Raw genomic sequence first — 53593 nt, 5'->3', positions numbered from 1 at the left:
TGATCAGGGCCGCCGAGGCGGCTCCCGGGTCCTCGTGTCCCACGCTGCGTTCGCCCAGGTAGCTGGCCCGGCCCTTGCGGGCCTGGAGGGGGATCGTCTCGCGCGCGCCCTCGGCCGCCGCGTCCGCCGCCCGTTCGAACGCCTCCAGCGCCCCGATGCCGTCCCGTACGGCCAGGGCCAGCGACCGGGAGGCCGGGACCAGCGCGTCCACCATGGTCTTGTCGCCCAGGGCCGCCTTGCCGAGCCGTTCCAGCGCGACCACGCCCTCCTCGAACGCCGCCTCGAAGCGGGCCAGCGTCACCGGGGACTCCAGCGTCCGGCCCATCTGGCGGAACATCGACCCGTACAGCGGGCCGGAGGCGCCGCCGACGCGGCGGATGAGGGCCGTGCCCGCGTCGGCCAGCACCTGTCCGGGCGAGCCCGGCGGCCGGTCGGCCAGCGCCTTGGCGACCTCGGTGAAGCCGCGGTCGAGGTTCGCGCCGTGGTCGGCGTCGCCGATGGCCGCGTCGAGCTCCGTCAGCCGTTCGCGGTCGCGGCGGACCAGCCGGGCCGCCTCGTCGAGCCAGTCCGCGAAGAAGCGGGTGTCCATCAACGCCCCCAGCGCAGCGCCGGCGTCTCGACGGGCGCGTCCCAGAGCCGGATGAGCGTGTCGTCGACCCGGCACACGGTGACCGAGAAGCCCTGCATGTCCAGGCTCGTCACGTAGTTGCCGACGAGCGAGCGGGCCACCCGCGCGTCCTTGCCCTTCACGAACCCCGCGACCTCGGCGAACAGCACGTACAGCTCCATGAGCGGGGTGCCGCCCATGCCGTTGACCATGACCAGCAGGTCGCCGCGGAGCGGCAGGTCGCTGTGCAGGGCCTCCATCGCGACGGCGGCCAGCTCGCGGGCCGAGGCCATCGGCACCCGCGTGCGGCCGGGCTCGCCGTGGATGCCGATGCCCAGCTCCACGTCCGTCTCGGGCAGGTCGAACGTCGGCTTGCCCGCCGACGGCGTCGTGCACGAGGTCAGCGCGATGCCGAACGAGCGGCTGCGCTCGTTCACCTCGGCGGCCACCCTGGCCACCTCGGTCAGCGGCGCGCCCTCCTCGGCCAGCGCGCCCGCGATCTTCTCCACGAACAGCGTCGCGCCCGTGCCGCGCCGCCCGGCCGTGTAGAGCGAGTTCTGGACGGCCACGTCGTCGTCGACCAGCACGGAGGCCACGTCGTTGTCCTCGGCCAGCTCGGCGGCCATCTCGAAGTTGAGCACGTCGCCGGTGTAGTTCTTGACGATGTGCAGCACCCCGGCGCCGCCGTCGACGGCCTTGGTGGCCTCGATGATCTGGTCGGGCACGGGCGAGGTGAAGATCTCGCCGGGGCAGGCGGCGTCCAGCATGCCGTGGCCGACGAACCCGGCGTGCAGCGGCTCGTGGCCGGAGCCGCCGCCCGACACCAGCCCCACCTTGCCGGGGCGCGGCCCCGCGGCCCGGTAGACCACGCGGTCCTGGACCCTCAGCGCGGGATGGGCCGCGGCCATGCCGTTCAGCGCGTCCTCCACCACGGAGTCGGCGGTGTTGATGAGCTTCTTCATGGTCAAAACATCTGCCCGTTCTCACGGGAGGGCAAGCGCCGCCGCGTGAACAGGGGGGATGTCCTACGATCTCGTGACCCGGGCCGATCTTTTCCGGGCCGGGACGGATACGCCGGGTGGCCTGCCGACCGGCGTGAGTAGGCTACCTTCTGCTCATGGCTGAGATTGTGTACCCGCCGGTGATCACCGCCGCGCGGACCCTCTTTCGCGTGCTCGACTACCGCTTCCACATGGAGGGCACCGAGCACGTGCCCAGGACCGGGGGAGCGGTGCTGGTGAGCAATCACATCAGCTATCTCGACTTCATCTTCGCGGGGTTCGCCGCGCTGCCGTCCAAGCGGCTGGTGCGCTTCATGGCCAAGCAGGACGTCTTCGACCACCGGATCTCCGGGCCGCTGATGCGCGGCATGCACCACATCCCGGTCGACCGCGGGGCCGGGGCGGGCTCGTACGCCACCGCGCTGCGCAAGCTGAAGGCCGGCGAGGTGGTGGGCGTCTTCGCCGAGGCCACGATCAGCCGCTCCTTCACCGTCAAGGAGATCAAGAACGGCGCCATCCGCATGGCCCAGGCCACCAACGTGCCGGTCATCCCGGTCGCCCTGTGGGGCAGCCAGCGGCTGTGGACCAAGGGCCGGCCCAAGCAGCTCACCCAGCGGCACGTGCCGATCACCATCCTGGTGGGCGAGCCGTTCCACCCCAAGCGCGGCGAGGACGTCAACCAGCACACCGTCGACCTGCACGCGCGCCTGTCGGAGCTGGTCGACCGGGCGCAGCGCACCTATCCCGAGGTGCCGCCGGGCGTGTGGTGGCAGCCCGCGCACCTGGGCGGCACCGCGCCCACCCCCGAGGAGGCGGCCGCCATGGACGCCGCCGAGGCCGAGGCCCGCGCCCAGCGGGACTGAGGCCGCCTCCGGTCCGCCGGAGGGAGCCGGTCAGATGGCGGCCTGGTAGGCGCTGGCGCGCATGCCGGCCAGCAGGCCCGCCGTCTGCTCCGGCGTGTAGCGGCGCACCGGGTCGTGGTGGAGCAGCCCCTCGATGAGCGGGCGCATCACCCCGGCCCGCCGCGGCGGCGGGTACGGGCCGCTGCGGGCCATGCCGAGCACCGTGGCCGCGTCCTGCCCGGGGTAGGGCGGCTGGCCCTCGACGGCGCTGTAGAGCGTCGCGCCGAAGGACCACATGTCGGCCTCCTTGCTGGCCGGCCCGCCGTGCAGCCGCTCCGGGGCCATGAACGCGGGGGTGCCGCGCAGCCGCCGCGAGGTCGTCATGCGGATGTCGCCCTCGGCCGTGGCGATGCCGAAGTCGGTCAGCACCACCCGGTCGCCGGTCAGCATCACGTTCGCGGGCTTGACGTCGCGATGGAGCACGCCGGCCTTGTGCGCGGTGCGCAGCGCGGCCAGCAGGTGCTGGCCGATCGCCACCACCGACTGCGCAGGCAACGTGCCCACCTGCGAGAGCAGTTGGTGGAGTGAGAGCCCGTGCAGGTACTCCATCACGATCCAGAGCTTGCCGCCCACTTCCATCAGGTCGTGGACCGTGACGATGTTGGGGTGCGTCAGGCCGGCCGCCATCCGGGCCTCACGCAGCACCCGGCGGCGAACCATCTCGGCCTCACCGGCCAGAGTCAGCTCCTTCAACGCCACCTCTCGGTGGAGGAGCCGATCGAACGCCCGCCAGACGACTCCCATACCCCCACGACCGGCCTCCTCGTTCAGGAGGTACCGTCCGCCGATCTCCCGCATACCATCCCCTCAAGCTCGGGGATAATCATGTCATCTCCGCACGCGGCATAGTGTGCCTAACGTGATCTGGATATGTCGGGAAGTGTAGGTTCGCTGGTCAGCGCCGCAGAAATTCGCCCAGGCAGGGCGCGCCACACGAGCCCCACCGCCACCAGGCACAGCCCCGCGGCCCCGGCCAGGACGGCGGCCAGCCCGAACAGGTCGCCCGCCAGGCCGCCGAGCGCCGCGCCCACGGGCATGCCGCCCATGCCGACCAGCCGGTAGGCGGAGTTCACCCGTCCGAGCAGCTCGCCGGGGATCAGCCGCTGGCGGACCGAGACGACCAGCACGTTGGCCGCCGCCCCCGTCACGCCCCACGCCACCGCGACCGGGTACAGCGCCCACGGCGACGGCACGAGCATGGGGACGAGCAGCAGCAGGCTGCTGATCAGCCACGCCCCCACCAGCGTGCCTGCCTCGCCGATCAGCCGCGTGACCGGCCCGGTCAGCGGCGAGCCGAGCACCGCGCCGGCCGCGAACGCCGTCATCATCAGGCCGTAGCCGGTCGGGTCGAGGCCGATGCGCGAGCCGTCGCCGACGGCCCACAGGACGAAGACGGCGAAGTATCCGGCGTTGGCCAGGTTCAGCATGCCCGCCGAGATCGCCAGCCTGCGCAGCAGCCGGTGGGCCCACAGGTAGCGCAGCGCCTCGGCGATGTCGGCGCGCAGCGGGCGGCGCGGCCCGGACGCCGGCGGAGCGGCCGGAGCGGCCCGGAAGGAGCCGGCCATGCCGGTCAGCAGCAGGGCGGCGGCGGCGTACAGGAGGGCGGGGGCGCCGAAGAGGGCGGCGGGCAGCAGGCCGGCGAGCAGCCCGGCCACCGGCGCGCCGACGAAGTCGTTGCCGACGGTCTGGACGCCGACGATCCGGGCGTTGGCCCTGGTGAGGTCGTCCTTGGCGACGGTCATGGGCAGGACGGCCTGCGCCGAGGTGTCGGCGAAGACCTCGCTCACCCCGGCCGCGAAGATCACCGCGAGCAGCGTCCACAGGTTCAGCAACCCCGCCGCGGCCAGCAGCGCCCCCACCGCCAGCACCGCCGTACGCGCGGCGTTGGCCAGCGTCATGATCCGGCGGCGGTCGGCCCGGTCGGCCACCGCCCCCGCGTGCAGCGCGAGCAGCAGCCAGGGCGCGGTCGCGGCGGCCCCGGCCAGCGACACCAGCGTGGGGGAGCGGGTCATGGACACGGCCAGCAGCGGCGCGCCGATCCGCAGGACACCGTCGGCCAGGTTCGACAGCGCGGTGGACGACCAAAGGAACCAGAAGGCCCGGCCCAGACGGTTCACGGCTCACCCCGATAGTATGTAAAGAAAAGTGTGCATAGATTTCTTTGCAAAGATAGGCTTGCACAGTGACAGAAGGCAAGAGCTTCTCCGCCCGCACCCTCGACGCGAAGGCGCTGAAGTCGTTCGCGCACCCGCTGCGGCTGCGCATCTACGAGCTGCTCGACGAGCACGGCCCGGCCACGGCCACCGGCCTGGCCGGCCTGCTCGGGCAGAACACCGGGGCCACCAGCTACCACCTGCGCGAGCTGGCCCGCCACGGCATGATCGAGATCGCGTCCGAGCTGGGCCGGGGCAAGGAGAAGTACTGGCGGATCACCCCGGGCGGCTTCAGCTTCGGGCCCGCGAAGGGCAACCCCGAGGAGGTCGACGCCGCGCTGAGGTTCCTTCTGGACGACATGGTCCGGCAGCGCGGCGCGGAGCTGACCCGCTGGCGGGAGGGGGCGATGCGGGCTCCCGAGGAATGGACGCAGGCCGGCGTGTTCGCCCGCCGCTCGCTGCGGCTCACCCCGGAGGAGACGGCCGACCTGCGCGACCAGGTGCTGGAGGTGCTGGACCGCTTCCGCGGACTGTCGGACGGCAGGGAGGCCCCTTCCGACGGCGCCCACGTCGTCGTGCACTTCGACGTCCTGCCGCTCGGCGCCACGGGCGACCCGCCCGCGGACGACCGGTCCTGACCTGCTGGAACGCGCGGCGCCCCCGTCCCGGGAAGGGGACGGGGGCGCGGCGGCCGGACGGTCAGGAGATCAGGCTCATGGCCCGCTCGACGGTGCCCTCGGGCGCCTTGGCGGGCGAGCCCGCGTCGAACGGCGGGCACGGGTCGTACTCGATCGCGAGCTGCACGGCCTCGGCCGTCTGGACGCCGTCGGCCTTGGCCAGCAGGGTCAGGGCCATGTCGATCCCGGCCGACACCCCGGCGGCCGTCACGATCTTGCCCTCGGTGACGACGCGCTCGCTCACCGGCTCGGCGCCGACGCCCGTCAGGCCGTCCAGCACCGCCCAGTGGGTGGTCGCGCGCACGCCCTCGAGCAGCCCCGCCGCGCCCAGCACGTACGAGCCGCTGCACACCGACGTCGTCCACTGCGTGTGCTCGTGGGCCTCGCGCAGCCAGCCGAGCAGCGCCTCGTCCGACATCGCCTCCGCGGTGCCGGGCCCGCCGGGCACGAGCACCACGTCGGGGCGCGGCACGTCGGCGTAGGAGGCGGTGGCGGTGATCGACAGCGTGCCCTGGTCGTCGGTCACCGGCCCCACCTCCCCGGCCACGAACGTCACCGTGACGCCGGGCGCGAACGCCAGCACGGTGTAGGGGCCGACCGCGTCCAGAGCGGTGAAACGGGGATAAAGCGGGATTGCCACATGCATGGTGTCATTTCTCCTTCGACTGGAATCTGCGGCGGTGCTCGCCCGGCGACACCCGCCAATGGCGGCGGAAGACGCGATAGAGGGTCTCCGGCGTGCCCAGACCGGCCTCCCTGGCCACGGTCTCCAGGGGATGCCCGGTGACCTCCAGGAGGCGTCTGGCGGCGTCGGCGCGGCTGCGTTCGACGTACCGGCCGGGCGGCAGGCCGGTCTGCTCGGTGAAGACGCGGGAGAAGTGCCGTTCGCTCATCCCGACGCGCCGGGCGAGCGCGGGCACGCTCAGGTCGGCGGCCGGGTGGGCGTCGATGTAGCCCTGCAGCTCCCGCAGGGGGAGGCTGCGCGGCGTCATGGCCCGCATCGGCGCGCTGAACTGGCTCTGCCCGCCCGGCCGGTGCAGGTAGACGACGAGCCCGCGGGCGACGTCGCGGGCCAGCTCGTGGCCGTGGTCCCTGGCCACCAGCGCGAGCGCGAGGTCCACGCCGGACAGCACGCCCGCCGAGGTCCACACGTTGCCGTCCTCGATGTAGAGGGGATCGGGGTCCACCTCGACGTCGGCGTAGCGGTGACGCAGGTCGTCGGCGGCCAGCCAGTGGGTGGTGGCCCGGCGCCGGCCGAGCAGCCCGGCCTCGGCCAGCACGAAGGCCCCGTTGCAGACCGAGGCCACCCGCCCGGCCCGCGCCGCCAGGCCGGCGACCGCCCCGATCAGCGCGCGGTCCTCCAGCTGACCGGGCACCGACAGCCCGCCGGCCACCATGAGCGTGTCGATCGGCCCCGACACCTCGCCGAGCGCCCCCGCCATGACGGTGACCCCGTTCGACGCGCTCACCGCCCCCGCCTCCACACCGGCCACCTCGACCCGGTATCCGCGTCCCCGGGCGATCAGGTCGGCGGTCGCGAACACGTCCGCCGGCCCGGCCATGTCCAGCAACTGGAAGCCCGGGAAGACGACGATCACGATCCGTCGCTGCATGCCTTCATGCTGGTCGCGGCCCTGCATTGGCGTCAATGACACAAACCTTGCACATTACGCCACGCGCTCCCGCCCCTCAGTGGGGGCGGGTTACACTTATTGCAGATATCAAGAGTTGGAGGTGGTCATGCCCCGCAGCGGCGTCCTGGCCGGCGCGACGCGCGTCGAAGCCGACAGCGGTGACCGCGAGCTGCTCGAACACCTGGAGGCGACGGCTGCCGCAGGGAACGCGTCGCTGGTGCTGCGCGGGCCGGACGGCACCGACCTCGTGCTGCCACGCTCGTTGGTCACGCTCCTGGCCGCCGCGGCGCACGATCTCGGCAAGGGGCACGCCGTCTGGGCCCTGCCTGCCGAGGTCCTGTTGAGCCCCAACGAGGTCGCAGAGCTGCTCGGCCTGTCGCGTCCCTTCGTCGTGCGACTGCTGGACGAGGGCGAGATCCCCGCACAACGCCTTCCGGGCAGTCGCCATCGTGTCGTCCGCCTGGAAGACGTCCTGGAGTTCCAGGATCGCCGCGAGCGTCGCGCCGAAGCCCGTCGCAGGATCATGGAGGTCGCCGAAGAGGCGGAACTACCCTATTGATCTCCCGAGGGACATTGGCTGATGGCGCGGGTCTTCGTCGACACCAACGTGCTGTTCCCGTTCTCGCTGATGGATCTCATGCTCGCGATGACCGAGGACGCCGTGCGCACCTGGGTCTGGAGCGATCACCTGCTGTCGGAATGGGAACGTGTCATCGTGCGCGAGCAGCACCGCTCCGCCCATTCTGCGGCGCGCATCGGGGCGGTGATCCGCGAGTTCTTCGCCGACAGCCGGGTCTCAGAGGACGACTACAAGCACCTGATCGATCAGATGGAGGGCCCCGACCTCGACGACCGCCATCACATGGCCGCCGCGATGGCGGGTCGCGCCCGGATCCTGGTCACCTGGAACGTCACGGACTTCCCGGCGCCGTTCCTCGGCCGCCACGGGGTGAGCGTCAGCACTTCCGATGCGTACCTGCGCTCGCTGCTGAACCGCAGTCCGCGTGAGGTGCTGGGCGTGCTCGCCCGGATGGCGGCGGGGAAACGCCGTCCACCGATGACCATCCGTGACGTCCTCGCCGCGCTGGACAAGGCGGGGGTTCCCGGCTTCGCCAGAGGTGCGGAGAATGCGCTGACGATCGTCAAGGGCGGCTTCTGACGGAAATGGAGACGGCCGGCACCCCTGTGGGGGTGCCGGCCGTGGCTCTTGGGGGCGTCAGCCCATGTGCGGGTAGCGGTGGTCGGTCGGCGGGACGAACGTCTCCTTGATCGTGCGGGCGTTCACCCAGCGGATCAGGTTGAAGATCGAGCCGGCCTTGTCGTTGGTGCCCGAGGCGCGCGCGCCGCCGAACGGCTGCTGGCCCACGACCGCGCCCGTCGGCTTGTCGTTGACGTAGAAGTTGCCCGCCGCGAAGCGCAGCCGCTCCGAGGCCGCGGCGATGGCGTACCGGTCCTGGGCGATGATCGAGCCGGTCAGCGCGTACGGGGCGATGCCCTCCATCTGGTCGAGCACCGTGTCGAAGTCGCGGTCCTCGTAGACGTGCACGCCGAGGATCGGCCCGAAGTACTCCTTGACGAAGATCTCGTCCGTCGGGTCGGCGCACTCCAGGATGGTCGGCTTGACGAAGTAGCCGACGCCGGAGTCGTAGGAGCCGGTGAGCACGTCGATGTTCGAGGCGGCCCGCGCCCGGTCGATGGCGTCCTTGTGCTTGGCGAAGGCCCGCTCGTCGATGACCGCGCCCATGAACGTCGACAGGTCGGCCGCCACGTCGCCCACGGTCAGCGACTCGGCCACGCCCACGAAGTCGTCACGCATGCGGTTCCACACCGAACGCGGCACGTACGCCCGCGAGGCCGCCGAGCACTTCTGGCCCTGGTACTCGAAGGCGCCCCTGACCAGCGCGGTCGAGAGCACCGCGGGGTCGGCCGAGGGGTGGGCCAGCACGAAGTCCTTGCCGCCGGTCTCGCCCACCAGGCGCGGGTAGCCGTGGTAGGAGGCGATGTTGGCGCCGATCGTGCCCCACAGGTGCTGGAAGGTGGGGGTCGAGCCGGTGAAGTGCACGCCGGCCAGGGCCGGGTGCGTCATCGCGACCTCGGAGACGGCCTGCCCGTTGCCGGTGACCATGTTGATCACGCCCGGCGGCAGCCCGGCCGCCTCCAGCAGGCGCATCGTGTGGTGCGCGGCGAGCTGCTGCGTCGGCGACGGCTTCCAGACGACGACATTCCCCATCAAAGCGGCAGAAGTCGGCAAATTTCCGGCGATGGCGGTGAAGTTGAACGGCGTGATCGCCAGCACGAACCCCTCAAGGGGCCGGTACTCCATCCGGTTCCACACGCCCGGCGACGAGATCGGCTGGTCGGAGTAGAGCTGACGGGCGTAGGCCACGTTGAAGCGCAGGAAGTCGATCAGCTCGCAGGCCGAGTCGATCTCCGCCTGCTGCGCCGACTTCGACTGGCCCAGCACGGTGGCCGCGTTCAGCGTCTGGCGCCACGGACCGGCCAGCAGGTCGGCGGCCTTGAGGAAGACCGCGGCCCGCTCGTCGAAGGACAGCGCCCGCCAGGCGGGCGCCGCCCGCAGGGCGCTGTCGATGGCGTCCTGCACGTCCTGAGCCGTAGCGTCGTTGGTACGGCCCAGGACGGAGGCATGGTTGTGCGGCTGCACCACGTCGATGGGCGCGCCGCCGCCGAGCCGCTGCTCGCCGTCGATGGTCATGGTCAGGTCGACGGGGGAGCCGGCCAGCTCCTTGATGCGGTCCTCCAGTGCCGTACGCTCGGCGCTGCCCGGCGCGTAGCCGAGCACGGGCTCGTTCACGGGGACGGGGACGTTGCTGATGGCATCCATTTACTTACCCCCAAGGGCACGAAGGAAGAAGGCGACGTTGGCGGGGCGCTCGGCCAGCCGGCGCATGAAGTAGCCGTACCAGTCGTCGCCGTAGGGGACGTACACGCGGACCGTGTGACCGGCTCCGGCCAGGGCCTCCTGCCGGTCGGTCCGGATCCCGTAGAGCATCTGGAACTCGTGGTCGCCGAGCGTGCGGCCGAAGCGGTCGGCGAGCAGCTCGGTGATGGAGATCAGCCGGTCGTCGTGCGTGGCCACCATGGGGTAACCCTTCCCCGCCATGAGGATGCGCAGGCATCGCACGTACGCCTTGTCCACGGCCTGCTTGTCCTGGTGCGCGACCGAGGCGGGCTCGCGGTAGGCGCCCTTGACCAGCCGGACGCGCGATCCCTCGTGGGCCAGGTCGCGGCAGTCGTCCTCGCTGCGGAACAGGTAGGCCTGGATCGCCACGCCGGTCGACGGGTAGTCCTCGCGCAGCTTGCGCAGGATGCCCAGCGTCGAGTCGACGGTGGTGTGGTCCTCCATGTCGAGCGTCACGGTCGAGCCGTTGGCCGCGGCGGCGGCGCAGATCTCGCGGGCGTGCTCCAGGGCCATGCCGTCGTCGAGCCGCTGCCCGACCGCCGACAACTTGACCGACACCTCGCCCCGGGCGCCGAGCTGCAGCGGCTTCAGCGCCTCCAGCAGCGTCACGTACGCCTGCGCCACGGTCTCGGCGGCGCGCGCGTCGCGCGTCTCCTCGCCGAGGTGGTCGACGGTCACGGCCAGGTTGGCGTCACGCAGCCGTTCGATGGCGTTCCGGGCCTCCTGGACGCTCTCGCCCGCGACGAACCGGTCCACCACCTTGCGGGTGAGCGGAAAGCCTGACACGGAACGGCGCACGACGCCGCTCCCGGAGGCGGCAAGGAGCAGTTGACCCAACATGCCTCAAGTCTAGAAATCCCAGGTCAGAGGGGGCCATGAACGCGCGTAACGATCGATGTGGCAGGCTGTCATACAAATGCACAACACGTCCGACCTTCAGGAAATCGTCGACGAGATCGCCGCCACGCTCGGGGCGTCCGCGACGCTGGAGGACCGCTCGTTCCGCCTGCTCGCCTACGGCGCCCAGCACGGCGACATCGACACGGTCCGCCAGGAGTCGATCCTGCGCCGGCGCGCCACCGGCGAGGTGCGCGACTACTTCGAACGCTACGGCATCGCCAGGGCCGGCGGCCCGGTCAGGATCCCCGCCGACGCCGAGCTCAAGGTGCTGGCCCGGGTCTGCTGGCCGCTGCGGCACGGCGAGGTCACCTACGGCTACCTGTGGCTGCTGGACTCCGGCAGCCTCGCCGACGAGGCGCTGCGCCGCGTCGCGCCGCTGGTCGCCAGGGCCGCCGCGGCGCTCGCCCAGGAGGCCAGGAGCCGCCAGGACCTCGGCCGCGGCCTGCTCGCGCTGCTCTCGGCCGACCCCGAGGAACGCGCCGCGGCCTCCATCGAGGTCCCCGGCCCGGTCACCGCGGTCGCCGTGCGCGAGTCCAGCGAGCGCGTGGCCGCCCTCTGGACGCTCCCGCGCGGCGTGCTGGCCCGCACCGGCTCGCCCGTCGCCCTGCTGGCCCCCGCCCACCTGGCCGGAGAGGTCGCCCAGACCCTGCAGAGCGCGTACGGCACCGCCGCCGGCATCGGCGCCCCCAGGAACGACCCGGCCGAGGCGTGGCAGAGCTGGCGCGAGGCCCGCCAGGCGCTGCGCATCGCCGAGCACTTCCCCCGGCACGCCCCCATCGCCCGCTGGCAGGACCTGGGCGTGCACCGCCTGCTGGCCCGGCTCGGCCGCGCCGACCTGCGCGAGCTGGCCGCCGAGACCGCCGCCCTCGACGCCGAGCTGGCCCAGACGCTGGAGGTCTACCTCGACCTCGGCGGCCATGCCCAGAAGACGGCCGCCGAGCTGGGCGTCCACCGCCAGACCCTCTACTACCGCCTGGGCAAGGCCGAACGCCTCCTGCACCGGGACCTGTCCGACGGCGACGACCGGCTGACCGTGCACCTCGGGCTGAAGGCGGCCAGGCTGCTGCCTCAGGACGGCCGGTAGACCTTCACCCAGTCCACGTACATCGACACCGTCGCGGGGGTGGAGGAGTCGCGGCAGCGCGGCTCGCAGACCACGTCGTTCTGCAGCGCCAGGCCCATGCGGTCGCCGTCCGGCACGTACGGGCCGCGGTAGTCCCACACCTTCCTGCCGTCCAGCCAGAACGTCAGCCGGCCGGGCAGCCAGTCCACGGCGGCGGTGTGCCAGCGGGTGAAGTCGGCCCGCAGCTGCCGTTGCGCCCGGCCGCGACCGCCGTGCACGAAGATGCCGCCGCCCTGCCTTCGCGGGTCGACGATCTCGGCGAAGTCGACCTCGGCGTAACCGTCGCCCTCGCCCTGGGAGGTGGGCCACAGCAGCGCGACCGGCGTGTAGCCGTTGCCCGCCTCGGCCCTGAACCGCACCTCCCACCTGCCGTACCGCTGGGCTAGCCGGGTGGCCACGCCGCCGGACAGGTCCTTGCCGCCGTACCGGCCGCCCTTGAGGCGCAGCATCCCGTCCGCGACCGTGGCGGCCCGGCCCGTACGGGGGTTACGGGCCGCGTCCGGCGAGTGGTAGACCATCCACCTGCTCGTGTCGACCGTGGAGCCGTCGAAGTTCTCGACGAGGACGGGCTTGCCCCACCCCGACGTCTCCGCCTGTGCGCTCTGGGGGAGGGCGAGGGCCGTGATCAGCGCCGCCACCGCCGCCCGCTTCGAACCGCGAGTAGACATGCGGACCATCGAAGCAAAGATCTCACTCCGGTAACAAGGGCCCCTTGCGGCCGGATTCCGGGCCGCCCAGCATCGACCGGGTCAGCTCTCCCTGACTGCGCATCATCTCCTCCAGCGCCGCCGACAGGTGCTCCCGGCTCAGGGTCTCGGCCTGCCCGCCGGAGCGCAGCGCCTCCAGCACGGCCCTGCGCAGCAGCTCCTTGAAGAACGAGGCGGTCATCCCGTCCGTCCTGGTCACCAGCGGTTCCAGCTCGATCCCGGCCAGCAGGTCGCCGCCGTACAGGCGCAGCAGCGCGGCGCGCAGGCGGGCGTCGGGGCGCGGCACCTCGACGGCCAGGTCCACCCGGCCGGGCCGGTTGGCCAGCGCCTGCTCCAGGGTCTCGACGCGGTTCGTGGTGAGCACGAACGTGACGTCGGCGTCCGCGCCGACGCCGTCCATGGCGTCGAACAGGGTGAACAGCAGCGGGCTGCCCTCCTCGGAGAAGCGGCGGTCGTGCGCGACGAGGTCGACGTCCTCGACGACCACGATGGCCGGCTGGAGCCGCCTGGCCAGGGCGGCGGCCTCCTGGACGAAGCGCAGCGCCGTACCGGCCATGACCACGACCGTCACCCCCGGCATGCGGCCCATCAGGTAGCGGACGGTGTGCGTCTTGCCGGTGCCGGGCGGGCCGTGCAGCAGCAGGCCGCGCTTGAGGTGCTGGCCGCGGGCGCGCAGCACGTCGGCGTGCCTGGCGACGCCCACCACGTGCCGCTCGATCGTCTCCAGCACCCCGTCGGGCAGGATCACCTGCTCGGGGTCGATCGACGGCCGGGGCAGGAACGTCACCAGCTGGTTGCCCCGGTGCTCGGAGGCGCCGAAGGTGAGGATCTGGCCGCGCAGCACGTCGTTCTCGCGCATCAGCCGTTCGACCTCCTGGCCGGCGGCGGTCGCGGGCGGGCGGGAGGCCGCGATCACCTCCACCCTGCAGTCCTCCCTGCCGAACCGCTCGACCGCGCCGCGCACGCCGAGCACGATCGGCTCGCCGCCCGGCGCGTGCGTCAGGACCAGCCCGAACGAGACGACCTCCATCGTCTCCTCCGGGCCGACGGCCGTCGTGACGTAGTCGACGGCGCCGATGCCGCCCGCCTCCGGGCCGCGGGCGGACATGGCGATGATGTCGATGGTGTCGTGGTGCTCCCGCCCGGTCCCGGACACCCCGAACCACTCGGCCCCGCCCCGCGCCTCCAGGTACGCGTCGACGCCCTTCTGGAGGCTCGCGTGCTCCCAGTTCTTGAAGCTGCGCGTGACGCAGGTCAGGTCTGTGAGCCCGCAGCCGAGATGCGCGGTCACCCGGCGTACCAGCTCGGGGAGGGACCGCGACTCGTCGATCAGGGTGTGCGCGTCGTCCAGGAGCTGTCGCAGCGCGTGTGCCAGCGAACGTGCCTCACTGATCTCCATGGGCGTCACCCTGGCACAGCGGGCCACGCCTGGGAACGGCGAGAGGCGGACGGCTTGCGCCGCCCGCCTCTCGCCGTTCGCCTCAGGCGCAGGCCGACTCGTAGACGCGGACCAGTTCCTGGCTCACGCGCTCCCAGGAGTAGCGCGAGCGCGCCCGGTCGGCGCCGGCGTACCCGAGCGCGGTGCGCAGCGTCGGGTCGCACAGGATCTCGCGGGCCAGCCGCGCGGTGCGCGCCGGCCGGTCCGGCGGGACCAGCAGGCCGGTCACGCCGTCGATCACGGAGTCGAGGTGGGCGCCCACGGCCGAGGCGATCACCGGCACGCCGCAGGCCATGGCCTCCAGCGCGACGACGCCCGTCGCGGCCTCGCGCGGCACCGACACCACGGCGTCCGCGCTGCGCATCAGCTTCGGCACCGAGGCCCGCTTGACCTGCCCCAGCAGCGTCACCCGGTCGGCGACGCCGAGCTGCTCGGCCAGGGCGCGCAGCCGGCGCGCGTCCCTGTCGTCGTCCAGGTCCTCGGGCTCGGGGCCGCCGGCGATGACCAGCTCGACGTCCGTCAGCCCCTGCAACGCCCGTACCGCCGTGTACGCCCCGCGCTCGGGGGACAGCGGGCCGACGTGCAGCAGCCGCTTGCGGGCGCCCTTGGTGGCGACCGCCCCGCGCCGCTGGAACCGCTCGGTGTCCACGCCGTGCGGCACGATCGCGATGTTCCCGCGCGGCACGCCCAGCCTGATCAACGCCGACTCCTCGTCGCCCGAGCCGGCGATGACCGCCTTGGCCCGGCGTCCGAGCGCCCGCTCCAGCTTCTGGTGCGCGGCGTCCACGGCGTGGAAGGTCTGCATGACCGGCACGTCCAACCCCTTGGCGCCCGCCACGGCGGCGAGGCCCCCGGTCCAGGAGTGGGCGTGGATCACGTCCGGGCGCTCCTGGTTCCACCGCTTCATCAGGTGCTCGCCCACGTCGTTCAGGTACGGCACGACGTCGTCGGGCGACAGGTTCTTGGCCGGGCCCACGTCGATCTGCTCCAGAGTGACCCCCGGGGCCACCCGCGTCTTGGGCTTGCCCTCGGCGTCGTCACGACGGGAGTAGATGGTGACGTGGTGTTCGCGGCCCAGCTCGCGCGCTACGGAGAGGATACGGTGGCGCTGGTTTCCCTTGGCGGACGCGACGATCGCAATATTCATGGCACACCTCAGCGTGGAAAAGCCTTCAAGGTGTGCCTGCGTCTTAGGCACGTTGTTCTACGGCAAGACAATACCCATGTTTCGCCGGATCGCAAACCCCCGCAGATCAGACACCTTTCAGGGCCAGTACCACGATCTCGTCCCAAACCTGGCCGCCGGAGAAGGCGTGCCGGTCGGCCTCCACCGCCTTGACCACGGTGGCCGGTGACTGGCCCGCGCAACGGCCCAGCACGTCGGCCAGCCGCTCCTCGCCGTACGGCTCGCCGGCGTCGTTCCTGGAGGAGATCAGGCCCTCGGAGTAGAGCACCAGCGTCTCCCCGACGGAGACGGTCAGCTCCTGCACGTCCGTCTCGGCCTCGCGGGAGATGCCCAGCGGCACGCCGCCGCCCGCCGCGAAGCGCACGTTGCCGTCGGGCTGCAACAGCGCCGCCGGATGGTGACCGGCCGAGGAGAGCTGGATCGTCCGGCCCTTGACGAACCCCGCCACGGCCATCACGAACATGCCCGTGCCCTGCGCCACCAGAGCCTCGTTGACCTTGCGCATCACCAGGTCGGGATGGGACTCCCAGGTGCTGAGCACCCGCAGCCCGCCGCGCACCATGGCGCTGACCGAGGCCGCCTCCTCGCCCTTGCCCGCCGCGCCGCCCAGGGCGAAGCCCCAGCCGCCCGCGACCGGGAACACGTCGTAGAACTCCGCGCCCACCGAGGCGCCCGGGTGGTAGACCGCCGACGCCTCGTAGCCGGGCACGTCGGGCAGGTTGCGCGGGGCCACGCTGGCCGACAGCGCGTCGGCGGCCCGCGAACGGCTCTGGAAGCTCGACTGGGCGCGCACGGCCAGGCCGAGCTGCATCCCCACGTCCTGGAGCACCCCGAGGTCGGCCAGCGAGAACGGCGGCCGGTCGTGCGTGCGCACCAGCGTCAGCACCCCGTCGGACTGCCCGATCGGCACCGACAGCAGCGAGCCGGCGCCCATCGCGGTCAGCAGCGGCCCGTCGGCGGTGAAGCCGAGCAGCGACTCGTCGTCGACCATCTCGTGCACCACGCCCGAGCCGCGCTCCAGCACCTGCATCACCACCTGGCTGCCGGCCGGGTCGGCCGACTCCACCAGCCGCACCAGATCGCCCAGCGGATGGTTCTTCGGCGCCACCACCACCGAACGCCGCGGCAGCCCGTCGCGCACCAAGTCGGCGATCACCCAGTCGGCCCACTCGGCCGCCAGCAGGCGCGTGGTCCGCGGCATCGCCACCGGGCGCAGCAGCGCCTCCTCGTCCAGCAGCAGCCCGCCGACCCTGGCCAGCAGGTCCTGCCGTTTGGACGCGGCCAGCAGCAGCGCCCCGTCGGACTGCTCGGGCCGCCGCGCCCCCGGCTCGGGGAGCTGCACCTCGGTGGGCAGCGCCACGGCCGCCACCATCTGCTGCGGCTCGCCCGGCATCGTCACCCGCGTCAGCGCGAGCTGCACGGTGTGCGTCCGCCCCTGGTGCGCCAGCCGCGTCTCGAACGCCGACGGCTGCCCGGTCTGCAGCACCGAGTTCAGGTGCGAGCGGAACGCCGCCCGCCTGGAGACGTCGACCAGCAGCGGGAACGACCGCCCGACCAGGTAGCCGTCGGGGCTGCCGAGCACCCGCGAGGTCTCCGGGTTGATCCGCCGGACCACCCCGCCGCCGTCGAGCACGATCACCGGCACCGGGAAGGCCCGGAACACCTGGCGCAGCAGCTTCAGCTCCCGCTGGGTGCCGTCCTTCTTGCTCGCGGCGCGCTTGGGCGCCTTGCGCAGCGCCTCGCGCGCCTCGGCGAGCAACTCGGCCGCGGTGTCCAGTTCGGCCAGGGCGGCGTCGAGCGTGGGCGCGAGGTCGGTAGGGTAGGCGGTCCTCGCCTCACGCAAGGACGACACGCGTCCCGCCAGCGCGTCCAGAGCGTGTTCGAGGTCCGGCATGGTCATCCTTTGACGCTACGCCACCGGGGATAACGGTAGCCATAAGGGGTAGGGGCTTCTTGCTATGGAATCGACCGCGATGATCACTCCCGGGCTCGCCCGAGACCTGGCGGCGCTGGGGCGACTGGGTGAGGACACCTCCACGGAGAGCGTGTTGCGCGGCCTGACCACGGCGCTGGCGGCCGGTGTGCCCGGGTGCTCGGGCGGCTCGGCCGAACACTGGCGCGACCAGCGGGTGCTGGTCTCCGGCTCGCACAGCGAGCTGATCATGCTGGTCGAGGGCGAACGTGAACTGGGTGAGGGACCGTCCCTGGAGGCCCGCCAGAGCGGCGCCCGGGCGAGCCTGAGCGACGTGCTGAGCGACAGCCGCTGGCCCCGCTACAACGCACTGGCGACCCGCTGGGGGGTGCGTTCGGTACTGATCGTGCCCATCGAGGTGGCGCCGGCGCAGCTCATCGTCGGACTCTACTCCGTACGCCCGGGTGCCTTCTCCCCCCAGGCCGCCCACTCGCTGGCCGACATGCTGACCGAGCAGGTGGGGGTGGCCATGGCGAACATGTGGGAGTTCGAGGAGGTGCGCACCGACGCCGCCCAGCTCCAGGAGGCCCTGGCCGGCCGGTCGGTCATCGACCAGGCCAAGGGCATCATCATGCAGACCAGCGGATGCACGGCCGAGGCCGCCTTCGAGGAGCTGCGCAGGATCTCGCAGCACCATCAGGTCAAGGTGGCCGATCTGGCCAGGCTCCTGGTGGAGGAGCACCAGCGCAAGTCGACGCGTCGCTCATAGGGCCTCAGCCGATGGCGGCCAGGGCGTCGTCGAGGGTGTCGTACAGCGGCAGGCGCTGGGCCAGCCCGGTGATCCACATCACCTTCGACTTGGAGTACTCCACGCCCACCAGGGCGAACTTGGAACCCGACGCCAGGCTGGTCTGCCAGTGATGGACGATCAGCCCGAGCGCGCGCGAATCCATGAACGTCACCCCGGCCAGATCGAGTATCAGGTCGGCTCCGGCCAGCGACAGGTAGTCGGCGAACTGCTCACGCGTCGTGGCGTCGAGCACACCGTCGACCTTGACGACGGTGATCTCGCCGACGGGCGATGACGTCAGGCTCAGGGCGGCCACGGGCCCCTCGCCGTTTTCGGGCATTGTCACGAAGCAACCCTACTGTCACCACGCGACCGAGGAATACTTCCCGCGGCAGGGGGGAGACTGGGACCGAAGTCCAGCAGAGGGCTTCCGTCTCGAGAGTAGAGCGAGGCGTGCCTCTGCCTGGGCTTTTCCGCTGGCGGAGGCCGCCCTGCGACCCATATGAGGAGCAGCGATGGCTGTGCAGGAGTACGTCCTCGAGGAGATGACAGCGGAAGATCTCCTGGCTGAGATGGTCAGGGAAGACACACCCGACAGCCACAGGGAGCGGCTGCGCGAGCGCATCGTGGAGATGCACCGGCCGCTGGCCATGGAAATCGCCAGGCGTTACCGTTACCGGGGCGAACCTTTGGAGGACCTCCTCCAGGCCGCGTACGTCGGCCTGATGAAGGCCGTCAACGGCTTCGACCCGACCCTCGGCCACGCCTTCAGGGGCTACGCCGTCGTCACGATGACCGGTGAGGTCAAGCGGCACTTCCGCGACCGCACCTGGGCCATCCGGGTCCCGCGTCTCTACCAGGAGCGGCGGTCCGAGCTCAACCGGCTCGTCGCCGACCTCAGCCAGGACCTCGGCAGGTCCCCGACCGTGGCCGAGCTGGCCGCGAAGATGAACATCTCGGAGGAGGACGTCCTGCTCACCCTCGACGCCTCGGCCGCGTACAGCACGCTGTCGCTCGACGCGCCGCTCGGCACCGACGACGACGCGGCCTCGCTCGGCGACGTCATCCCCGAGGACGACGACACGCTGAGCACCATGGTCGACCGCGAGGCCGTCAAGCCGCTCATAGACGCGCTGCCCAGCCGCGAGAAGCACATCCTGCTGCTGCGCTTCTTCGGCAACATGACGCAGGCCGAGATCGCCGCCGAGTTCGGCATCTCGCAGATGCACGTCTCACGGATTCTCCGTAAGGTACTCGACCAGCTCCGCAGTGAGCTGCTGGTCGGTTAGCCGCTGGCCGGCTGGTGAGAGAAAGGCGAGTCGCCGGGTGAACGAGGACGTCGAGCCTCAGTCGGGCTACACGAGCCCGCCACCCGGCGTGCCCGTGAAGGAGCTGCGCTTCCGCCTGCCGGACCTGCCGGAGGTCCGGCAGTTCGCCGAGGACGAGGCCCGCGCCGTGGGGATGCCCGATGAGGCGGTCGGCGACTTCGTCATCGCGGTCAACGAGGTGGCGACCAACGCGGTCACGCACGGGGCCGATCGGGCGGCCATGAGGACCTGGGTGATCAGCGGGGACCTGGTGGTCGAGGTGCACGACGAGGGCTTCTGGAAGCCGGGGCCGCTGCCGGGGGCTGTCGGGGGGATGGGGTTGTGGGTGGCGCGGCTGCTGTCGTCCGATTTCACGTTGAGGGTGGGGAGCGGGGGCAGCACCGTGATCATGAGGTTTCCCGGCAAGGGGTGACCTGCTTTTCTTGCCTGTCCTGAGCTCGGTCACTGGCTGGGGCTCATCCGGGCCCGGTCACTGACTGCGTCTTCGCTTGTCCGGGCTCGGCCGTTGGATCGGCCTTCGCTTGCCCGGCCTGGCCGCGCTGTCGGTCGGCCCGGGTTTTCTGCTGTCGGCTTGCTGGGCGGTGTGCCTGTCTGCTCTGTTCATGACGTCAGCTCTTGGCCCGCTTTTTCCGGATATTTGGCTCTATTTAGTTCTTTGGGTGTTTCGGGCGGGAGGCCAGTCGGCCTCCCGCCCGAAGGTGCGGTCAGTGGCGCTCAAGGGCGGCCCCAAGGGGACCGCTCAGCGGCGGCTGCGGCCGCGCCAGTTGCTGTACCCGCCGCGAATGCTCGCCGTGCCGACACCCGCCTGATGCAGGGCCAGCAACGTCAGACCGAGCAGCACGAACGTCATGCCGGAGATCCCGCCGGCGATTTTCACACCCACGAGGTCGAGCAGGAATCCGATCCCGAAGATGATCGCCGCGACGACTGCGAGCATGCCGATCACCTCCTCGGTTCGGGGGTCAGATTGTGCGTGGACAGCGCGAGCAACTGCTCCAGGACGTTGCGGTAGTCGCGGAACGCCTGACGCAGGTCCTCGGTGTCGGGGGAGTCGACGTCCTTCCAGCGCTCCCGCAGAGAGCCGGTACGGCTGGTGAGGGAGTTGGTCAGCGACTCCACCACCTCGCCGACCAGGCCGTCGGCGCGCTGGATCGCCTCGGCGGGGTCGTCCACGAAGGACGCCTGGACGTCCCGCCAGCGGGCCTGCACCTCGGCGGGGTCCTGGTCGAACAGGGCGACCTCCCGAGGAGCCGCGTGCGAGGGAACCTCATCCACCGGAGCCCCCTCGACAGGCGTCGCCTGGACGGGCGTCCCTTCGAAGGGAGCCCCCTCGACCGGCCGCCCGCCCTCGCCGAGCCCATCGTCGGTGAGACCGCCGTGCGTCGTCAGCCCGTCGCGGGCCGCTCCAGCAGGGGACAGGCCGTCGCGCGCCAGGGCGTCGTCGTCCCGCTCGCCGTGCACCAGGACGTCTTCCTGGGCTCGTCCGTCATGGGACAGTTCGCCGTGGGGACGGTCGCCATGCACCAGCACATCGTCGGACCGGTCACTGTGGACCAGAACGTCGTCGGACCGGTCGTCGTGACGTGCCCCGGTTCCGGACAGCACGTCCCGGGAAGTCTCGTGTCCGGGCGTCTCGTCGGCGGGGACGTCGGCGTGAGCGGGGTCGGGGTCGGGGGAGCGGTGGTCGGAACCGTGTCCCAGAGGGGGCTCGCGGCGCGGCTCGGTCGGCAGGTCGCCGTCAGTGCCGGTGCTCGCGTAGGGGTCCTTGTAGGACGGCTCGTCGTCATGATCCCGGTCGGAGACCGTGGAGTCGTACCCGTGGCCCGCCGGGGTGCGGCCGGCGTCGTTCGGGTAGCCGTCGTCGTGGCGTCCGGTGGTGGTGCCGTCGTACCGGTCGCCGGTCTCGTCGGTGAGGTCTCTGTGCTCGTCGTCCCTGGCAGCCTCGTCCGACCGCTGCGACGGGACCCTGAGCTCGTCCTCACTTCTCTTGCTGCTGCTCATCTACGTTCACCGCCCTCGCGTGGTCTCGTGCAGCAGTTCCTCGAACAGCGCGCGGTAGTGAACCATGGCCTGCCGGAGCTCCTCGGTCGAGGCTTCCTTCCTGGCCGCCCGCCCGCTGATCTCGTGGGCCGTCCTGTAGTGGTCGAGAGTGGCCGCGTGCCCGACCGACAGATCGGACAGCCGCTGCTCGAAGTCGTCGGTGGGGTAGCCGCGGTCGGCCATCACCGAGGTGACGAGCTGGTCCGCCTCGGTCACCGCGAACCCGGGAGCGTCGACGAAACGCTCCTGGACCTCGGTCCACCGGTTGGCGTACGCGTCGCGCGTCTCCTCCGGCAGCGGCCGGATGTCGAGCTCGGAATGGCGCTGCTCGCGGGCGATGAGCTCCCGCTCGGCCTCGCGCCGGTTGTCACTCTCGGCCACCGTACGCTCGTACTCAGGGCCGAAACGTTCGCGGAGACGGCTGCGGCGTTGCTGCTGTAGCACGACATAGCCCACTGCGGCGAGCGCCACCACCGCGACCACGACGACGGCCACCCAGATCAAGGTGGTCATTGATGTTCGCCTCCGGTCTCTGTAATGAGACCTGCGACTGCCCACGATCAAGGCCGTCGAAACTCACGTACTCAGTGAGCTGCAAGCCCTTTCCTGGCGGCCTCCAGCACCGTAGCGACGTGCGAGCCCGCACCCGAGGCCGGAACCTCACTGAACCCCTCAGCCGCGTCGTACCGGACGTCGAGCCCCGCGTCCACGAGCCGCTGCGCCCACCGCAGCGCCGTGTTCAACCGCTCCGCCGCCGGCGGCTTCCCCTGCGCCGCCGCCGACAGGTTCCGCAGGTTCGTCGCCGGCCCCGACTGCGCGTGCACGCGCGCCAGCTTCCACGGTACGGCGGCACTGTGGTCGAGCATCGGCTTGGCCAGCCCGGCGGCCCGCTTGGCCTGGAGCACCCCCGACTCCGACACCCCGAAATGAGCGGCCAGCTCCTGCACACTCATCCCGCCGGCCACCAGCCGCGCCAGCTCCGCCCGATCAACGCTCGGCCTCCGCCCCACCACGCCCTCCGCTCCCGCTTTCCGTGTACGCGCCTACCTCCGATGTGCGCTAAGGTTATGACGTCCCGCCCCGCAGGGGGCGGCCGACACAACCGGGACGTAGCGCAGCTTGGTAGCGCACTTGACTGGGGGTCAAGGGGTCGCAGGTTCAAATCCTGTCGTCCCGACGGTTGCGAAAGGCCAGCCAATTTGGGTGAAAGCCCAGGGCGGCTGGCCTTTTCTGTTGATCACTCAACCTTGATCGATGATCTAGACCGCTCTCAGTTTGGGACCAGTTTGGGACCAGCCCCCTGAGAGGTGGGCGCTGAGGGCGTTACCGGCGGCGGCGATGGAAGCGCCGTCCGGGTGGAGATAGCGCTGCGTGGTCGTCAGGGACCCGTGACCGGCGATCTTACGAAGGACGTGCACGGGCACTCCCGCATCGGCCATCCACGTCAGGCCGGTGTGGCGAAGATCGTGACGGCGCAGGTGCTCATAACCGAGCGCGGCCACCACCTCGTCCCAGTGCGTGGCATCACGCAGTACCGCCGTCGTGATGCGACCGCCCCTCGGGCCCGTGAACAAGCGGGCCATTGGATCGTTCCCGGTGACTTGCAACCGCGTGAGCACCAGATCGCGAACCTCGGCGATGAGTGGCACTCGCCGGGCCCGCTTGCCCTTCGTCCCCTTGTCCGCCAGCCCACCGGGGCTCGGCGTGGTCTGCCTGCGGACCGTCCAGGTCCACGTGCGGGTGTCGATGTCTCCCGCACGTACCCCCGAGACCTCACCGATGCGTGCGGCCGTGCAGGCGGCGAAGACGATGACCTGTCCCCAGCCCGGGAAGTGGTCGGCCGAACGTGCTACGAGCGCGTGGGAGAGCCGCTCCAGCGCCGCCCGGTTCGGCAGCGCCAGCGTGCGCGGGTCGTCCAGTTCGTCTTCGGCCCTCTTGTACTCGCGTTGCCAGCCGGACAGACGGGCGGGGTTGCGGTCGATGATGCCGTCGCGCACGGCTTGCTCCATGACGCGTACGAGGATGGCCAGGCTGTTCTTGACGGTGGAGCGGCCGCACTCATCGGCGATCCAGCCATGCACGCCGCGGTCGACCGCCCCGTTCGTGATCACGCGTACGGGAAGGTGCCCCAGGGTGGGCACCACCCGCTTGCGCCACCCGGCCATGTAGGGAGCCAGCGTCTTCGGCTCCAGGCCGCGTACGGCCAGGTGCATGACGCGTTCTCCGTACTCGGTGAGGGGCATGGTCGCCATGCCCGGGTCGACACCACCGCGTGCGGCGCTCTCCATCTCCGCGATCCAGTTCGTGGCCGCATCCTGTGTGGGCAGGGCTACGGACTTGGAACGCCGACTGCCGGTGACGGGATCGAACCATCGCACGCGAGCGCGGAATGCGTTGCTGCCCGCGCGCACTTCCACATCGGAGGTGAGGGTGATGCCGACCGGCGGCAGCTCGGGCCGGAACGCCATCAGTCCACCTCGCCGGGGTCGATGCGGTGGCCGGCGAGCCACTGCTGCAGGTCGTGGATGTTGTAGAGGGTCAGGCGCGTTGTGAGCCGGACGAAGGGAGGTCCTTGGGGCGGCTTCGCCGTGCGCCAGCGGCGGAGGGTTGACGGGTCGACGGTGAGAATGGCTGCGACTTCCTCGGTCGTGCGCCAGGTGCGTGGCGCGTCGTTGTCGTGCGGGTCTTCGGCGGGTGCTCCGATCAGGTCAGCATTCGATGGCACAGGTCCTTTGCTCCTCGGGGAATGATGGCGCGAGGTGTTTCGCGCGCCCCGTCGTGTGGCCGTCTCATCCGTTGTCCGACGGCGTGCGGGGGATCTTCAGGTTAGGGGCCTGAACTTGATTCGGGAGGCCCTGAGCAGGCCCATTGTGACTACTCGGTTAGGCTGCGGCCAGTGTTGACCCGAGTCCGAGGGGGACTTTGCGGCAGGGTGTGAGCGTGCTCAACGCCCGGATGCGCGGCTGGTCGGTGCACCAGCATCTGGAAGATGCCTCCGGGTTCGTCCACGACAGCTTGATCTGGGTCGAGACCGTCGCCGCGGGCCGCTGGTGACACCCGAGGATCTAACGAGCATGTCAGTGCTCTTCACGGGCGAGCAGACCCTGGCGGTCGCAGCTACCGTCTCCGTGCTCAGCGCCTGAGGCGGCGCGTTGACGGTCAGGGTCGTTCTCGAGGCCAAGCGCATCGCGTCGTCGTGCCTGCTCCAAGTCGGGGAGTGAGGCAGGGGCTGCCCCGGCGGCAGATCCTGACCATCATGCGTGCGATCGACATGGTCGCGTACCATGTGCGCGCGCATGCTGGCCGCGCAGAGCGAGGGGGCAGGACAATGGCTCAGAACAATCCCCGCTTACAGCGCGTTCTCTGAAACCCGTATTGGCGCGAGCGGGTTGTGCGTACAGAAGGTGGATCCTGCTCAATTTCCTGACCGGGAACGTCCTTCTCCTTCCTCGCAATAAACGGCTTGCTCGCCGGAGATCGCGGCGATGGCGGAACGTGCTCGGTTCCAAACGTATGGGCGCAGTAGCTCGGCTGCCTCGGCTGCCGTGGTGAACCGAAATTCAGACAGCTCGGAGTCGACAATGCGGAGGGCGCCGACCCGATCGCTTGGCAATACCCCTCCGTCGAAGATGAACATGAGGGAGTCATCCCAAGGTCCATGTGGAGGTACCCAATCCACCACGAGGAGGTGGCCGATCTCCAAATCCAGGCCCAGTTCCTCCTTGATCTCACGTTGCGCTGCGGCAGCGGGGGGCTCGTTGGCTTCGGCCATGCCGCCAGGTAGATCCCAATCAGGCTTATAAGACGGATTCACGAGGAGAATTCGTCCGAGCGCGTCGCGAATCAGTACATCCGCTCCAACTCTCTTGCGCGCTTGGCGCGCGTTGCCTTCAGCAAGGTAGGCGTTCCACGCTTGGGGATCACGCTCGTACAACGGTGCGTCCGGGTTCACGATGAGAGTCTCCCCACTGATACAACCAGTAACGCTCGCGAAGGGCGCTATCGAGGATTCGGAGTGTGTCCGGCACTGAGACGTGCTTCTTATGGACTTGCAACTGCCCGCGCAGATCGGCCAGTTGCTGGGCGATGACGAAGGAGCTCAGTGACCGAGTGTCCTCCACCGCCTCCTTTGCCCGTGCACACGCTTCGTCGACATGGTCTTGTGCGAGCATCACCTGAGCCAGGAGAAGTTGGGTGAGAGCTCGGCTGCGTGTTCGGTCTCGCGCTCGAAGCTCCAGCGCTCGGCTTCCCTGCCGTTGTGCTTCGCCCAGTTGGCCCAAGCTCAGCATCGCCCGTGCCGTGTCCAGCGCCAGAGTGCCCTCGTCGAACGGTCCCGTCCAGGGGGAGTGACTGGTCGCTTGCTCATGAGTCAGTGCGTCCTCGGCCCGGATCAGGAGCCGAGCGCAGGCGTTGGACTCGCCCATGACTGCATGGGCGCGCGCGGCCATGGAGAGCAGACGTGCCTGCATCCTCGGGGCGGTCGTGCGGCTGCCCAGCCTCGCTGTTCCCAGCTGGGCGAGCCGGATCGCTTCCTCAGCCTGTCCGCGATGCCGCGCGAGGTGGCTCATGCTGCCCATGATGTGGGCTTCGAGCTGCAGGTCCCCACTGGTCTTGGCGAAGTCGAGTGCGCGGCAGAAGTGCCGGTCGGCGATACTGTCCTTGCCCGCGTCATGAGCCATCCAGCCGGCCATCTCGGTGAATGCCGCCGCGGCGACGAACGCCTGCGGTCCGTCGGATCCGCCGAAGAGACGCGGCGCGATGTCAGCTTGGAGGTAGCCGAGAACACTGGCATAGAGATGGCCTCCGCCTACCTGCCGGTCGGCTTGCCGAAGGGAGCGCATCTTTCCGAGGTCGTTGTCGGCCTCCAGAGACAGACACGGCGCAGTGGGTTCGGCGGTCGCGGCGAAGAGAGTCGCCTCGTCCAACTGGAATGCGGCGCAGTACAGCAGGCGATAGCGCTCACTCATCAGAGCGATGGAGCCGGATTCCCACCGGCGGATGGAACGAACGAGATCTCCATGCTCGGGCAGATCATGTCGGTCCTCGCCGGCCGCCTCTCGGAGTTGTCTGGCCATGGCGTGGGAGTCCCATTTGCGGGCTTTACGTTCCGCCCGAATTCGGATCGGCCAGAACAATGGGTGGTCGGCCATGTCCGCCTCCTTGTCCGCCCGGTGCTTCACGTGGGCCCTGGGCGTCTCATCTTCGCTGTTCAGCGGCAAGATTGCAGTCCTCGCTGCAGTTGTTGTCCGGTTTGTGTGGGACATGAGGAACGGATTGCCGGGACTCGGTGGTGGTTGGACAACCTTCTGCAGAGGGGGCCGCTCTCGAGAAGCGTCTCGGGCGCGATACTTCTGTCAGGTCCACGCAGAGGGGGCAAGTCCGGGATGACTTGGGGGAGAAGGTCAGGGACCACCCGCAGATCGGCAACGGGGACACGGATCGTCCGCACAAGCTGACCTCCGTACCAGGGAGCACTGCATGCTGGACAGCGTGGCGCCCGCTCCAGAAGAATCCCGCTCTGTAGGCCGCTTCGAGCACGTCTTCGACATGGTCCTCGTCTTCCTCCAAGGCCAGGTCGTCCCAACATAGAGCCCAACGACGCACACCCCCCGGACAGTTTTCCGCGTGGCCGTCCAGCTTCACGAGGGCAAGCAGTCCCTGTCTCAGGACGGCCACGATGACCCCCTGTCGGCCGAGAAGCTGATCTCGGTACGCTCGCGCCCTGCCATGGCTGTGCAGGACATCCACGACGGTCACCCGCCTACCGATCTTCTGATGGGCGCTGGTCATGGCCCGTCCTGACGGACTCGTTCTGGAACAAGAACATGGTCCGGCGCGCGCTGGTGATCGCTCCAGGCTCGGGGTTGGGCGTATGCGAAGAGTCGAATGAGCTGCACAGAGGCTGCAGACAGGCAGTGATGAGAGGACGCGTGTGTCATTCCGACAAGCAGAGCAAGTGCACTGCCGAAAGGCAGGATGACAAGGCCGGACAGGTACGGACAGGAGATCCCGAATATTCAAGGCGGCGATTGGCACGGCGTGAGCGCCGTTGGTCCGGCCCGGAGTCGGTGGAGAATGCGTCGGACTGACTTCACAGGGTGAGCCATACACGTGCGTCTGTGTAAGAGATCAGGCGTTGGCGGTGCGAGATCGCTGCCAGTCTGGTCGGGTTCGCCCTCCCCGGGCAGTGTGCTGGAGCGGGCGGCGGAGCCTGTGGCATGGGGTGGTCAGGAGGATGCCCGCGAGATCATGTGTTTGCCCGGGACGCAAGATGCTCCGCAGCGGAGGGCGTGCCGTGGCGTCGAACAGACGCATCGAAGTTCGCTCCGAAGCGCGGAGGCGATTCTCAACCGTGCCGCCTCCGCGCCCCAAGGGGAGTTTTGGGCTGATGCGAGCGTCTACTTGGCGTTGAGCTCGGTCACGATCTCGGCCTGGCGGCTCTCCACCGCAGTCTTGATCACGGCCGCCAGCCCAAGCGCCACCCCTGCGATGATTGCGGTGATGATCACCCATTCCACCGCTGACGCCCCCCGGCTCGAAGCGATGCGAGCACGCTGAATTCGCCTGCTCAGAAATGCCTTCATAGAGGTCATCCAGGGGCGCTTCATACCCAACCCTCACTTGACGAAGTTGACCAATTACTTAAAGTTATCTTCTCTGGTCGGCGGAAACCGGGAGATGGGAGAACGAGTGGCAGTACGGGCGTGGACGGCGGCAGGCATCCTGGTGGGTGCTCTGATGCCGGGGGCGACGGCACACGCAGGCACAACTGAGGGCTGGCAGGCCAGCTACGGCGACGGCAGGGTGATCGTGCTGCCGGATCGATCTGCGGTCAAGGTCTGCGACGGAAGGGTCGACGACCGCGTCTACAAAGCGGTCTGGATGAACGACAACAAGATCGACGCGCGAAGGCCGTTCGAGGTGCGCGCCCCCCAGGGGGGCTGCGAGACCGACAGTTCGGTCCTTGGTGATGTGTGGGTTTCAAGCTCTGTTGGGGACATCTCGACGCCAAGCGGCATGTGGTCTGGGAGAAATGCGGGACGCCGGTTTGGGCGAAGCCCAAGCCTGACGATGTGAGATAGAAGGCGAGAGGGGGCGGGGTGGCCCCCTCGCGGCGCTCCCCTTGACGCCATCAAGGCGGCTCGCGCCATTGGGGGCCGGCGAGTTGGTGCCGCGCATTTCGTCGTGCCGTCGGGTCGGTGAGTGCCCGTCCGGTCTGGGGGGCACCTCGCGCAACATTTTTCAGGACGCGCTGTTCTCGGTCTTATCAATGAATTTATCGAACCATATGCCACCGTTTGGGTTCATGTAATCACTTGGAGTCGAAATGGCGATAGTCGTGGGGTCTCGCGCCCGTGCCGCAACTCTTTTGCTCGTTCCGTTGGTCGTAGGGGCATGCCAAGCGACGCCTTCCTCGACTCCGCCTCCACGCAGATCGACGCCCACGACGCCGACCGCTGTGGCGACAGAGCAGGCAACTCGTCCGCACGACCTGATCGTGCAGACGTACTCGGCATACTGGTCCGTCCTCGCCGAGGCGGGGAGGTCGTCCCCTGAGAGAGCGCGCGAGTTGCTGCAGCCGTACGCGAGGGGCGGCTATCTCGACCATCTGGTCGACGGCGTCCGAGACATGGTCGCGCAGGGACGCGAGCCGTTTGGTCAGGCCGTGCCTCGGATCAAGGAAGTGCGGGTGAGTGGCGCATACGCCGAGGTCACAGACTGCCTGGATATGTCGGGTGCTGCCATGGCAGATCGCCGCACTCACCGGCTTCTTCCGGAGACTGCCGACGCCAAAACCACCACGACGGTTACGGCAGCCTTGGAACGTTCCCATGACGGGCGGTGGCGGCTGACGGACCTGAGTATGAAAGGAACGACATGCACCTCGCCGTCGCGGTGAGCGCGATCCTGGCTACGGCATTGCATGGGCCGCCGCATGACGACAACGGAGCCGTCCGGCTGGGCGGGAACTGGGTCACGTATAGCTCACACGGGCAGGTGAGCCGTGGTGGCACCGCTCAAGGGGCCCGGAGAGCGTCGGGTGGCACCTTCAGCGGCTGCCACAGCATCGACGGAGGCTCGATCAGCTACATCGAGTGTGAGCGCGGCCCTGACAGTAAACGGAACATCTTCAACGCCGTTGCTCCTGATCAGCCAGGTCCTGGGGTCTCGCCAGAAGACCTCATGAAGGAGGCGCGACGTCTCCTCACTCCGCCGCAGCCGGGGATCGTCACCGCGCCACCCCGGGGGAAGAACGGCTACGTAGGGCTGCGGCAGTTCTTCTGGGTGCAGCCCGCTCAGTGGCATGCGATCAGTAAGAAGGTCACGGCAGGACCTGTATGGGCCGAGGTGACCGCCACTCCCTCGAAGCTGACCGTTCAGCCCGGCGCGGGTCAGAAGGCCCTCACATGCTCGGGCCCGGGAGCGCCCTATGACCACGCGAAATCTCCCGACGATCAGAACCTTGGATGCACCTACGTGTTCACGCAGTCGAGCGCTGGGCTCCCAGGGTCCCAGTACCAGGTGAAGGTCTCGGTGGTCTGGACGGCTCGATGGGTCGGATCGGGTGGCTCCGGTGGGCCGGTGGCACCCATCACAACCTCGACGACGTTTCCGCTGCGGATCGGCGAGGCGCCGGCGCTGGTTGGAAGGGGTTCCTGATGGCTCGCGAGATGACTTCCGATGCATCGGGACAGCTGTCCGCAGCTGACCCGCCTCCGACACGTGCCCCCAAGCTCCTGTCGCAGCCGCGTCAGCGTCGGCGTAGCTCGCTGGTGTTCGGGACGCTTGTGGTCGCCGGCGGCGCATTCCTCACCGTCCAGACGGTAATGCGGCTGAACGATCGTGAGCCGGTGCTGGTGGTCACGCAGGATGTGGCGCTCGGGCAGCCTTTCACCGCGCAGAACATCTCGACTGCCATGGTGGGCGCCGACCAGGCCGTCGCCGCTGTCGGCGGTCATGAGCTGCAGCGGGTGATCGGCAAGCGGGCGGCCGTCGATTTGATGAAGGGCGTGCTCGTCCAGTCCCGGATGGTGACTGATCAGGTCACACCCCTGACTGATCAGCAGCTCATTCCGATCGCCGTCAAGCCCAGTCGGCTCCCGGCCAGGGGGCTACGACCTGGTGATCGACTTCTGGTGGTGCCCGCCTCGGATGCTCAGACCGTCCCTGATGACGTCAAGGCCTCGTCCGGAGGGGTCGAGGCTGTGGTGGATCAGGTCAAGGGGCCGGACAACGACGGGCTGATGGTGGTGGACGTCCTCGTGCCCAGTCAGGAGGGCCCCAGGCTGGCCGCGCTGGCGTCAGACGGGAACATCGCCATGGCCCTGACGCCCAGGAGGCCTTGATGGGGATGTTCGCGCTGATGAGTCCGGGCGGGTCTCCCGGCGTCACCACCACGGCATTGGCCACGACGTACGTCTGGGAGGGGCGGGCGCTGCTGGCCGAGTGCGACCCTCAGGGCGGCAGCGTCTTGCCGGGCTTCCTCGCCGGAAGCATGGACGGGCACGAGTACGGGCTGCTGGAGCTGGCCTTGGCCGCCGCTCACCACTCGGACCCGGCCATCATGTGGAAGCACGTCATCGCACTTGATCAGGACGCGAGGAAGTGGCTGCTGCTTCCCGGACTGCGTGATCCCCGCCACCTCGTGCAGTTGGAAGGTGCCTGGGAGACCGTCGCAGGGGTGCTCATGGCCGCTCAGGAGAAGGTCGATGTGGTCGTCGACGTGGGGCAGATCGGCCGGTCCGACACGCCGATGAGCCTGATCGCGGCCTGTGATGTGGCGGTCATGCTGGTGCGGCCGACACTGCGGCATGTGGTTCAGGCCCGCCCGCGGCTCGACGCGTTGGGGCGCCGGGTAGGAACGGATGTCTCGGTCGGGCTGTGCACTGTCGGCGGTGGGCCGTACACCTCTCAGGAGGTCAGCAAGGCGCTCTTCGATCTGCCTGTGCTCGCGCAGATCCCTGACGACTGGAGGGCGGCCATGGTGTTGTCCGACGGCGTGCCGGCCAGGAAGTCCTTTCATCGGTCCGGCCTGTTGCGCGGTGCTTCACGGCTGGGGTCGGCGATGAGGTCGCATCTGGAGAAGAAGGTGACGGCGTCATGAGCGACTCCTGGCCGCCGCGGACCACGATGGATCCGATCGTCTTTCCGCAAGCCGAGGTGGTGCCCCACGATCGGGCGTTCCGCGAGGCGGTGCTGGCCGTATCGGCCGCGGTCGCCGACGATCTGAGGGACAGCGAGGATCGCGACGACGCCCGGCGGATCATCCAGACGGGGCGTCGATCGGCCCGTCAATGATGATCTCGTCGAGTTGACCCATGCCCGTGGTGGTGCTTTCGAGGTAGAGGTCGAGGCCGTCGCGGAGCCATGGGGCGGGGATGACGAGCAGGTCGCCGCGTCCGCCACGGAGCGTCGCCCCGGGGGGCGGCGGGCCGATCCAGACCCGGCCGAGGTTCCGGCCACCGGCCAGGGCGGTGGCCAGCAGCCCCGCCCCACGGAACCTGACCGTCACGTTCGCGTCACTTGCGGGGCCGAGATCGCCCAGGTGCAGCCATCGCGCCTGACCGGCCGGTACGGCGACCGGCAGCTCAGCGGCTACGAGGTCGGCGCCGCGGCGGGCGGTCAGCAGCTCCGCCGTCCCTTGGGCGGCCACGTCCCAGCCCTCGATGAGGCGGCCTCGCAACAGCTCGACGTCCCCAGTGGGCTCACCCCAGGCACGGTGCACGTCGACGGTCAGCTCGTCGCCCTGACGCAGGTCGTCCAGCCACAGCACCGGGGTCAGAGGAGTGATCGTACCCAGAACGGTTCCGTTGAGCGCGACGTCGAGCCGGGCCTGACCCTCCTTCACCCGCAGCGCGGCGGGCCCGGGGCGGTCGACGACGCGCCGGTAGCGGATGGTCTGCGGGAAGCAGGCCGTCATCCAGCCGCCGAGCCCGCCACGCGGCGGTGGGGCGGACGAGGGGTCCGCGTCCGGACCGACCAGCCATCCCTCGGACAGGCGGGTGATGTCGGTGACGGCCAGGACGCCGGCGATGCCGCGCAGCGAGCCGAGCCGGAGCGCGGGCAGGCGGCCGTCGTCGAAGTTGGAGTGGCCCCAGATGCGCGCTGTGATGATCAGGTCCGCGTCCTGGGCGGGATCCGGGAGGGGCAGCCACAGGTCGCCTCCGCCGCTGGCGACCCAGCCGAGTGAGGTCGACGCGACCCGCACGTCGATCACGTCGGCGGCCGAGCGCAGTACCAGCCCGGTCACGCCGCGCAGGTCGGCGGCGGTGCGGTAGCGGCCGGCGCCGCAATACACGCCGAGCCGTTCGAGTGGCTGGGCGGCGGTTCTCTCCGTGACGGTGCGCCAGGCGCCGACAGGTCCGGACACGTGGGCCGACGTCACCGCGTACGCCGTGGTCGGCCGTGCGGGCGGCGGAGTCTGGGCCGGTTCGAACACCAACCTCAGTGCGCCGACCGCCGTCGTGATCAGCACGGATCCGTTCGAGCCGGTCACGCGCAGGGTGTCGGCCCGCACGTCGCCTTCGGTCTGTGCGGACCAGTCGCCGCTGACCGTCAGCTGGATCTCGGTGTGGCCCCGGGTGGCGAACGTGGCCACCGCCTCACCGGGCCGCTCGGCGAGACCGGTGAGCTCGGCCGTGGCGGTGAGCCGCACGCCTGCTCCGGGCAACGGGAGATCACGGACGAGGAGCAGGCAACTGGCCGCCGGCACGGTGACGGTGAGCGACTCGTCCACCTCGGCGCTGATGTCGGCGTCCGCCAGATTGGTCAGCGACAGCAGCTGCCCTCCGCCATGGAGGTCGAGCGCGTACGCGGGCCCGTACTCGCCGACCGGGACGGCCGCGGCCAGACGCGGGCCGAGCGCGTCTACGAGCGCGGCCAGCCGCCGGGCTTCCACGGCGTCGGGCCGCTCGGCTCCGGCCGGGTCGAGCACGCCGCCGAAGTCGTAGTCGTGGGTCATGAAGCCGAGCACGTCGCCCCAGTTGTTGACGGCGGTGCCGTATTCGCCGTTCCAGCCCGACGCCTGCAGGTACGGGCCGAGCAGCCGCGCGCCGCACACCAGCAGTCGCTTGAGCGTGCGGTGCAGCCGGTTGGTCTCGGTCACCAGCAGCGGCAGGTCCTGTTTGCGTAGTGCCTCCTCGTAGTGCGCGGCGTGCCGTTCGACGTCGGAGGAGTCGTCGTCGGGATACAGGTTCACTGCCGCGGCGACGTCGGTCGCCGTCCCGCCGGCGCGTACGATGTCGCCCTGGCCGGCGCAGGCCACGAGGGGCACCTCGATGCCGTGTGTACGAGCCGAGCGGGCCAGCACCTCGACGTAGCCGCCGGGGTCGTCGCAGTCGAAGAAGTCGAGCTCGTTCTCCACCTGCACGAGCATCACAGGCCCGCCGCGGGTGTGCTGGTGGCGGGCCAGGATCGGCATGATCCGCCTGAACCACCGTTCCACCTCGGCGAGGTAGCGTGGCTCGTTCTGGCGCAGCCGCAGCCCATCGGTGAGCGGCAGCCACGCCGGCAGCCCGCCGCCGTCCCATTCCGAGCAGATGTAAGGGCCCGGCCGGGCGAGCACCAATAGCCCGGCCGCGCGTGCCAGCTCAAGGAAGTGCTCGATGTCGCGCTGCCCAGAGAAGTCCCAGATGTCTGGTTCGGTCTCGTGGAAGTTCCACGGCACGTAGACGTCGAGCGCATGGTAACCCAGGCGGGCGACGGCGGCGATACGGTCGCGCCACTGCTCGCGCGGCACCCGGAAAGGGAACAGCGAGGCGCACAGCAGCACCCGTGGCACGCCGTCAATGCGCAGCTCGGTGCCGGCCAGTTCGACAGATCTCATTTCAGTCCTGCGCTTCCGCTGACGAGGCCAGCTTCGTAGAGGTACTTCTGGCCGAAGTGGTAGACAGCGACCATGGGGAGGATGAGGATGAGCGCGCCGACCATGACCATGTTCCAGGGCGGTGCCTGAGCGCCGGAGCTAGTCGCCGACAGCGCCTGGATGCCGAGTGCGAGCGGCATCTTCTCCTCGCTGTTGATGTAGATCAGCGGGCCGAAGAAATAGCCCCAGTTGAAGGTGAACGTGAAGATCGTCACCGCGACCAGCACGGGTTTCATCAGCGGCATGATGATCTGCCGGAACAGTCCGAAGTGGCCGAGGCCGTCGATCATCGCCGCTTCATCCAGCTCGGCGGGGATACGCGTGATGAACTGCCGCATGAGGAACACGTTGTAGGCGTTGGCGAAGAAGTTCGGCACGATGATCGGCAGCAGCGTGTCGATCCAGCCGAGGTTGCGGAACAGGACGAACTGCGGGATCAGCAGCACCTCGGCGGGGATCATCATGGTCGACAACAGCAGCGCGAAGAGCATGCCCTTGCCAGGCGCCCGCAGGCGGGCAAATCCGTAGGCCACCAGAGCACTGGAGAACGTCATCCCGACGCAGGAGAAGATGACGATGAGAGTGCTGTTGACCAGGAACCGTCCGATGGGCAGATCGGAGGTGAACGCCTCGACGAAGTTGCCGAACTCGAACTCGGCCGGCAGGAAGCTGAACGACAACTCGCGCGTGGTCTGGTCGCTCGACAGGGCGATCGACACCATGAAGACCAGCGGTGCCAGCAGGATCGCCGAGACCACGGTGAGCACGGCGTATCGGACGGCGGCTCCGCCCGCCCGGGTCACGCGGGGGTTCACGTACGCACTTCCGTCTCGTAGAAGACCCAGCCACGCGACGATCGGAGGATGCCGGCGCTGAGGATCATGATGATGATGAACAGGACCCAGGCCAGCGCGGAGGCGTAGCCCATGTGGTAGTAGCGGAAGGCATTGTCGTAGACGTAGGGCACGAGCATCAGGCTGGCGTTGGACGGGCCCGACTTGCCGTCGGTGAGCACGTACACCTGGGAGAAGACTTGGAACGCGGCGATCATGCCGGTGATCAGGTTGAAGAACAGGATGGGCGTGACCAAGGGGACGGAGATGTGCCAGAACTGTTGCCGCCGGTTCGCGCCGTCGATGCGGGCGGCCTCATACAGGGCTGGGGGCACCCCTTGCAGGGCGGCGATCAGCAGGATCGTGCCGGCGCCGACCTGCCACAGCGACAGCAGCACGATCGCCGGGATGATCCAGTTCTCGTCGAGCAGCCACGCCGGTCCCTCGATGCCGAACATCGCCAGGAAGCCGTTGACCGGGCCGGTCTGCGGGGCCAGCAGCCATCGGAAGATCATCGCCGAGGCTACGAGCGGCACCAGCGCCGGGATGTAGATGACGGTGCGGAACAAACGCGCGCCTTTGAACGGCCGGCTGAGCAGGTTCGCCAGGAACAGGGCGATGAGCAGCGACAACGGGACCGACACCACCGCGAAGTACAGTGTGTGGCGCAGTGCGGCCCAAAACAGCGGATCCTCGGTGAACAGCTCGACGTAGTTGTCGAATCCGATGAAGTTCGGCGCCTGGAACGAGTCCCAGTCGGTGAACGACAGCCCGAGCGAGGCGACCATCGGGATCGCGGTGAACACCACGAATCCGACGATCCACGGTGCCACGAAGGCGTAGAACGACCACGTCTCACGCCGGCGGAAGCGGCCGGCGCGGCGTAGGAGGGGAGCGGCGACGACCGCCATGAACCTTCCTTTCCGGTGCGGCGGCCGGGCACAGGGCATGCCCGGCCGGGGCGTCAGCGGACGATGCGTTCCAGGGACTGCTGGACCCGGTCCAGCCCGGCCTGCACCGAGTCCTCGCCCTTCCAGACCGGGGCGAGCTCGTCGGTGAACGCCTTCTGGATCTCGTTCCACTCGGGTACCAGCGGAGGGCTGTAGATCGCCGGCGCGGATTCGGTGAAGGCGGCCAGGTTGACGCCCGTGGTGTTCCAGGCGGGCTTCTTGAAGGCGTCGGAGGCGGCGACCTCCTGGTTGGCGGGCACGTCGAGGCCGCTGGTGACGATGGGGCCCTGGCCTTCGGCCGACGTCAGGAACGCCACCAGCTTGGCCGCGGCGTCCTTGTGCTCGCTCTGGCTGGCCACCGCCAGGCCGCTGCCGAAGGCGGGCACGGCGTTCTGCTTGCCGTGCCACAGCGGGGCGATGTCCCACTTGAGCTTGGTTTCCTTCAACGTGGCGATGTTCCAGAACCCGGTCGTCACCATCGCGAGCTTGCCCTGCGCGAACAGCGGGTCGGGCTGGCCGTTGTCCAGGCCGGCGTTGGCGTAGTCGACGGGGGAGGGGGCCGAGCGGTCCTTGAGCACCAGGTCGTTGTAGAACTGCAGCGCCTCGATGTTGACGGCGGAGTTCGCCACGGGTTTGCCCGACGCGTCGAGCACGCTGCCGCCGTTCTGGTACATCCAGGTCATCATCCACGGCCACCAGTCACCGGCGGCGTATCCCCAGGTCTTCACCTTGTCGCCGTCGCGGACGGTCAGTTTCTTGGCCGCCTCGCGGAACGTCGTCCAGTCCCACGTGCCGTCCGGGTACGGGACGCCCTGGGCGTCGAAGATCTCCTTGTTGTAGTAAAGCACCATCGCCCCGGCGCGATCGGGTGCCGCCCACAGCTTGCCGCCGGTGGAGTAGGTGGTGACCGAGCCCTGGCCGAAGCGGGCGACCGGGTCGACCCCCGCCTTCTTCAGATGCGGGGTGAGGTCCTCCAGCTGGCCCTTGCTTGAGTAGACGTTGACCGCCTCGGCGAGCATGAGCACGTCGGGGGCCTTGCCGCCGGCGAACATGGTCTGGACCTTGGTGTCGTAGTCCTCGGCGATCTGCACCAGCTGGACGTCGATGTCGGGCAGCGCCTTCTTGGCCAGCGCCAGGCGCTGTTCGAAGACGGTCTTGTCGGTCGCGCTGCCCCAGATGGTCAGCGTCAGGGACGTGGGGCCGCCGGCGGCGGGTTGTTCCTCGGACGAGCAGGCGCTGAGGCCGGTGGCGGTGACCGCGGCCAGCAGCACAGCCGCGATGCGGCGGTGGGGGGTGAGCCTTCCTAACATCTGTTTCCTTTCATGGTGGATCAGGCGTCGGGGACCGAGTCGAGGTAGCCCTCCAGGGCGTAGGCGGCGGCGCCGAGGCTGACGGAGTTGCCGCGTGGGTGCTGCAGCTCGAACGCCACCGCCGCCATCGGGACGGCCAGGGCGTGCGCCCGCAGGTGGGCCCGGGACCGGTCGAGCAAGTGCTTGCCGAGCAGCTCGGCCACCCAACTGCCCAGCAGGACGATGTCCGGATTGAGCAGGTTGACGATGGAGGCAGCGGCTATACCGAGGTAGCGGCTGGTCCGCTCGATGGCGTCGATCGCCGCCGGGTCGCCGTCGTCGGCGGCGGCGGCGAGTGCGGCGATGCTCGCGGTCTGATCATCGCCGTGCAGCAAGGGGCTATCGGGGGATGCCTCTCGCAGCGTCTGCAGGATCCCGGGCGCTCCAACGTACGCCTCGACGCAGCCCCGCGAGCCGCAACGGCAGGCGCGGCCGTCGGCCACGACCACGGTGTGCCCCCACTCGCCGGCGCTGTTCATGCGCCCGCGCAGCACGTTGCCGCCGAGCGCGATGCCCGCGCCGACGCCGGTGCCGAGGTTGAGCACGACGAAGTCCTGGCCGCGCCGCTCGGGATGCGACCAGATCTCGGCGATGGCCAGGCACTTCAGCGGGTTGTCGAGGAACAGGGGCGCGTCGACCGAGTCGGCCAGCAGGGCCAGTAAAGGCACGTCGTGCCAGTCCCAGTTGGGGGCGAACACCGACGTGCCGCCCGCCTGGTCGACCTGGCCGGGGGCGGAGACACCGACGCCGAGCAGAGTGCGGCCCTCGTGGCGGACGCGTTCGACGGCGATGGCGTGTTTGACCCGCTCGACGACCTGTTCGGGGCTGCGGTTGAGCGCGTCGATGTCGTACTCGGTCGAGGAGATGGGCTCCAGGGCCGCGTCGAACGCCTCGACGTGGACGTAGGTCTCGGCGATGTCGACGCCGAGCAGGAACCCGTGGTCGCCGTTGAGCGCGAGCTTCGCGGTGGGGCGGCCGGCGGGCGCGCGCTGGCGGGCCACTTCGACGACGATGCCGAGCTCCAGCAGCTTCGTGCAGATGGCCGCGACGGTCGCGAAGCTCAGACCGGTCTGGCTGACGAGCTCGCGTCGGCTGGCCTCGCCGCCGGCGTGGATGCTGCGGACGACGGCGAAGGAGTTCATCCTGCGGATGTCTGCCGCTGTGCGCATCTGCGCTCTCCCTGAGGTCGTGGATGGTCGGTTATTCTTGGGGTCGGAAATATTAATGTCAAGACTAGTTCTTTGTCTCGTAATAATGCACGGTGATCCCAGGCCGGCCCAGAGGCTCTCTCCAGCGGCGGCCGTACCTTCACCCCCTCTTCTCACGAGGCGCAGATGAGACGCACCCCCCTCAAAACCCTGTTAGGAAGCCTGCTGCTGACGGCGGCCACCGGAGCCGTCGCACTCAACCCCGCCCCGGCCGCCGCAGCGGCCGCGATCACCTCGCCCGTCAACCCCAACCTCGTGCTGCAGGACGAGTTCCAGGGCTTCGGCACCTCGCTGGCCTGGTGGAGCGACGTCGTGGGCGGATGGAGCGAACCCGCCCGGTCGCAGCTCATGGACTACCTGTTCGCCGACTCCTTCACGCTCGACGGCAAGACCGTGCAGGGCATCGATCTCAGCATCGCCCGCTACAACGCCGGTGCCAGCGAGCCCGGCGTGTCCTACCCGGTCGTCGACCCGCACCTGCCACCGCGCAACGGCGCCTGGATCGACAGCCTCATCCAGGCCAATGGCAGCTACGACTGGAGCGTCGACGCCAACCAGCGCTGGGTCCTCGCCCAGGCCGCGCAGCGCGGGGTGAGCACGTTCGAACTGTTCGCGAACTCCGCGCCCTGGTGGATGACCTACAGTGGGCACCCGGCGGGCCGGTACTCCCACAACTCGCCCGAAGGCTGCTCGCACAGCAACCTGCGCCCCGAGTACCAGGACGACTTCGCCGGCTATCTGGCCACGGTGGCGCAGCGCTTCTCCACCGTGGGTGTCGACGGGCCGGGCAGCCCCAAGGTGAATTTCCGCACCATCGAGCCGTTCAACGAGCCCTCGAACGGCTGGTGGTGCTGGGGCAACAACCAGGAAGGCACCTACCTCACCGCCGCCGAGCAGAGCTCCATCCTCACCAACCTGCGCACGGCGCTGAACTCGCGCGGCATGAACACCGAACTCGCCGCGACCGACAGTAACAACTACTGGCTGATGGTCTCCGAGTACGACGCCCTGTCCCCGGCCGCCCGCGCCGAACTCGGCCAGGTCAACGCGCACGGTTACGCCGGATCCGACCCGACCCCCATCCGCGACCGCGTCCAGGGGAACGACCTGCGGTTCTGGCAGTCCGAATGGGGCCCGGCCGACTGGGGCGGCTACAACATCACCTCTGAACTCGACGCCGGTCTGGAACTGGCCACCCGGGTCACCAACGACCTGTCCTATGTCGGCGCCAACGGCTGGCTCTACTGGCAGGCCGTCGAGGACAGCTCACGCGGCAGCGGACCCGGATACTGGGGCCTGATCCAGGCACCGCTCGACGGGTCGGCGCAGACCTACGACCTGCAGAAGCAGTTCTACACGCTGGGCCAGTACAGCAAGTTCATCAAGCCCGGGTACAAGATCATCGATGCGGGGAACGGCAAATCGGTCGCCGCTTTCGACCCGGTAAGCCACAAGCTCGTGCTGGTCACCTACAACGACACCGCCGAGAGCCTGCCGGTGAACTTCGACCTCAGCAGGTTCACCACGACCGGCGTGAGCGCGCAGGGGTGGCGCACCTCGGCCACGGAGAACCTGGCGCAGCTCGCCCCGGTGTCGGTCTCCTCCGGCACGCTGGCCGCCACCGTGCCCGCGAACTCGGTGGTGTCGTACGTGCTGAGCAACGTCGGCCACAACGCCGCAGGCACAACGGCCGAGATCGTGAACGACGCGGCCGCGACGTACACCGGTTCCTGGTCGGACGTCGGCTACAGCGGCGGCGCGGTCGGCGCGTACGGGTTGTGGGACCAGGACGAGCACTCCTCGCAGGCCACCGCCGCCACCGCCGCCTACACCTTCCACGGCACCAAGGCCACGCTGTTCGCCACGCAGGCGCCTACCAGCGGCAAGGTCGGGATCTCGGTCGACGGGGGCGCGGAGACCACCGTCAACCTGTACAATACCGTCCGCCTCGACGGCGTGCGCGTCTGGTCCAGCGCCGCCCTGGCCGCGGGCCGGCACACGCTGACGGTACGCGTCCTGGGGCAGAGCGGCGCGCCGGGCGGCGGGGTCTGGGGGAACGTCGACCGGCTCGTCGTGGAGGACTCCTCTTGGACCCAGTGCGCCACCGAGGACCAGATCTGCGCGTTCACCGGCACCTCCGAGGTGCGCTACGGAGCGGACGGCGACGAGGTGCGAGCCGTGCACACCGGCGGCGTCGCCTGCACCGGGGCCGTGTTCGGCCACACCACGCCCGGCGCCGATCGGTGCTGGCGACGTGACGTGTCCACCGCGCAGCTCGTGGCCCAGCACAGCCAGCAGTGCCTGGGCGTAGGGGACAGCGCCACCACGGCGGGCGCCGACGTCATCCAATGGCCCTGTACGACCGTCGCCGACCAGCGCTGGACCCTGGAGAAGACGGCGAAGGGGTACCGGCTCAAGCCGGCGCACGCCACCGGCATGTGCCTGGACGTGGCCGGTGCCTCCAGCGCCGACGGGGCGGACGTGGTGCAGTGGACCTGCGGCACGGGCGCCAACCAGGAATGGGATCTCACCTACGAGCGCGAGGGCTACTACCGGGTGAGCCCCAACCATGCGACCGGCAGATGCATGGACGTCACCGGGGCGACCACCGCGCCAGGCGGCGACGTCGTCCAGTACGGCTGCAACGGCTATCCCAACCAGCTCTGGAAGCTCGCCAAGGCGTAACCCCGGGCCGGGGCCGCGCTGACGGCCCCGGCCTCCGCCCCCCATCTCCTGGCACTTCGGAGGTCACCGTGTCGACATCCATGAACCGCAGACAACTTCTCACGGCCGCCGCGCTCACCGCCGCCGCCACCATCGGCGGCCTGACGGCCTTCCAGCAGCCTGCCGCCGCCTACACCGTCCCCTCGCGGATGGCCTGGTGGTACGCCGCCCGCTTCGGCATGTTCATCCACTTCGGCTCCTACTCCTACGCCGGTCGCGGGGAGTGGGTCTTCAACAACGAGAACTGGTCCAAGGCCGACTACCAGCAGCAGGTCTCGGCGAACTTCAACCCGACCGGTTTCAGCGCGGCGACCATCGTCGGCCTGGCCAAGGCCGCCGGGATGAAGTACCTCGTCATCACCGCCAAGCACCACGAGGGCTTGGCCATGTGGAACTCCAACGTCGCCGGCTTCACCGACTACACCGGCACCCGCCAGTACGACCTGCACGACTACTCCGGATACCAGTCCGACCTGCTCGCGGCACTCAAAGCGGAGTGCGACAGGCAGGGCATCAGGTTCGGCCTCTACTACTCGATCATGGACTGGAACCACTCCTCGCAGACGATCCGCCAATGGGACGGCGCCTTCACCACCATGTCCTCCCAGGCGGCCCGCACGGCCTACATCAACGACATGAAGGCCCACCTGCAGGAACTGCTGACCAGGTACGACCCGGCGATCCTCTGGTTCGACGGCGACTGGTGCGACAACCCGGCCACCCCCACCCTCGAAGACTGGTGGACCAAGGCCGACGGACAGGACCTCTACAACTGGCTGCTCGCCCGCAAACCGAACCTCATCGTCAACGAGCGCGTCAAACGCGGCCTGGGCCTGGGCGACTTCGAGTGCCCGGAGGAGATGGTGCCCGCGCGTGCCCTCCCACGCCCGTGGGAGACCAACTGCACGATGAACGGCGCCTGGGGCTACAACGCCGGCAGGGAGAACTCCTACCGCTCGTTCACCACGATCATCCAGGAGCTGGTGACCGTCGTCAGCCGCGACGGAAACTACCTGCTCAACATCGGGCCCACCGGCGAGGGCACGGTCACCGCCGGGTCGGCCGGCATTCTCGATGCTGTCGGCACGTGGATGGCAACCCACGGCGACAGCATTTACGCCACCACCGGCAGCCCGTTCACATGGGAGCCATGGTGGGGCCGGTTCACCAAGAAGCCGGGCAGGCTCTACGCGCACGTGTTCCACTGGCCCTCCGACGGACGCCTGCGCATCCCCGCGCTCCAGAACACCATCAACCGGGTCTACCTGCTCAACGCGCCCGGCCGGACGCTGAGCCACACGGTCTCCGGCGGCTACATCAACTTCACGGTCCCCACGACCGCGCCGAACGCGCACGCCTCCGTCGTCGTGGTCGAGGTCAGCGGAGACCCCAAACCGGCCACCACCCCGGCCATCGTCTCGGGCGGCGTCTACAAGCTGATGTGCCGGCGCAGCGGCAAGGCTCTGGACAACGGCAACACCGATGGCGAGGGGGCCGGCGTGCTCCAGTGGAGCGACAACGGCGAGTCCCAGCAGCGGTGGACGATCACGAGTGTCGGGGCCGGCTACTACAAGCTGATCTGTCAGCGCAGCGGCAAGGCTCTGGACAACGGCAACACCGATGGCGAGGGCGCTGGCACCATCCAGTGGAGCGACAACGGCGGCCAGCCGCAGCAGTGGCAGCTCATCCGTGTCGGCTGACTTCGCGCCGCGGCCGCACTTCCCCTGCTCACCCATATTGAGTCGGGACGAGATCGGTGCCCGGCCGCGCCGCTTGGCCCTCATGCATCTGCAGGAGCAACCTGGCATGCGAGTGGGAGCGGGACGGCGAACCGGGGTTACTGTCACGTTCGTTGACAGTCGAGGTCTGAGCAGGCAAGTCTTGCCCGATGGCTGAGTCTGAGGGTGTCGCGTTCGTCCGGGCGGATGTTGAGCAGTTCTGCGCGGAGCTAGTGGGGGTGGCACCGGCGATCAGGCTGGCCAGGCTGGCGGAGTTGCGGGTGATGCTGGACAACGTGGTGGCGGCGGCCTTCGGCGGAGGCGATGGCAGAGGCGCGGTATGAGGGGTGGGGGCTGCGTCGGATCGGTCGGCAGATCGGGATGTCGCACGAGCAGGTACGGCGGACGCTGGCCGAGCCCTCACCCGCTCCGGGGCGCACCTCACCTCACGGGGAGAGCCGTGAACGCCTCGCCCCCGCCTGGGCCATGGGGCGAACATCACGTTTCATGATCAATGTCACGGATTTACTCTGACTGGACATCTGAAGATCATCTCGATGTCACACTTTCGGCTGATAGCGGGCCGGGGACTCAGCCTGGCCCACGGTCAGCTTCCTCACCGAGGACCAGCGCAGTAGGTGGGGCAGGGTTCAACGAGGTGCCCGACCTCACCCAGCTGGGCGGGTTCTTCCATCTGGAGGCCCGCTGATCGGCGGCGGGCGATGGCCGCGAACGGAGCTCGCAACCAGCTCGGTTGGGCCGTCCAGCTCGGGACGGCTCGGTTCTTGAATTGCTTCTTGGAAGATCCGGAGGACGTGCCGGCCGTGGTGGTCGACTACGTCGCCGAGCAGCTCTGCTTGGATCCCTCCGTGCTCAAGGGCGCCGATCGTGCTGCTGGACCTGGTCACTCACCGTTTGGTCAAGGCGAAGATCTTGCTTCCCGGCGTCATCACCATGGAGCGGATGATTTCGGAGATCCGTGAGCGGGCCGCGTTACGCCAGTACAAGATCCTCACCGCCGCGCCCAGCCCGGGTCAGAAGAGCGCGCTGGAGGAGCTGGTCACGGTGACCGGGGGGCGGCGGATCTCGGGGCTGGACCGGCTGCGTAAGAGTCCCACCGACGTGTCCGGCGCGGGAGTGGTCAAGGCGTTGGAGCGGCTATGTGGAGCTGCGCGGCCTGGGCGCGGCGGCGTGGGATCTGTCGGCTGTCCCGGCTGGGAAGGTGGCCGCGCTGGCCCGCTTCGCCAAGGCGGCCCGGGCCAAGGCGGTCGCGGACCTGGCCGGAGATCGCAAGCTGGCCACGTTGGTTGCCTTCGCCGCGGTGATGGAGCCGGTCTCGGCCGATGAGGCCATCGAGGTGTTCGACCTGGCAATGGGGGATCTGGTACGCACCTCGGCGTTCAAGGCGGGCAAGGAGCGGCTGCGTACCACCGCCTTTCCCGAAGGGCCGCGCCGCACCCGGGCGATCGCGGTGTGGACGGCCGTGAGCCTGGCGGGCGGCACCGCGGGCAACCTCATCGGCGGCGCGCTGACCGAGTACCTGTCCTGGCGGTGGATCCTGCTGGTCAACGTGCCGATCGGGCTGGCCTGCCTGGCCGCGACCCGCGCCCTGCCCGGCGGCCCCGCCCGGGGGCTCGGGCAGCGCCTGGACGTGGTAGGCGCGCTGCTGGCCACCGGCGGGCTGGCCACGCTGGCCTACAGCCTGTCCGGCCCGCGCGTCCTCACCGCCGCTTCGATCGCCGCGGCGGCCGCCGTCTTGCTGGGGCTGTTCGTGCTGGTCGAGGCACGCCTGGCCCGCGCGCCGCTGCTGCCGCCGCGCCTGCTGCGGCCACGCCCGATCTGGCTGGGCAACCTGGCCATGCTGATGGCCGGGGCGACCCTGAACCCGATGTGGTACTTCCTGACCCTGTCCCTGCAGCACGTGCTCGGCTACGGACCACTGCAGACCGGGCTCGCCTTCCTGCCGCACACGCTGCTGACCATCCTGGTCGGGCTGCGCCTGACCCCGTGGCTGATGCGCCGCGCCGACCACCGCGTCCTCATCGCCGCCGGAGCGCTCATCGGCGCCGCCGGATTCCTCTGGCAAAGCCGCCTGGCCCCCGGCCAGGACTACGTCACGGCCATCCTCGGCCCGGCCATGCTGATCTCGCTCGGCGGCGGCCTGCTGAACACGCCACTGACCGTCACGGTCACCTCGGGCGTGCCAGCGCAGGACGCGGGAGCCGCCTCCGGGCTGATGAACACCGCCAAGCAGATCGGCGGCGCGCTCGGCCTGGCCGCCCTGGCCACGGCGACGGCGGGACACAACGGCGAATCCGGCAGCCCGGCACAGACGCAGGCGCAGGAGCTGGCGGCCGGCTTCGGGCAGGCGTTCGTCGCCATCGCCGTGACGCTGGCCGCCGTCGCCCTCCTGGCGGCCGCGCTGCCGAAGCGGCCCCACGCCGCCGCCCCCGGCGAGCCGGCAGACTGGCAGCACGCCCCCTGACCGGGCCCCCGCCCTCTTCGCGGACAGGCCGGCTCCACGTTGTCTGGGCATCTGGTGTGTCTGGCGGTGTCAGCTGCGGCCGCGGCCGGAACCGCTGGAAGATGGTCGAGGTCAAGCCCAGCCAGGAGTGGGCCTTGCGCCACTGCGGGTCGCGCGTCGACCTGCTGTTACCAGCTCAGATCCTGCCGGCGGGCGCGCCACAGTCCACCGCCGGCTCGGCCCACGTCCAGAGCCTGCCGGCCCACCTGAGCACACGCAGGTCGATCTAGCTGCGCCCATGCCCGCGATTTGACATCCTTGCCAGGGTGGAACCCTTCTCGGCTCCAATGCCAAGCACTCAGATCCTGGGCATGCTCTCTTCGACTTTGCCCAAGATTGCATCGACGTGATTGCCGATCAGCCGGGCGCCGAGCTCCGTCCTGCGCGTCACCTACACCGGGCCGATCGTGCACGCCCTGGTCAACACCGCTGACCCGAGCGCCGGCGTGCCGGACGTGGTGGTCGACCCCGACGTCGGCCAGTTGGAGACGGTGACCGGGGTGCGGTGCGTCTCCTGCCTCAAACCCCTGGCCCGAAAAGCTGACGCCGAGGATGTTGTGCCAGCGGCCTGGCCACCCGCAAGATCGCGATTCGGGCGGCCGACTCCACCGCCGGGCTTCTGTTCGGTATCGGCCGGGCCCTGCACGTGTGTGCCCGGTTCCGGGGTGCTCGGCGTCCACGCTCCAGTGACCCACCCTCGCGCATGGCGATCACATCCTCACCACGGCACCGGCGTACCGTCCCAGGACAGGAACTGCCCGGAGGGCCCGTCGTCGGCCAGCAGCGCCAGCCGTACCGCGCCGGCCGCGGCCTCGGCGGGATCGCCGCCGCCCGCCGCCGTGGCGTTGAGGTCGGTGCGGCGCAGGCCGGGCGCCAGCGCGTTCACCTTGACGCCGTCGCCGGCCAGGGCGTGGGCGTAGAACACGGTCAGCGCGTTGAGCGCGGACTTGGACGAGCGGTAGGCGGCGTAGGCGCCCTGGTGGGGGAACTGCGGCCCGGTGGCCCAGGTCAGCGAGCCCGTACCGGAGGAGATGTTCACGATCCGGGGGTGCGCGGAGCGGCGCAGCGCCGGCAGGAAGGCGTTGGTGACCGCGACGACCCCGAAGACGTTGGTCTCGAAGATGCGGCGGAAGGTGGCGATATCCTCCAGGTCGGGCGTTCTATCCTCGCCGGAGATGCCGGCGTTGTTGACCAGGATGTCCAGCGTGTCCACCCGGCTCGCAGCGTCGGCGATGCTCGCGGCGTCCGTCACGTCGAGGACGAGCGGGCGGGTGTCGCCGCCGATCTCCTCCACGGCGCGCTCGCCGCGCGCGGCGTCGCGCGAGCCGACGTAAACGGTGAGACCCGCGTCCGCGAGCAGGCGCGCGATCTCCTTGCCGATGCCCTTGTTGGCGCCGGTGACCAGTGCGATCGAGTTGTCCATGCATCGAGGGTGCCCGCGGGCGAGCCGGTCGATCCAGGCACAATCGATACCAGGGAGGTACAGAATGGCAAGAGGCGAACTGGCCCGGTTCCTGCGCGACCGCCGGGAGGGGCTGCGCCCCGACGGCGTCGGCCTGCCCGCCGGACCCCGTCGCCGCACGCCGGGCCTGCGCCGCGAGGAGGTCGCCGACCTGGCCGGCATGTCGGTCGACTACTACGTGCGGCTGGAGCAGGCCCGCGGGCCACGCCCGTCGCCGCGCATCCTGGAGTCCCTGGCGGGCGCGCTGCGGCTCGCGCCCGCCGAGCGGACGCACCTGTTCCGCCTGGCCGGCGTGACCCCGCAGCCGCCCGCCGTACCGCCGCGCACGGTCCGCCCGTACGTGGCCGACCTGCTGCACCGTCTCCCGCTGACTGCCGTCGTCGTCACCGCGGCCACCTACGACGTGATCGCCTGGAACCCGCTCGCGGAGGCGCTGCTCGGCAACCTCCGCGACCAGCCCAACCTGGCCCGGCGGCGCTTCCTGCTCCGCGAGGAGGTGTTGACCACGGGGCATGAGGAGTTCGGCGAGTACGCGGTGGCACGGCTGCGGGCCGCCGCCGACCGCTACCCCCGAGACGCCGCCCTCGCCGCCCTGCTGGCCGAACTCAGGGCGGGCAGCGCCGAGTTCAACCAGATCTGGGCCACCAATCCGGTACGCGCCCCCGGCCACCGTACGAAGACCATGACCCACCCCGAACTCGGCCCGCTCCGCATCAACTGCGACATCCTCACCGTCCCGGACGACGACCAGCAGGTCGTCTTCATGACCGCCGACCCGGACACCCCGACCGCCCGCGCCCTGCGCCACCTGTCCGCCCTGTTCCCGGCATGAGATCACCGTGCGTGTTCCGGCTCCAAGGGCGGTGGAGATTGCCGGTGCCGGCCAGGATCGACGGCCTCGGCGAGGCGGGCGGTGCTTGTTACCTGAGGAGGTTGATGGGGGAGGTTTGAAGATTCGGGAGGAGAATGTACGCCTTACGCCGTGACGTCGCCGAAGGGGAACGGGCTTGCCGTTCAGGGCTCGATGACTACTTTGATGGTGCCGGATTTCCGGTCGGCCGCGACTCGGAACGCTTCCCGGGCGTCTTCCAGTGGATACCGGTGCGTGATGACGGTTCGTGCGATCTCAGGTGTGTCGGCCAGCATGATGGCTACCTGCGCAACCTCCCGCTCTGCGTTGTCGCGTCCGTACGCGATGCTGTTGAGGTAGGTGAGTTCCTTGGTGAGGCTCGTCACACCGGGCACCGGCATGGTGTTGGTATAGACGCCCAGGGAAACGATCCGCCCTCCCGGGCGGGCCGCCTCTGCGGCTCTGGCCAGGCTCGACTCGTTACCCGCCGCGTCGATCACCACGTCGTAGAAGCCGTTGGGCCGGCCGAATCCCAGCCGTTCAGACGCGGCCAACTGGTGGGCGTGCCGGGTGTCCACGTCGACGTCCGATTTGCGGTACCGCGCCGCCGCGGCGGCCAGTAGTCCTATCGAGCCGCCGCCGACCACGAGAAGGCGCTCCCCAGGTTGCACGCTCGCCCTTCGCACTGCGTGCCAGGCGATCGCACCGGGTTCGATCAGACAGGCGTCCTTGACGTGCAACCGCGGGGGAAGGGGAAGCAACGTGTACTGCGGGACCACGACCGCCTCGGCCATGCCGCCATCGGCGAACACGCCGAGATACGGCTGGCCGGGTGCGGTGCACCGCTGAGTGTCGCCGCTGCGGCATTCGTCGCACTCACCGCAATGGAGGTTCGGCTCGACGAAGTAGCCGTTGCCGTTGCCGTCCGTGCCGGCGAACTCGTGCCCGTAGACGAACCCGGTGACCCCCGAGGCCGCGAAGCTGACATCGGTCCCGCAGATGCCCGCCGAGGCGACGCAGAGCCGTACCCCCTCTCCGCCTGGCTCATCGACATCGGTGACCCGGATTCCGTCTTCGGTGTTCACGACAGCGCGCATGGCTTGTTCTCCTCAGCGTGTGATGTGGCGCCCGGAGCGTTCGAGGCCCAGTTGGAGACTCGAACGCGGGGCTCGGCGATGGGCCGCAGGCTTTCGTCTGATCGGTGGCGCCCGGTGCGACCATTGCGGCTTGCACCGGGTGCGCATGCCCGATCAGACAGCCTGCGCGGTGGGCAGGATGGTGATCTCGGTGAGGTTGACGTGGCGGGGCGAGGCGGCAATGAACGCCACCGTCTCGGCCACGTCCGCCGCCCGCAGGGGGCGATCTCGGTGAGCAGTCCCTCCATCAGGGCGCTGGCGTCGGGGTCGGTGACGTGGCTGGGCAACTCGGTGTCGACCATGCCGGGCTCGATGGTGGCCACCCGGATGTTCCTGGGGCCGAGTTCGACGCGTAGCAGCCGGGTGAGGTGGCTGATGTAGGCCTTGGTGCCGGAGTAGACGGAGAACTTCTGCAGGATCCGGGTGGCCGCGATCGAGGAGGTGGTGATCAGGTCCGCGGGCCGGCCGGCTTCGGCGGCGGTGGTCAGGTGAGGCAGGAAGGCGCCGAGGACGTTCATGACGCCGGTGATGTTCAGGTCGATCTGGCGCTGCCAGTCGTCCTGGCGCAGGTCGGTGATCGGTGAGATGAGCTGGACGCCGGCGTTGTTGACGACGAGGTCGGCGGTGCCGAGCCGTTCGGCGACCTGGTCCGCCGTGTCGTTGACGGCTTGCCGGCCGGTGACGTCGACGGGGATGGCGATCGCGGTGCCGCAGGCGGCGTCGATGGAGGCGGTCAGCTCGTCGAGCCGGTCCTTGCGCCGGGCCAGCACGGCGACGTTCGCGCCGAGCGCGGCCAGGCGCAGGGCGGTGGCGGCGCCGATGCCGCTGGAGGCGCCCGTGATGACGGCCACTCGGCCGGTCAGCGGCGCTCCGGTGAGCAGGGCAGCGGTCATGACAGATCCTTCCAAGGATGAGGGCGGGGCCCGGGGTCAGGCCGCGTCGTCGTATGCGGTGGCGGCGGACTTGTCCCGCCAGGGGGCCGCGTCCTGCTCGATGCGGTCCAGCTTGGCCTGCAGGCGGTCGAGGGTGTCGGGCCCGAGGTACAGGTGCCCCGGCAGCTTGTCCTGGCGGGTGACCTCGTAGATCAGCGCGGCGCCCTTGACCGGGTCGCCGAGCTGGGTGTGGTTGGCGGTGCCGGCCCAGTCCAGGGTGATGTGGGCGGGGGTGCCGTCGTAGGCGTCGATGCGGTGCGCGGCGGTGGACAGGGAGCTGGCGTCGAGGAAGTCGGTACGGAAGACGCCGGGCTCGACCACCATGCACTGGATCCCGAACGGTTCCAGCTCCGCCGACAGCGCCTCACTGATGCCGGCGACCGCGAACTTGGTGGCGGCGTACATGCTCACCCCGGGCTCGCCCTCGAACCCCGACCGGGAACCGATATTGACGATCTTGCCGCGTCCGGCGGCGCGCATGCCCGGCAGCACGGCCCGGGTGAGGTTGATCAGACCGAAGACATTCACATCGAACAGGGAACGCGCCTCGGCGTCGGTGATCTCCTCCAACGCGCCGAGCAGGCCCCGGCCCGCATTGTTGACCAGGACATCGATGGCGCCGAAACGCCCGGCGGCCGCCCCGACGGCGCGTGCGATCTCCTCGCCGCGGGTGACGTCGAGCCGGACACCGAGCACCCGGCCGGACCTCTGGAGGTCTTCGGGCAGGGCGTCCGGGTTGCGGGCCGCCGCCACGACGGTGTGGCCGCCCGCCACGGCGGCGCGGGCGATCTCCAGGCCGAGGCCGCGGGAGGCGCCGGTGATGAACCATGTGGACATGCGAAAGCTCCTTCGTACGGATGAGGGAATGGACCGGGTCAACGGCCCGATCTCTACTGAAACAGCTCTGAACAGCGAAAACAGGCGGCAGAAGGGCCCAAGTCATCGGGGGACGAACTGGGCCACCCTCACCGGACGCCGCACCGCGGGACGAGAGCGACACTGGGTGGCATGGACCGTGACAACACCGGCGCCCCGCTGGCGGAGTTCCTGCGCTCGGCCAGGGCGCGCCTCAGCCCGTACGAGGCCGGGCTCGACGAGCCGCTCGTGGGACGGCGCCGCGTTGCCGGGCTGCGGCGTGAGGAACTGGCCCGGCTGGCCGGGGTGAGCGTGGACTACTACACCCGCCTGGAGCAGGGCCGCAGCCGCAGCGCCTCACCCGAGGTGCTCGACGCGCTGGCCACCGCCCTCCACCTCGACGACGCCGAACGCGAGCACCTGCACACCCTGGCCCGCCCCACGCCCGCCCGACGTCGGCGACGCCCCCGCCCCCAGCGAGTGCACCCGGCCACCTGGCGGCTGCTGGACACCCTGGAGGCGGCGCGCCGCCCCGCCTTCGTCCTGGGCCGCCGCCTGGAGGTTCTGGCCCACAACCGGCTGGCCGGACGCCTGATCACCGACTTCCGGGCCTTGCCCGCCGTCGAGCGCAACCAGGCCCGCTTCGTCTTCCTCGACCCGCACGCCCGCGAGCTGTACGTGAACTGGCCGGCCGTCGCCGCCGACACGGCCGCCATGCTCCGCCGCGACGCCGGCCGGCATCCCGACGACCCCGCTCTCAGTACTCTGATCGGTGACCTGTCCATCCGCAGCGAGGAGTTCCGTCGCTACTGGTCCGACAACAAGGTCCACCAGCGCACCACGGGCAGCAAGGACTACCACCATCCCCTGGTCGGTGACCTCACCATCACCTACCAGGCCCTCGCTCCGGCCGACGACCCCGACCAGACGCTCTTCGTCTACGACGCCGAGCCCGGCAGCCCGTCCGAGACCGCGTTGCACCTGCTCACCCAGTGGAACGAGCCGGCCGCCGACAGTCACATCCCTCTGCGCTGGGCGGACGACCGTCCGAGATGACGGCGGCCTCCCCCTCGCCGACGCCGGGATGCGAGGGGGAGGGCCGGACCTGGCCGCGCCGGATCGCCGCGCCGCACGGATCCGCTGTCACCGTCCGCTCACGCGGGTGGTGAGGCGGGCCAGCAGGGAGACGCATTCCCGCAGCCGCTGCTGCTCCTTCGAGCTGAGCGTGTCGCGGATAGCGGCGCTGAGCGATATGGCGCGCTGTGCGCGTTCGCGCTGGAGGCGGGCGCGGCCTCGTTCGGTGATGTGCAGCAGGAGCTTGCGGCCGTCATGGGGATGGGGCTCGGCCCGCACCAGGTCGTCGCCGAGGAGTTGCTTCACGGTTTTGGCGGCTGACTGGTGGGTCACGCCGCGCAGGTGGGCGAGGTCGGCCGTGGTTCGTGAGCCGTCGCGATCGAGGTGGCCGAGGATGGCGGCCTCCCCAGGGGGCATGGTGTCGGCGGCCCGTACGGCGCGGACCAGCTCACCGATCACCTGCCGCAGATCTTCAGCCAAGGCGTCGTCGTCCATGACCTCATCCTACCCCTACTATGTAACCAAGTTGTACAGTTTGGTTACATAATTGAAAGGGTGGGGACATGCGTCTTACCAAGTTCGGCCATGCCTGTGTCCGCGTCGAGAAGGACGGCCGCCGCCTGGTGGTCGATCCGGGCGGCCTGACCGAGCCGCAGGCGCTGGAGGGCGCCGACGCGATCCTGGTCACCCATGAGCACTTCGATCACTTCTCCGAGGAGACGCTGCGCAGGGCCGCCGGGAGCGACCCGGCCCTGCGCATCTGGACCAACGCCTCCGTCGCCAGGCGGCTGGACGGTCTCGGCGCGCGCGTGACCGCCGTCGGCGAGGGGGAGGTCTTCACCGCGGCCGGCTTCGAGGTGCGGGTCTACGGGACGTGGCACGCCCTCATCCACCCCGACATCCCGCGCGTCGGCAACATCGGCTTCCTCCTCGACGGCGCCCTGTTCCATCCCGGAGACGCGCTCACCGTCCCGGACTCCACCGTCGACACCCTGCTACTGCCGGTGCACGGCCCTTGGTCCACCACCGGCCAGCTCATCGACTACGTGCGCGCGGTGGCCCCCCGGCAGTCCTACGCCGTCCACGACGGCGCCCTCAACGACGCCGGCACCGCCATGGTCGGCGGCTTCCTGGGCGGCAGCGCTCCCGGCAGCGGGTCCCGCTACGACCGCCTGACCGTGGGCGCGTCCGTCGAGATCGGCTGAAGCCGCGGAGCGGCCTTGGCATTGGCGCGTGCTCCAGGCGGCAGGGCGATAAGAACTTCTGTTCTTATATAGTGTACTTTCGTTCTTATGGATGAGCTGGAAGCGCCCGGCGGGCAAGACGCCGCAGGTCGCGAGGGACGACGGGCGCGGCGGCACGATCCGCAGCGCGGCAGGCGAATTTTGGACGCCGCGCTGGAGGTGCTCGTCACGGACGGGGTCGCCGGGCTCACCCATCGCAAAGTGGCCTCGCGCGCGGACGTGCCCCTGGGCTCGGTCACCTACCACTTCGCGACCCTGGCCGATCTGTGCGCTCAGGCGTTCGCCCGGTACGTCGAGCAACGGATGGCCGAGTACGAAGCCCTCTTCACGCAGGTGGCCACGCGTGAGGAGCTGATCGACGTCCTGGTGGGCATCGTGCAGGGCGGGCCGTCCCGACACCGCAGCGCGGTCCTCGGCTTCGAACTGCACCTGGCGGCACTACGCGACCCCGCCCTGCGCGCGCTGACCCAGGAGTGGACGCGGGCCAGCCGCGCCGTGCTGGCCCGCTTCACCGGAGCGCGGACCGCCGCACGCCTGGACGCCCTGCTGGA

57 protein-coding genes and 1 tRNA gene (2 of these 58 running past the window's edge) are annotated in these 53593 nt (G+C 69.8%); 26 read left to right on the top strand and 32 right to left on the bottom strand.

What is annotated here, in order from left to right; translation table 11 throughout:
• Positions 1-589, bottom strand: the 5' portion of a protein-coding gene (gene dhaL / locus ACIBQ8_RS21770) for a dihydroxyacetone kinase subunit DhaL (protein WP_397192837.1). Its footprint begins 98 nt before the window's first position; 589 of the gene's 687 nt are visible here — the first part of the coding sequence; the start codon lies at positions 587-589; the stop codon falls past the left edge of the window.
• The gene (dhaK, locus tag ACIBQ8_RS21765) at positions 589-1569 is read right to left on the bottom strand and encodes a dihydroxyacetone kinase subunit DhaK (protein ID WP_397171559.1); all 981 of its coding nucleotides are present in this window, start codon (positions 1567-1569) and stop codon (positions 589-591) included. Before dhaK ends, dhaL begins: the two co-directional genes overlap by 1 nt.
• Before the next feature lie 155 nt (positions 1570-1724).
• Here dhaK and ACIBQ8_RS21760 point away from each other — a divergent pair, with 155 nt between their 5' ends.
• Positions 1725-2471: a lysophospholipid acyltransferase family protein gene (locus ACIBQ8_RS21760; RefSeq protein WP_397171561.1), complete on the top strand. Its 747-nt coding sequence runs from the start codon at positions 1725-1727 to the stop codon at positions 2469-2471.
• 30 nt (positions 2472-2501) lie between these two features.
• On the opposite strand, the gene ACIBQ8_RS21755 is transcribed toward ACIBQ8_RS21760, so the two are convergent.
• Together ACIBQ8_RS21755 and ACIBQ8_RS21750 are read right to left on the bottom strand one after the other, a co-directional pair.
• Entirely contained in the window at positions 2502-3308 is an 807-nt protein-coding gene (locus tag ACIBQ8_RS21755; RefSeq protein ID WP_352358144.1) for a serine/threonine-protein kinase, read from the bottom strand.
• A 56-nt stretch (positions 3309-3364) separates the two neighbouring features.
• Entirely contained in the window at positions 3365-4627 is a 1263-nt protein-coding gene (locus ACIBQ8_RS21750; RefSeq protein ID WP_397192836.1) for an MFS transporter, read from the bottom strand.
• 65 nt (positions 4628-4692) lie between these two features.
• On the opposite strand from ACIBQ8_RS21750, the gene ACIBQ8_RS21745 reads away from it, so the two are divergent.
• Positions 4693-5301 (top strand): ArsR/SmtB family transcription factor, encoded by a 609-nt coding sequence (locus ACIBQ8_RS21745; RefSeq protein WP_397192835.1) that lies wholly within the window; start codon positions 4693-4695, stop codon positions 5299-5301.
• 61 nt (positions 5302-5362) lie between these two features.
• Here ACIBQ8_RS21745 and ACIBQ8_RS21740 read toward each other — a convergent pair whose 3' ends face one another.
• On the bottom strand, positions 5363-5986 hold the full coding sequence (locus ACIBQ8_RS21740) for a DJ-1/PfpI family protein (protein ID WP_397192834.1): 624 nt from the start codon (positions 5984-5986) through the stop codon (positions 5363-5365).
• Between the two features lie 4 nt (positions 5987-5990).
• Positions 5991-6953 (bottom strand): GlxA family transcriptional regulator, encoded by a 963-nt coding sequence (locus ACIBQ8_RS21735; protein WP_397192833.1) that lies wholly within the window; start codon positions 6951-6953, stop codon positions 5991-5993.
• 127 nt (positions 6954-7080) lie between these two features.
• Here ACIBQ8_RS21735 and ACIBQ8_RS21730 point away from each other — a divergent pair, with 127 nt between their 5' ends.
• Together ACIBQ8_RS21730 and ACIBQ8_RS21725 are read left to right on the top strand one after the other, a co-directional pair.
• The gene (locus tag ACIBQ8_RS21730; RefSeq protein ID WP_397171570.1) at positions 7081-7533 is read left to right on the top strand and encodes a helix-turn-helix domain-containing protein; all 453 of its coding nucleotides are present in this window, start codon (positions 7081-7083) and stop codon (positions 7531-7533) included.
• Between the two features lie 21 nt (positions 7534-7554).
• On the top strand, positions 7555-8133 hold the full coding sequence (locus ACIBQ8_RS21725) for a PIN domain-containing protein (RefSeq protein ID WP_397192832.1): 579 nt from the start codon (positions 7555-7557) through the stop codon (positions 8131-8133).
• A gap of 57 nt (positions 8134-8190) precedes the next feature.
• Here ACIBQ8_RS21725 and pruA read toward each other — a convergent pair whose 3' ends face one another.
• Both pruA and ACIBQ8_RS21715 read right to left on the bottom strand, forming a co-directional pair.
• Complete coding sequence (gene pruA / locus ACIBQ8_RS21720; RefSeq protein ID WP_397171574.1) at positions 8191-9816, bottom strand: L-glutamate gamma-semialdehyde dehydrogenase; 1626 nt, start codon at positions 9814-9816, stop codon at positions 8191-8193.
• Positions 9817-10734 carry a proline dehydrogenase family protein gene (locus ACIBQ8_RS21715; RefSeq protein WP_352329158.1) on the bottom strand — a complete coding sequence of 306 codons (918 nt, stop codon included), beginning with the start codon at positions 10732-10734 and terminating at the stop codon, positions 9817-9819. It abuts the gene before it with no gap.
• Positions 10735-10810: 76 nt separating this feature from the next.
• On the opposite strand from ACIBQ8_RS21715, the gene ACIBQ8_RS21710 reads away from it, so the two are divergent.
• Positions 10811-11878 carry a helix-turn-helix domain-containing protein gene (locus tag ACIBQ8_RS21710; RefSeq protein WP_352358124.1) on the top strand — a complete coding sequence of 356 codons (1068 nt, stop codon included), beginning with the start codon at positions 10811-10813 and terminating at the stop codon, positions 11876-11878.
• On the opposite strand, the gene ACIBQ8_RS21705 is transcribed toward ACIBQ8_RS21710, so the two are convergent.
• The 4 genes from ACIBQ8_RS21705 to ACIBQ8_RS21690 form a co-directional block, all read right to left on the bottom strand.
• The gene (locus tag ACIBQ8_RS21705; RefSeq protein ID WP_397192831.1) at positions 11863-12585 is read right to left on the bottom strand and encodes a glycoside hydrolase family 16 protein; all 723 of its coding nucleotides are present in this window, start codon (positions 12583-12585) and stop codon (positions 11863-11865) included. The genes ACIBQ8_RS21710 and ACIBQ8_RS21705 overlap by 16 nt on opposite strands.
• 22 nt (positions 12586-12607) lie before the next feature.
• Positions 12608-14023: an AAA family ATPase gene (locus tag ACIBQ8_RS21700; RefSeq protein ID WP_397192830.1), complete on the bottom strand. Its 1416-nt coding sequence runs from the start codon at positions 14021-14023 to the stop codon at positions 12608-12610.
• Positions 14024-14105: 82 nt separating this feature from the next.
• The gene (locus ACIBQ8_RS21695; RefSeq protein ID WP_397171580.1) at positions 14106-15209 is read right to left on the bottom strand and encodes a glycosyltransferase; all 1104 of its coding nucleotides are present in this window, start codon (positions 15207-15209) and stop codon (positions 14106-14108) included.
• Between the two features lie 106 nt (positions 15210-15315).
• A complete protein-coding gene (locus tag ACIBQ8_RS21690; RefSeq protein ID WP_397171582.1) occupies positions 15316-17148 on the bottom strand; it encodes a SpoIIE family protein phosphatase in 1833 nt (610 codons plus the stop codon).
• Positions 17149-17206: 58 nt separating this feature from the next.
• Here ACIBQ8_RS21690 and ACIBQ8_RS21685 point away from each other — a divergent pair, with 58 nt between their 5' ends.
• The gene (locus ACIBQ8_RS21685; RefSeq protein WP_364330995.1) at positions 17207-17929 is read left to right on the top strand and encodes a GAF and ANTAR domain-containing protein; all 723 of its coding nucleotides are present in this window, start codon (positions 17207-17209) and stop codon (positions 17927-17929) included.
• Positions 17930-17933: 4 nt separating this feature from the next.
• Here ACIBQ8_RS21685 and ACIBQ8_RS21680 read toward each other — a convergent pair whose 3' ends face one another.
• Positions 17934-18290 (bottom strand): STAS domain-containing protein, encoded by a 357-nt coding sequence (locus tag ACIBQ8_RS21680; RefSeq protein ID WP_397192989.1) that lies wholly within the window; start codon positions 18288-18290, stop codon positions 17934-17936.
• Positions 18291-18465: 175 nt separating this feature from the next.
• Here ACIBQ8_RS21680 and ACIBQ8_RS21675 point away from each other — a divergent pair, with 175 nt between their 5' ends.
• Positions 18466-19239, top strand: a complete 774-nt coding sequence (locus ACIBQ8_RS21675) for a SigB/SigF/SigG family RNA polymerase sigma factor (RefSeq protein ID WP_397192829.1) — start codon at positions 18466-18468, stop codon at positions 19237-19239.
• A 37-nt stretch (positions 19240-19276) separates the two neighbouring features.
• Positions 19277-19690 (top strand): ATP-binding protein, encoded by a 414-nt coding sequence (locus ACIBQ8_RS21670; protein WP_397171586.1) that lies wholly within the window; start codon positions 19277-19279, stop codon positions 19688-19690.
• 327 nt (positions 19691-20017) lie between these two features.
• Here the strand turns inward: ACIBQ8_RS21670 and ACIBQ8_RS21665 are convergent, their stop codons facing one another.
• The 4 genes from ACIBQ8_RS21665 to ACIBQ8_RS21650 all read right to left on the bottom strand — a co-directional run bounded on the left by ACIBQ8_RS21665 (position 20018) and on the right by ACIBQ8_RS21650 (position 22271).
• Positions 20018-20215: a hypothetical protein gene (locus ACIBQ8_RS21665; RefSeq protein ID WP_397171588.1), complete on the bottom strand. Its 198-nt coding sequence runs from the start codon at positions 20213-20215 to the stop codon at positions 20018-20020.
• A gap of 5 nt (positions 20216-20220) precedes the next feature.
• Positions 20221-21279, bottom strand: a complete 1059-nt coding sequence (locus ACIBQ8_RS21660; protein ID WP_397192828.1) for a hypothetical protein — start codon at positions 21277-21279, stop codon at positions 20221-20223.
• Positions 21280-21285: 6 nt separating this feature from the next.
• Positions 21286-21831 (bottom strand): hypothetical protein, encoded by a 546-nt coding sequence (locus ACIBQ8_RS21655; protein WP_358293686.1) that lies wholly within the window; start codon positions 21829-21831, stop codon positions 21286-21288.
• Positions 21832-21902: 71 nt separating this feature from the next.
• A complete protein-coding gene (locus ACIBQ8_RS21650; protein WP_397171592.1) occupies positions 21903-22271 on the bottom strand; it encodes a hypothetical protein in 369 nt (122 codons plus the stop codon).
• Positions 22272-22421: 150 nt separating this feature from the next.
• Here ACIBQ8_RS21650 and ACIBQ8_RS21645 point away from each other — a divergent pair.
• Positions 22422-22495 (top strand) — tRNA-Pro (locus ACIBQ8_RS21645).
• 82 nt (positions 22496-22577) lie between these two features.
• Here ACIBQ8_RS21645 and ACIBQ8_RS21640 read toward each other — a convergent pair.
• From ACIBQ8_RS21640 to ACIBQ8_RS21625, 4 genes are all read right to left on the bottom strand, one after another.
• Positions 22578-23786 (bottom strand): tyrosine-type recombinase/integrase, encoded by a 1209-nt coding sequence (locus tag ACIBQ8_RS21640; RefSeq protein WP_397192827.1) that lies wholly within the window; start codon positions 23784-23786, stop codon positions 22578-22580.
• Complete coding sequence (locus tag ACIBQ8_RS21635; RefSeq protein ID WP_397192826.1) at positions 23786-24043, bottom strand: helix-turn-helix transcriptional regulator; 258 nt, start codon at positions 24041-24043, stop codon at positions 23786-23788. Before ACIBQ8_RS21635 ends, ACIBQ8_RS21640 begins: the two co-directional genes overlap by 1 nt.
• Before the next feature lie 690 nt (positions 24044-24733).
• Entirely contained in the window at positions 24734-25270 is a 537-nt protein-coding gene (locus ACIBQ8_RS21630; protein WP_397192825.1) for an NUDIX domain-containing protein, read from the bottom strand.
• Positions 25239-26468: a hypothetical protein gene (locus tag ACIBQ8_RS21625; RefSeq protein WP_397192824.1), complete on the bottom strand. Its 1230-nt coding sequence runs from the start codon at positions 26466-26468 to the stop codon at positions 25239-25241. Before ACIBQ8_RS21625 ends, ACIBQ8_RS21630 begins: the two co-directional genes overlap by 32 nt.
• Before the next feature lie 475 nt (positions 26469-26943).
• On the opposite strand from ACIBQ8_RS21625, the gene ACIBQ8_RS21620 reads away from it, so the two are divergent.
• Positions 26944-27120 (top strand): hypothetical protein, encoded by a 177-nt coding sequence (locus ACIBQ8_RS21620; RefSeq protein ID WP_397192823.1) that lies wholly within the window; start codon positions 26944-26946, stop codon positions 27118-27120.
• Between the two features lie 596 nt (positions 27121-27716).
• Here the strand turns inward: ACIBQ8_RS21620 and ACIBQ8_RS21615 are convergent.
• On the bottom strand, positions 27717-27902 hold the full coding sequence (locus ACIBQ8_RS21615; RefSeq protein WP_397192822.1) for a hypothetical protein: 186 nt from the start codon (positions 27900-27902) through the stop codon (positions 27717-27719).
• A 37-nt stretch (positions 27903-27939) separates the two neighbouring features.
• Here ACIBQ8_RS21615 and ACIBQ8_RS21610 point away from each other — a divergent pair, with 37 nt between their 5' ends.
• The 6 genes from ACIBQ8_RS21610 to ACIBQ8_RS21585 all read left to right on the top strand — a co-directional run bounded on the left by ACIBQ8_RS21610 (position 27940) and on the right by ACIBQ8_RS21585 (position 31617).
• A complete protein-coding gene (locus ACIBQ8_RS21610) occupies positions 27940-28395 on the top strand; it encodes a hypothetical protein (RefSeq protein WP_397192821.1) in 456 nt (151 codons plus the stop codon).
• A gap of 382 nt (positions 28396-28777) precedes the next feature.
• On the top strand, positions 28778-29218 hold the full coding sequence (locus ACIBQ8_RS21605) for a hypothetical protein (protein WP_397192820.1): 441 nt from the start codon (positions 28778-28780) through the stop codon (positions 29216-29218).
• Positions 29197-29979 carry a hypothetical protein gene (locus tag ACIBQ8_RS21600; RefSeq protein ID WP_397192819.1) on the top strand — a complete coding sequence of 261 codons (783 nt, stop codon included), beginning with the start codon at positions 29197-29199 and terminating at the stop codon, positions 29977-29979. The genes ACIBQ8_RS21605 and ACIBQ8_RS21600 overlap by 22 nt, the downstream gene beginning before the upstream one ends.
• Positions 29979-30665, top strand: coding sequence for an SAF domain-containing protein (locus tag ACIBQ8_RS21595; protein ID WP_397192818.1), 687 nt, complete (start codon positions 29979-29981; stop codon positions 30663-30665). The genes ACIBQ8_RS21600 and ACIBQ8_RS21595 overlap by 1 nt, the downstream gene beginning before the upstream one ends.
• Positions 30665-31423, top strand: coding sequence for a hypothetical protein (locus tag ACIBQ8_RS21590; protein WP_397192817.1), 759 nt, complete (start codon positions 30665-30667; stop codon positions 31421-31423). Before ACIBQ8_RS21595 ends, ACIBQ8_RS21590 begins: the two co-directional genes overlap by 1 nt.
• Positions 31420-31617: a hypothetical protein gene (locus ACIBQ8_RS21585; protein ID WP_364343914.1), complete on the top strand. Its 198-nt coding sequence runs from the start codon at positions 31420-31422 to the stop codon at positions 31615-31617. The genes ACIBQ8_RS21590 and ACIBQ8_RS21585 overlap by 4 nt, the downstream gene beginning before the upstream one ends.
• Here the strand turns inward: ACIBQ8_RS21585 and ACIBQ8_RS21580 are convergent.
• Genes ACIBQ8_RS21580 through ACIBQ8_RS21560 form a run of 5 tightly spaced genes read right to left on the bottom strand, consistent with a single transcriptional unit; the run spans position 31583 to position 38484 of the window.
• The gene (locus tag ACIBQ8_RS21580; RefSeq protein WP_397192816.1) at positions 31583-34144 is read right to left on the bottom strand and encodes a beta-galactosidase; all 2562 of its coding nucleotides are present in this window, start codon (positions 34142-34144) and stop codon (positions 31583-31585) included. The two genes, ACIBQ8_RS21585 and ACIBQ8_RS21580, sit on opposite strands and share 35 nt — an antisense overlap.
• On the bottom strand, positions 34141-34998 hold the full coding sequence (locus tag ACIBQ8_RS21575; protein ID WP_397192815.1) for a carbohydrate ABC transporter permease: 858 nt from the start codon (positions 34996-34998) through the stop codon (positions 34141-34143). Before ACIBQ8_RS21575 ends, ACIBQ8_RS21580 begins: the two co-directional genes overlap by 4 nt.
• Positions 34995-35927: a carbohydrate ABC transporter permease gene (locus ACIBQ8_RS21570; protein WP_397192814.1), complete on the bottom strand. Its 933-nt coding sequence runs from the start codon at positions 35925-35927 to the stop codon at positions 34995-34997. Before ACIBQ8_RS21570 ends, ACIBQ8_RS21575 begins: the two co-directional genes overlap by 4 nt.
• 53 nt (positions 35928-35980) lie before the next feature.
• Positions 35981-37276, bottom strand: coding sequence for a sugar ABC transporter substrate-binding protein (locus ACIBQ8_RS21565; protein ID WP_364343902.1), 1296 nt, complete (start codon positions 37274-37276; stop codon positions 35981-35983).
• A 20-nt stretch (positions 37277-37296) separates the two neighbouring features.
• Positions 37297-38484, bottom strand: a complete 1188-nt coding sequence (locus ACIBQ8_RS21560; protein WP_364343899.1) for an ROK family protein — start codon at positions 38482-38484, stop codon at positions 37297-37299.
• Between the two features lie 165 nt (positions 38485-38649).
• Between ACIBQ8_RS21560 and ACIBQ8_RS21555 the strand changes: the two genes are divergently transcribed.
• The 6 genes from ACIBQ8_RS21555 to ACIBQ8_RS21530 all read left to right on the top strand — a co-directional run bounded on the left by ACIBQ8_RS21555 (position 38650) and on the right by ACIBQ8_RS21530 (position 45719).
• A complete protein-coding gene (locus ACIBQ8_RS21555; protein ID WP_397192813.1) occupies positions 38650-41208 on the top strand; it encodes an RICIN domain-containing protein in 2559 nt (852 codons plus the stop codon).
• An 80-nt stretch (positions 41209-41288) separates the two neighbouring features.
• Positions 41289-42947, top strand: coding sequence for an alpha-L-fucosidase (locus ACIBQ8_RS21550; protein WP_397192812.1), 1659 nt, complete (start codon positions 41289-41291; stop codon positions 42945-42947).
• A 188-nt stretch (positions 42948-43135) separates the two neighbouring features.
• Complete coding sequence (locus ACIBQ8_RS21545; protein ID WP_364343887.1) at positions 43136-43309, top strand: hypothetical protein; 174 nt, start codon at positions 43136-43138, stop codon at positions 43307-43309.
• A gap of 294 nt (positions 43310-43603) precedes the next feature.
• Positions 43604-43948, top strand: coding sequence for a DUF4158 domain-containing protein (locus tag ACIBQ8_RS21540; RefSeq protein WP_397192811.1), 345 nt, complete (start codon positions 43604-43606; stop codon positions 43946-43948).
• 179 nt (positions 43949-44127) lie between these two features.
• A complete protein-coding gene (locus ACIBQ8_RS21535; RefSeq protein WP_397192810.1) occupies positions 44128-45450 on the top strand; it encodes an MFS transporter in 1323 nt (440 codons plus the stop codon).
• Positions 45451-45506: 56 nt separating this feature from the next.
• Positions 45507-45719 (top strand): hypothetical protein, encoded by a 213-nt coding sequence (locus tag ACIBQ8_RS21530; protein WP_397192809.1) that lies wholly within the window; start codon positions 45507-45509, stop codon positions 45717-45719.
• 488 nt (positions 45720-46207) lie between these two features.
• Here the strand turns inward: ACIBQ8_RS21530 and ACIBQ8_RS21525 are convergent, their stop codons facing one another.
• Positions 46208-46912, bottom strand: a complete 705-nt coding sequence (locus ACIBQ8_RS21525; RefSeq protein ID WP_397192808.1) for an SDR family NAD(P)-dependent oxidoreductase — start codon at positions 46910-46912, stop codon at positions 46208-46210.
• Between the two features lie 64 nt (positions 46913-46976).
• Here ACIBQ8_RS21525 and ACIBQ8_RS21520 point away from each other — a divergent pair, with 64 nt between their 5' ends.
• Entirely contained in the window at positions 46977-47783 is an 807-nt protein-coding gene (locus tag ACIBQ8_RS21520; RefSeq protein ID WP_364343875.1) for a helix-turn-helix transcriptional regulator, read from the top strand.
• A 182-nt stretch (positions 47784-47965) separates the two neighbouring features.
• On the opposite strand, the gene ACIBQ8_RS21515 is transcribed toward ACIBQ8_RS21520, so the two are convergent.
• The 3 genes from ACIBQ8_RS21515 to ACIBQ8_RS21505 are packed head-to-tail and all read right to left on the bottom strand — an operon-like array spanning position 47966 to position 50706.
• On the bottom strand, positions 47966-48898 hold the full coding sequence (locus tag ACIBQ8_RS21515) for an alcohol dehydrogenase catalytic domain-containing protein (protein ID WP_364343873.1): 933 nt from the start codon (positions 48896-48898) through the stop codon (positions 47966-47968).
• Positions 48883-49830, bottom strand: coding sequence for an SDR family oxidoreductase (locus ACIBQ8_RS21510; RefSeq protein ID WP_364343871.1), 948 nt, complete (start codon positions 49828-49830; stop codon positions 48883-48885). The genes ACIBQ8_RS21515 and ACIBQ8_RS21510 overlap by 16 nt, the downstream gene beginning before the upstream one ends.
• Before the next feature lie 36 nt (positions 49831-49866).
• A complete protein-coding gene (locus tag ACIBQ8_RS21505; protein WP_397192807.1) occupies positions 49867-50706 on the bottom strand; it encodes an SDR family NAD(P)-dependent oxidoreductase in 840 nt (279 codons plus the stop codon).
• A gap of 171 nt (positions 50707-50877) precedes the next feature.
• On the opposite strand from ACIBQ8_RS21505, the gene ACIBQ8_RS21500 reads away from it, so the two are divergent.
• A complete protein-coding gene (locus tag ACIBQ8_RS21500; RefSeq protein ID WP_397192806.1) occupies positions 50878-51780 on the top strand; it encodes a helix-turn-helix transcriptional regulator in 903 nt (300 codons plus the stop codon).
• Between the two features lie 87 nt (positions 51781-51867).
• Here the strand turns inward: ACIBQ8_RS21500 and ACIBQ8_RS21495 are convergent, their stop codons facing one another.
• Positions 51868-52293: a MarR family transcriptional regulator gene (locus tag ACIBQ8_RS21495; RefSeq protein ID WP_364343865.1), complete on the bottom strand. Its 426-nt coding sequence runs from the start codon at positions 52291-52293 to the stop codon at positions 51868-51870.
• A 68-nt stretch (positions 52294-52361) separates the two neighbouring features.
• Between ACIBQ8_RS21495 and ACIBQ8_RS21490 the strand changes: the two genes are divergently transcribed.
• Together ACIBQ8_RS21490 and ACIBQ8_RS21485 are read left to right on the top strand one after the other, a co-directional pair.
• Positions 52362-53003: an MBL fold metallo-hydrolase gene (locus tag ACIBQ8_RS21490; RefSeq protein WP_397192805.1), complete on the top strand. Its 642-nt coding sequence runs from the start codon at positions 52362-52364 to the stop codon at positions 53001-53003.
• A gap of 87 nt (positions 53004-53090) precedes the next feature.
• Positions 53091-53593, top strand: the 5' portion of a protein-coding gene (locus tag ACIBQ8_RS21485) for a TetR/AcrR family transcriptional regulator (protein WP_397192804.1). Its footprint extends 106 nt past the window's final position; the window shows 503 of its 609 coding nt (coding positions 1-503); the start codon lies at positions 53091-53093; the stop codon falls past the right edge of the window.

The organism is Nonomuraea sp. NPDC049646 (assembly GCF_044465525.1).
GTDB lineage: Bacteria > Actinomycetota > Actinomycetes > Streptosporangiales > Streptosporangiaceae > Nonomuraea.
This window is presented reverse-complemented; position numbering and strand designations above follow the sequence as displayed.

Excerpts from the sequence above, each read along its gene's own strand:
- dhaK (WP_397171559.1), bottom strand. The coding sequence starts at position 1,569 with ATGAAGAAGCTCATCAACACCGCCGACTCCGTGGTGGAGGACGCGCTG.
- ACIBQ8_RS21760 (WP_397171561.1), top strand. The coding sequence starts at position 1,725 with ATGGCTGAGATTGTGTACCCGCCGGTGATCACCGCCGCGCGGACCCTC.
- ACIBQ8_RS21755 (WP_352358144.1), bottom strand. The coding sequence starts at position 3,308 with ATGCGGGAGATCGGCGGACGGTACCTCCTGAACGAGGAGGCCGGTCGT.
- ACIBQ8_RS21740 (WP_397192834.1), bottom strand. The coding sequence starts at position 5,986 with ATGCATGTGGCAATCCCGCTTTATCCCCGTTTCACCGCTCTGGACGCG.
- ACIBQ8_RS21735 (WP_397192833.1), bottom strand. The coding sequence starts at position 6,953 with ATGCAGCGACGGATCGTGATCGTCGTCTTCCCGGGCTTCCAGTTGCTG.
- ACIBQ8_RS21730 (WP_397171570.1), top strand. The coding sequence starts at position 7,081 with ATGCCCCGCAGCGGCGTCCTGGCCGGCGCGACGCGCGTCGAAGCCGAC.
- ACIBQ8_RS21725 (WP_397192832.1), top strand. The coding sequence starts at position 7,555 with ATGGCGCGGGTCTTCGTCGACACCAACGTGCTGTTCCCGTTCTCGCTG.
- pruA (WP_397171574.1), bottom strand. The coding sequence starts at position 9,816 with ATGGATGCCATCAGCAACGTCCCCGTCCCCGTGAACGAGCCCGTGCTC.
- ACIBQ8_RS21715 (WP_352329158.1), bottom strand. The coding sequence starts at position 10,734 with ATGTTGGGTCAACTGCTCCTTGCCGCCTCCGGGAGCGGCGTCGTGCGC.
- ACIBQ8_RS21710 (WP_352358124.1), top strand. The coding sequence starts at position 10,811 with ATGCACAACACGTCCGACCTTCAGGAAATCGTCGACGAGATCGCCGCC.
- ACIBQ8_RS21705 (WP_397192831.1), bottom strand. The coding sequence starts at position 12,585 with ATGTCTACTCGCGGTTCGAAGCGGGCGGCGGTGGCGGCGCTGATCACG.
- ACIBQ8_RS21700 (WP_397192830.1), bottom strand. The coding sequence starts at position 14,023 with ATGGAGATCAGTGAGGCACGTTCGCTGGCACACGCGCTGCGACAGCTC.
- ACIBQ8_RS21695 (WP_397171580.1), bottom strand. The coding sequence starts at position 15,209 with ATGAATATTGCGATCGTCGCGTCCGCCAAGGGAAACCAGCGCCACCGT.
- ACIBQ8_RS21690 (WP_397171582.1), bottom strand. The coding sequence starts at position 17,148 with ATGACCATGCCGGACCTCGAACACGCTCTGGACGCGCTGGCGGGACGC.
- ACIBQ8_RS21685 (WP_364330995.1), top strand. The coding sequence starts at position 17,207 with ATGGAATCGACCGCGATGATCACTCCCGGGCTCGCCCGAGACCTGGCG.
- ACIBQ8_RS21680 (WP_397192989.1), bottom strand. The coding sequence starts at position 18,290 with ATGCCCGAAAACGGCGAGGGGCCCGTGGCCGCCCTGAGCCTGACGTCA.
- ACIBQ8_RS21675 (WP_397192829.1), top strand. The coding sequence starts at position 18,466 with ATGGCTGTGCAGGAGTACGTCCTCGAGGAGATGACAGCGGAAGATCTC.
- ACIBQ8_RS21665 (WP_397171588.1), bottom strand. The coding sequence starts at position 20,215 with ATGCTCGCAGTCGTCGCGGCGATCATCTTCGGGATCGGATTCCTGCTC.
- ACIBQ8_RS21660 (WP_397192828.1), bottom strand. The coding sequence starts at position 21,279 with ATGAGCAGCAGCAAGAGAAGTGAGGACGAGCTCAGGGTCCCGTCGCAG.
- ACIBQ8_RS21655 (WP_358293686.1), bottom strand. The coding sequence starts at position 21,831 with ATGACCACCTTGATCTGGGTGGCCGTCGTCGTGGTCGCGGTGGTGGCG.
- ACIBQ8_RS21650 (WP_397171592.1), bottom strand. The coding sequence starts at position 22,271 with ATGAGTGTGCAGGAGCTGGCCGCTCATTTCGGGGTGTCGGAGTCGGGG.
- ACIBQ8_RS21640 (WP_397192827.1), bottom strand. The coding sequence starts at position 23,786 with ATGGCGTTCCGGCCCGAGCTGCCGCCGGTCGGCATCACCCTCACCTCC.
- ACIBQ8_RS21625 (WP_397192824.1), bottom strand. The coding sequence starts at position 26,468 with ATGGCCGACCACCCATTGTTCTGGCCGATCCGAATTCGGGCGGAACGT.
- ACIBQ8_RS21615 (WP_397192822.1), bottom strand. The coding sequence starts at position 27,902 with ATGAAGGCATTTCTGAGCAGGCGAATTCAGCGTGCTCGCATCGCTTCG.
- ACIBQ8_RS21600 (WP_397192819.1), top strand. The coding sequence starts at position 29,197 with ATGCACCTCGCCGTCGCGGTGAGCGCGATCCTGGCTACGGCATTGCAT.
- ACIBQ8_RS21595 (WP_397192818.1), top strand. The coding sequence starts at position 29,979 with ATGGCTCGCGAGATGACTTCCGATGCATCGGGACAGCTGTCCGCAGCT.
- ACIBQ8_RS21590 (WP_397192817.1), top strand. The coding sequence starts at position 30,665 with ATGGGGATGTTCGCGCTGATGAGTCCGGGCGGGTCTCCCGGCGTCACC.
- ACIBQ8_RS21585 (WP_364343914.1), top strand. The coding sequence starts at position 31,420 with ATGAGCGACTCCTGGCCGCCGCGGACCACGATGGATCCGATCGTCTTT.
- ACIBQ8_RS21580 (WP_397192816.1), bottom strand. The coding sequence starts at position 34,144 with ATGAGATCTGTCGAACTGGCCGGCACCGAGCTGCGCATTGACGGCGTG.
- ACIBQ8_RS21570 (WP_397192814.1), bottom strand. The coding sequence starts at position 35,927 with ATGGCGGTCGTCGCCGCTCCCCTCCTACGCCGCGCCGGCCGCTTCCGC.
- ACIBQ8_RS21565 (WP_364343902.1), bottom strand. The coding sequence starts at position 37,276 with ATGTTAGGAAGGCTCACCCCCCACCGCCGCATCGCGGCTGTGCTGCTG.
- ACIBQ8_RS21560 (WP_364343899.1), bottom strand. The coding sequence starts at position 38,484 with ATGCGCACAGCGGCAGACATCCGCAGGATGAACTCCTTCGCCGTCGTC.
- ACIBQ8_RS21555 (WP_397192813.1), top strand. The coding sequence starts at position 38,650 with ATGAGACGCACCCCCCTCAAAACCCTGTTAGGAAGCCTGCTGCTGACG.
- ACIBQ8_RS21550 (WP_397192812.1), top strand. The coding sequence starts at position 41,289 with ATGAACCGCAGACAACTTCTCACGGCCGCCGCGCTCACCGCCGCCGCC.
- ACIBQ8_RS21545 (WP_364343887.1), top strand. The coding sequence starts at position 43,136 with ATGGCTGAGTCTGAGGGTGTCGCGTTCGTCCGGGCGGATGTTGAGCAG.
- ACIBQ8_RS21525 (WP_397192808.1), bottom strand. The coding sequence starts at position 46,912 with ATGGACAACTCGATCGCACTGGTCACCGGCGCCAACAAGGGCATCGGC.
- ACIBQ8_RS21520 (WP_364343875.1), top strand. The coding sequence starts at position 46,977 with ATGGCAAGAGGCGAACTGGCCCGGTTCCTGCGCGACCGCCGGGAGGGG.
- ACIBQ8_RS21515 (WP_364343873.1), bottom strand. The coding sequence starts at position 48,898 with ATGCGCGCTGTCGTGAACACCGAAGACGGAATCCGGGTCACCGATGTC.
- ACIBQ8_RS21510 (WP_364343871.1), bottom strand. The coding sequence starts at position 49,830 with ATGACCGCTGCCCTGCTCACCGGAGCGCCGCTGACCGGCCGAGTGGCC.
- ACIBQ8_RS21505 (WP_397192807.1), bottom strand. The coding sequence starts at position 50,706 with ATGTCCACATGGTTCATCACCGGCGCCTCCCGCGGCCTCGGCCTGGAG.
- ACIBQ8_RS21500 (WP_397192806.1), top strand. The coding sequence starts at position 50,878 with ATGGACCGTGACAACACCGGCGCCCCGCTGGCGGAGTTCCTGCGCTCG.
- ACIBQ8_RS21495 (WP_364343865.1), bottom strand. The coding sequence starts at position 52,293 with ATGGACGACGACGCCTTGGCTGAAGATCTGCGGCAGGTGATCGGTGAG.
- ACIBQ8_RS21490 (WP_397192805.1), top strand. The coding sequence starts at position 52,362 with ATGCGTCTTACCAAGTTCGGCCATGCCTGTGTCCGCGTCGAGAAGGAC.